Raw genomic sequence first — 56,396 nt, 5'->3', positions numbered from 1 at the left:
GAGACCGACCGCACGACGGCCGGCGCGGGACTTGGTGGTGGACAACTCCGGGTTAGTCCGCCACCTCTCCGGGCAGTACCCGGCCGCCTTGCGTCCGCAAGGCTCCGCGCACCCGTGGGCGTACTGCGGCCGGTGGCGACTACGACGGACAACGAGGAACCCACCCTCAAGGTCCACGTCCTCCCACTTCAGCCCCAACACCTCGCCTTGACGCAGTCCGAGGGCGAGGGCGACGGCCCACCGTGCGGAGTTGCGATGCTGGTCAGCGGCCTTGAGCAACCGCTGTACCTCTTGGACGCTGTAGGGCTCCACCTCGTACTCCCCCGTCTTCGGGGCCTTGGCCAACTGAACGGGGTTCTTGCCGAGATGCCCTCGCCGTACGGCTTCATTGAGGGCAGTCCGGAACGTGCGATGCACCTGGTGGGCGGTCCCCGGCTTGCTGCCGTTGGCCTGCATGTTCGCGTAGAGCACCTCGATGTGCTCGGGCTTGAGCCGGTCGAGACGGTGAGCCCCCAAGCCGGGGATCAGGTGCCTCCGCACGGCGACGCGGTACCCGACCATCGTGTTGTCGTTGACGGCGAGGAACGCAACGTTCTCGATCCAGTGCGTCAGCCACGTCCTGACCGTCCACGCCTTGCCCGGCTTCCGCACCGTCTTGGCATCGCGCTGCTTCTCCAACTCACGTACAGCGGCCGTCACTTCGGCGCGGGTCTTCCGCTCGACATGGCGCCGGTCCGGCGTGCCGTCGTCTCGGATGCCGACCGTGACGCGGCCGTGCCACTTGCCGTCTTTGCCCAGGTAGATAGAGCTACGGCCGTTGGGCTGTCGGGTGCGCTTCTGTTCCTCTGCCACAGGCAGACTCCTGATTCTCGATGTGTCGGGATGAGACCGGGGCGGCGGGCTGTCCTGTCCGGGAGTGCCGCCGCCCCGGGCGTGGTTAAGCGGCGCGCTGGGCCGCGCGTCGGCGGGCGAGGTATTCGGCGGGTGCGTCTGCGGGGACGCGACGGAGACGGCCGATGTCGATGGACTCCAGCTCGCCGGTGCGGATGAGTGCGAAGCAGGTGGTCCGGCCGATGCGGAGGCAGCGGGCGGCTTCTTCAACGGTCAGGAGAACGGGAGTCGGGTCATCCGCCTCGGCAGGTGGGGCGGCGTCGTCAGTAGCGATGGTCATACAAGGCCTCCTCAGGCCATCGGGGGGTCCCTCTGGGGGGCGCTACCTCCGCTACCGCCGCTACCGCGCAGGTCAGGTGCCTGTTCGGGGTAGCGGGACGGGGTAGCGGTAGCGGATGGGTAGCGGGGCGGTAGCGGAAACCGGGGGCGGTTGCCGCTACCGCGTTATCGCTGGTCAGGCCGCGCTTTCGGTGCCCGGTAGCGGAGGTAGCGGACTTTCCGGGGGTGGGGGGCAGTAGCGGCCCCACGCGTCGTGCAGATCGGTGGCGTAGTAGCCCTTGAGGACGCTCCCGGCGGTCTTGATGTTGCGGGAGGCGATCGGCTCGGTGTCGGCCGTCATGTATTCCGCGAGCATCTTCGACAGGCGCCGGCTGTCGAGCGGCTTGCCGTTCAGGTCGGCCCACGGCGCGTCATCGAGCGCGTTGAGCCGGTCCAAGATGGCGATGGTGGGCAGGCGGTCAATACCGACCAACACGTGATCGCGCAGGTCGGTCAAGAGCCGGACGCCGAGACTGCCTTTGTCGTTGGCCTTGGACGCGGTCACCAACATCACGCATGCCTCGCGCGCCCTGGTAGGCCAGTCACCGCCGGCCGCGTCGGCGATGGCGAGCAGGGGTTCCCAGACGTCCGCCGGGCGGTCGCTGACCCCCTCCGGCATCTCCGGCCATGCGCCCATGACGAATCCGCGGGCGTGTTCGGCCCATTCGGCGAGCCGCTCGCGGAGCTTGTGGCCTTCCGCCTCGTGCAGACGGGCGCGGAACGCTTCGATGCGCTCGTTGCGTGCCCGGCGCCGCATCCGGATCACGATCGAGCGGGTCATGATCGTGTCGGGCAGGTGCCCGAGTCCGGCGACCGCGACGCCGCAGTACGAGGGGAAGGCCTGAACGGTCTGATTGCCGCCGTCGCCGATGCACCGGTAGGTCACTCCGGTCCGGCGGTGACCCGCGTTGAGGAACCCGCGCAGTTCCTCGTTGTCGCCCGCCTTGGGGCCGAAGACCGTGTCGATCTCATCGAAAAGGATGGTGGGCCGGCCGTTCGGTCCAGACACCGACCTAAACAGGGCGGCGGCGGACGCGTTGACGGCCGTCATCGGCTCCGGCACGAGGGTTTCCACGATCTCCAGTGCCCGCGACTTCCCCGACCCGGGCTCCGGTGACAGGAACGCAAGCCGCGGGGTGGAGTCGAAGCAGTCGAGCAGGTGAGCGTGTGCGTCCCACAGCGCCACGGCGACGTAGGCGGCCTCGTGCGGAAAGACGTTGAAGCGGCGGTGGAAGGCTTCCACCTCGTCCAGCAGTGCGGAACCGTCGATGACGTCGGTCATGCGGCGGCCCTCCCTTCCAGGCTGGTGCGGAGCGGGCAGGTGTCGCGGTGGGCTGTGTGGTCGGCGATCAGGGCGTGGACCTTGCCGTGCCCGACGGCGCTGCGGTTCCAGCCGCACAGGCATTTCGAGGTCGCGGTCGGGACGGCGCCGCGCGGCGCGCAGATGTGCAGCCACGCGACGGGGTACCGGCCGTCGCCCGGGTGCGGGTCAGGGCGAACAGCAATGGGGACGCATACGGCGACGCCCTTCGGCTCGCCCACGGCCGCCGTGTCCACAGGCTGTGCAGCGGCGTGCGGACCGGTCGGGGTGGTGGTGATGCTCTTCAGCGGGGGATGGCGGTGGGTGCTCATGCCGCATCCCGGCGGTTCTGGTTGTGGGCGATCGACCAGTCCAGCGCGCTGCGCAGGGTGGAGCGGCACTCGGACGCGGACAGTCCGGCCGCCTCCCCCGCCTCCTGAAGAGCCTGTTCAACCACGTGCCGGGGGAGGTCGCCCCATGCGACGAACCGCCCCATGGCGCGTGCGGCGCGGAACAACGTCGCTTCGCGCTCGCCGACTTGAGCCCTCGCGACGTTCCGCGTCTCAGCGGCGAGTGCTACATCCGCGTATCGGCGTGATTGCCCCGCTACGGCCACAGATGGGGCCTGAGAGTGCTTGGGGGCGGGTTGCAGGATGCTGTGGAGCCACGAGGGCAGACAGGCGACCACGGGGCCGCACAGCGGCTCGTAGGTTCCTGCCAGGGTGGTGCTGCCGGCGGCGACGACGTAGCCGCCCCATGCGCGGGTGTCGACCGAATCGGCAACGGTGCCCGCGGTGTTGGCCATCCGGGCCCCCAGCGGGGTGGAGAAGTAGAGGTGTGTTCCACCGCTCGCGGTCCGTACCCGGTAGGTGTCGGGGACGGCGTGCCCGGCGCGCTCGCAGAGCGCCCTGAAGGTTGCCGCGCCGTCAGGCGCGTCCGAACTGCCCTTGTGCTCTGGCGTGTCCAGGTCGATGACCAGCAGTCCGGAGGGGCCGGTGGCGATGCCGACGTTGAACGGTCCGTGGGACCAGGTGGCGCGGATGCGGTCGGGGTCGGTCGTGGCGCGCTGCTCCCACTTGCGGTGGCCGCTCGCGCACACTCCGGTGCGCGGGCAGGAAGCCTCCCCGTGCAGGGCGGGCCGCTTGGTGTCGGGGCGCAGGGGGAAGACGGGCCAGCCGCGTTCAGCGGCGGACAGCGCTGCGGCGAGTAAGGCCTCTCGCCGGTTGTCGGTCGGTTGGGTCATGCTGGTTGTCTCCAGTTCCTTGCAGGGATGCTGGTTGGTCAGGGCGGCCCGGTTCTTTGGCGAGATGCGGGGCCGCCCTTGGCATGGCTAGCTGTGGAAGTGGTTGCGCTTGATCACGGCTTTGCGGATGTTCACCGTCGTCCCGCCCTGGTGGCCGTTCGAGCTGAGGATCTGTACGGCGATCCATCCGCCGAAGATCACGGCGGCGAGGGTGATCAGTTGGGTGATGAGCGCGGTGAGCGCGGCGATGAACGTCGTCAGGACGAGGAGCCCGCCGCAGACGGCGGCGAATCCGATGCCTCCGAGGGCTACGTTCACGGCCGTGCGGGAGACGGGCGGCTTGGCCGCGACCGGTTCGGGCTGGACGGGGTTGATCGCGTATCCGGTGACGACTCGCCCGTCCGGGAGGACGATGCTCGCCACGCTCGGGACGGTGCCCGGCTGCATGGCCGCGAGGGGTGCCGGCGTCACGATGGCGGGCGGGAAGGGGGTGGGTTGGTGGACTTCCACGGCGGTCACGGGCCGCCTCGTGGTGGGGTGTTCGGGGTTCATGCGGAATCCCTTCCGGTGCTCGGTCAGGGAGGCGGGAGCACACCCTTGGGGGTGGGCTGTGGAGGGGGTTTTCGGGGGTCTGACCTGCGGGCCTCCCTGACTCCCTGATGGATCATTTGTGCAGCTCAGGGTCAGGGAGGCGGGTCAGGGAGGGGGTGAGGGAGTTCTCCCTGCCTCCCTGACCCGACGGGGGTCGGCTCCCTGTCATCCGTCGGCGGAAGCGGAACCGTCCGTGTCGCGGTTGGCGAGGGCGCAAGCGACGCGGTCACGGCTGACGACCATGCGGCCGTCGGACTTGTAGGGCTCCGCGCCGGCGTCCTCCAGCACGCGCTTGAGGTCCAGGAACGACCACCCGCCGTAGGCGTCCTCGTTGAGGGCTGTGAGCCGCTTGAGAACGTCCTGCGTCTTCAGTCGCGGCTTGTCTCCGAGGACGGAGGCGATGTCGGCGAGCGGATCCCGCTCCTCCCCGCGGTCGATCACCGTGAGCGTGGTGACCCTGTCCCGCAGAGCCTTGGCACGGTCGGTGATGGCTTGGGCCGCGTCGTCGTCGACGTAGTGCGTGCGCACGGTGATGGACGACTGGCCCTTGGGGATGTCGATGCCGGACGAAGCGACCACGAGCGTGCCCTGATCCAACCCGGGCCGCAGCAGGTTCGGCGCCGCGCCGCCATCGACGGCCTTGTCTCCGAGCGCCATGCGGGCCTGCGACTCGGTGCCCAGCGCGAGGGAGGCGCGGGTGTGGGCGCCCTCGCGGACCAGCTTGGGCAGGTTCTGGTCGGTCGGGTCCTGCGTGCCCTGCCACATCAGCACGTTGACCGCACGGCCCTGGTTGTGGATCTTCCGGACGGCCATGAAGTACCGGGAGTTGGCCTTGGCCCCGCCGTAGGGCCGCTTGTCCTCGTCCTTGAGCGGGCACATGAACGCGACCTGCGCCTCATCGACCAGCACGATCAGCGCGGGGAACACGGTGCCGGGCGGCGCCTGGATCCGGCGGTTCATCTCGTCCACGGCGTCTTCGACCATCTCGGTCACCTGGATCACGTGCTCATCCGTCGGCCCCTGGATCAGGGTGGCGGCGAGGCCATCGAACATGGCCCAGTCACCCACACCCTTGAGGTCACCCATCAGGAACTGCACCGACTTGTCCAGCGCCAGCCACAACGCCAGGGAACGCAGGGCAACGGTCTTGCCCTGGTTCGACAGACCCGTGATCAGCAAGTGCCGCTGATACAGCGACAGTGCCGCCGCGTCACCGCGCAGGTCCTGACCCCACGGGGCGCGGCCCTTGGCGTAGTCGGCGGTCATCGTCTCGTCGGTGACCAGCGGAGACGGCCCGATCGGCTCATCCAGCGCTCCGGAGTCGGCAACCCACAGGCGAACGGTGCGGGCGGCCTGCGGGATGGTGATGAACACTTCGTGCTCGTGCCGGGTCAGGTTCTCCGCGAGCTTCCGGCGCCGGTTCTGCACCTCGATCGTGGACACCCCGGACGGGAGGGTGACGTCGACTTCCACGCCACATCCCGCGATCCGGATCGGCCCGAGCATGCTCGCGCCGGCGTCACCCATCTCCTTGATGGCGTTCCGCAGCGCGGGCACGCCGAGGTCGCGCAGGGCCTTGACCACGATCGACGGCGTGATCGGCTCACCCTCCCCGTTACGGACGTTGGCGGGCAGCGCCCACGCCGGGGCGGCCTGCTGCTTGCGGCCGACAGCCCACAACGCGAGCAGGGCGAGCAGCGGACCGACCGTGACCAGCGGGCCCCACACCACTTGCACGATGGTGACCATGAGGCGGATGAACTCGATCACCGCCATCAGCGGGGTGACGACGTCCGCCGCGTCCTTGTTGGCGATGGCCAGGACGACTCCCAGGGCGACCAGGGATCCGATGCCCATCCCGGTGCCGACCAGCGCGCTCTTGGCCGCGTCGATGGGTGAGGTGAGCAGGTCCATGCGGCGCTGGTGGCGGGCCTGGCGGTAGCGCTGCCCGCGCTCCTCCCACTCCGCAGCGACCTCATAGTTCCCCGCAGCCTCCGCGGCGCGGAGCATCCGCTCGTACCTCGAGGCGGTCCGCCCGTCCCACGTCCGCTTGGCTGCGATCCGGGCGCCGCCGGCGACGTAGAGGGTGTGCCGGGCAACCGCGCGAGCAGCGGTCACAGTCCGCTCGTGCGTCACGGCCATACGGACGGCCCGCCCGGACCGCAGCCACAGCGGCACGGGCTTGGTGGGTGCCGGTTCGGGGACCACGGTCAGGGTGGTCACGGGCGCCGGGTCGGTGTTCTTGTGCAGGTGAACGACGTTCTCATTCATGCTGGAGGTCTCCTGTACTGCCCCGCTCGGGGCCGCATGGGGTGACGCCGGGGTGGCTGGTTCCTTGGCCGGGAGAGGCCACCCCGGCGATCGAATGCGAGCGTTTTCAGGCGGCGTTGGCGCCGGGAACGATCTGGTCGGCGAGGTACTCGCGGCTGTACGCCTCGCGCTCTTCGTCGGCGAGGCCCCGCTCGTGCTCGCGGGCCTGCCGGCGGGACTGGCGCTCGACCTTGAAGGCGTCGCGGCGGTCACGGATGATCCGCTCGCGGACGCCCTTGCGGGAGAACTGCATGGCGTGGACCAGCTCGTGAACGAGGGTGATGGCGAACTCACCGGGGCTGTCGTTCTGGTCGACGTTGATCAGGACCAGGACCGAGCCATCCATGAGCGGGACCGCGCGTCCGGCGACGTCGCGGGGCCTCGCGCGCGGCGTGACGCTCCTCGCGGTCCCGGACGCGCTTGTCGACCCCGCCGGCCAACTCGGCTTCCGCCGTAGTGGCCAGCTCCGCCATGCCGCGCGGGTTCGTGAGGGTGATCTGTACGTCCGGCATCCGGCCCGGCACGGACCGGTTGACCAGCCGCGCCGCAGGTTCCGCGAGCTGCTTCGCGGTACGGAGGGTGGCGCGGTGGCCGAACAGCTTGTGTGTGCTGACTGTGATCTTCACGGTGGAACTCCAAGGTGGGATCGGACAGTTCAGGCGGTGTGCTGGGGTGTCAGGTCATGCACCAGCCGGAGTCGCATCCGGAGTCCCATTCGTCGAACGGAAGCGTGTCCACGCCGTCCGGGATGGCCTTACGCAGCGGCCGGTTGAAGCGGGTGAGCCAGACGTGGTCTTTGCCGAGTTCGTCGCGCCGGCGGTTGAGAAGTTCTTCGAGCTGGCAGGCCCGCTCGAACAGCTCCGGATCGTTGCGGCGCATGTCGTGCCAGGTCTCTGGACGGTGGAACGGGCAGAACCAGCACGACGACTTCGGCGGCACCGGCAGCCCGGCGCTACGGATGATCCGCGCGCAGTCGATACGCCGGATCCCGCGCTCCAACAGCGGATACTCGATCCGCTCGTGCGGCTCACAGCGTCGCTTGTTCGCCCGATGGATCTCGTCCAGGCTGATCCCGATACCGACCGTGGCCGGTGATTGCTTCGTCGCACCGCGGCGCTTGAGCTCATCGCCGACGACCTTGATTTTGAAGCTCGCCGTGCACGAGCGGGTCCCAGGGGCCCCGTTCGACATCCGCACCGGGATCTTCAGCGACCGCGACCCCTCCCGAGTCAGGTCCTGATACAGCGTGCGGACCTCACCCGAACGCTTCATGACCCGGTCCAGAACGACCAGCTCAAGACCATGCTGTTCGGCATAGGGGATGGCGTACTGGTGCAGGTAGCGCAGCGTGCCGGGGTGCTCGGAGTCGTCCCCCACGTTGGCCATCAGGAACGTGCGGTAGTCCAGCTCACCCGTAGCCGCGAGGACCAGGGCCGCCATGGACTGCACACCGCCGCCAAAGCTGAACGACTTCACCGCGTTCGTGGTGGGTGTGCTCATTCCGCCACCCCCGCCGTGCGGGCCCGCTCGGCAAGCAGGGTGTCCCGCAGCATCCGGGCGTTCGCCGGCGACGTGCGAACCGTGCGGCGGATGCCCTCCGCCGTGACCTGCCCGTCCGACCAATCGGCCGTCACGCTGCGAGCCTCATCGAGCAGTTCAGCCGCCGTCCGACGCGGCCTGGCCGATCGCGCCACTTCGGGAACTCGTCCTGTGGCGCGGCGGGGTCGAGTCGACTCAGCGGCCGCCGGGCGCCGCTCGATCGCGGCGACCTGAGTCGGCGCCAGGGTCGGGAGCGGCTTGGCGAGCGGGGTCGACTTCAGGAAGTCGACCGTCACCGGATCGGGCATCCGCACCGGGAGCGCCAGGGCGGGCGCCGGGGTCGATACCGCGAGGTCAGCCGTAGACCCATTCCTCAGTATCTCGGTGGATTCCTCCGCATTCGTGACTGGTACCAGGATCGGTGCGGGGCGGTGGTGGAGAACCTTGGCGACCAGATCGGAACCGAAGTAGATCGACCCGACCGGAAGCGACGTCGCCAACAGGACCAGGGCCCAGTTGGCGGGGTCCCAATCGGCGAGGCGCGTCCAGTCGAGTTCCGTGTCGTGCAGCTTGGGGACCAGGCCGTGAACGTAGTTGAGGACCAGCGAGGCCACGGTGTAGGTGCCCAGCACCCGCAGCGCGAACGTGCGATCGCGGCCGGCGAGCACGAGCGTGGCGACCAGGGCCAGGGCCATCAGGCCATCGACCACGAACGGGTAGAGCGTCGCGGCCGTGTCGTCCGCGCCGACCGCATTCGCGATGTCCCTGAGCGCGTTCCACGAGACCCGGAACGCCATGGCGACCACGGCGACCAGAGCCAGCACGAGGGCGGCCCTGCCTTTGCGGTGGAGGTTCATGCCACACCGCCGGACGTGCTCGCGCCGGCGCGGTTGGCCTGGTCGCGTTCGGCGGCCAGCACCCGGCGGTAGGCCCGGCGGATGCGCCGGATGTCCAGCTCGGTCGGCGTGCGGTCAAGGGTGGTGATCTGCGCCTCGATCAGGTCGACGTCCGCGAGGATCGCGGGCATCTCCTGCTCGATCGCGTCCAGCTCCGCGTCCGTCGGTTCCATGAAGTCGGCGAACGCGGTAACAGCGCCCTGAACAGTGACGATGTTGTTCATGGGTCGTGGTCTCCCTAGCAGCAGGCAACGGCCCGACCAGCGGCCCCGGTGTTCGAGCACCGGGGCCGCGCGCCGTTGAAGTCGGTAGATCCGGCTCCCCTCAGCGCCGCTCGTACGAGACGAGCAGCGGAGGCAACCGGCCGCCGCAGCGAACGCAGCGGAGGGTGAGGTGGAGCGTGGGTCTCCTTCAGGGATGCGGTTCCCGTATTAGGTAGAGCCGCCATTCCTGGCGAAGGCGTATGGAGACGTGACCTTTCGGTCTAAGCCCTCCCGAATGACCAGGGTCGGGTGCACCCTCGGCCCGCTCTGTCCCGGGCCCCTTGACCTCAATGCGCCCTGAAGCAGGGCGCATTGAGGTCCAGCGCCCTCCGGTCGGCGAACCGCCGGTCGGGCACATCCCTAAGGTTCCCTAGGGTTCCCTGCGGTGTCAAGCGGTAAGCTAGGGAACCTCAGGGAAGTGACGACAAGGAGCCAGCGACATGGCAGGTCAGGCCGACAATCGGGCGCCGTACGCGAAGATTGCCGCCCACTACATGGAGCTGATTACGTCTGGTCAGCTACAGCCGGGAACACTCTTGCCGAGCATCAAGAACCTCTCGGAAGAGTGGAAGGTGAGCACCGCGACAGCCGAGAAAGCCCTACGCAAGCTCCGTAACGAAGGACTTGTCCGAGGCATCCACGGCATCGGCACTGAGGTCCTGGACCAGCCGGCTCCGATGTCTTCGGGGTCTCAGCGGCAGGACCGGGGACGCCGCACTGGCTCCAGTTGGGGCGCGGGCGAGAGGTCGGATTCCCACCAGGCTGCTGTGGTGCCAGCCCCCGCTGAGGTGTCGCAAGCCCTGGACATTGAGCCAGGTTCGAACGTTGTCCGCCGTAGCCGGGTGTACAGGGATCGGCACGGCATCGTCGCTCACAGCACGTCGTGGATTCCCGCTCAGTACGGAAAGCTGATCCCTCAGCTAGCAGCGAGTGAGCGGCTCACGGGGGGAACCTCGCTCCAGCTCATCGCCCAGGTGACCGGCCACCCGATCAGCCACCGCATCGACACAGCCTCAGCACGTTCACTGACTCCGGAATACGCACGGCTGCTAGAACTGGACCTTGCCAATCTGCCGGCGGAACCGGTAGTCGTGATGACAGCGAAGTTTGTTGACAGCGAGGGCAACATTGTCGAATACGGCGTGGACCTCGGTGGGCCCGGCCGGACATGGCGCACAGAATCGGAGGTCTCCCCGTGACGGTCGTGGACGACACGCTCGTGAGCGTGCTCGAAGACCGCCTGGGTGCACTGCTTGCGGCTCACAGAGCTGGCACAATCTCGCCCGAAGCCGAAGCAGAGATAGCCGCCATCTCCCGAGCCATGACGAGACCGATGTCCTCAAAGTCGCCGTTCTGTGTCCTGATGGCCGGGCTTCCCGGCTCCGGCAAGACCACCCTCTCCCGCGCTCTCACCGCTCGCGGGTTCGTACGACTGTGCCCGGACGAAGAGATGTACCGCCGGCACGGCGTCTATGGAGTGGATTTCCCTCGGGGCACCTTCCCCACCCTTGAGCGGCCAGTCCTCGAAGACGTCGCGGTGGAACTCCGGGAACAGCTCAGGGAACGTCGCAATGTCGTCGTTGATCACGGTTTTTGGACCCCAGAGGACCGGGCCAGGTGGCGTGCCATCGCCACTGAGGCCAGCGCGACCCCAGTACTCGTCTACCTCGCCACCAGTCATGACGAGCTGTGGGCAAGGGTCGACAGGCGCAATAAGTTTCACGCGGACGATCCCAACTCGATCTACTTCTCCGAGAGTGACCTAAAGCGGTACCGCAGTCGGTTCATCCCTCCCACGGCAGACGAACCGCACCTGTCGTACGACGGCGACCCTGCGGTCGTGATCGCAACACTGGAAGCAGCTGGCCTGTGAGCCTAACGCTGAAGAGTATTAGAACCGCCAGGTCTTGTTGACATTGCCATGGCTATGCATTTGATCCAGGAGCGCCCAGAAGGACTGTGCGATCGCGTCTGGCGAATGGAAATCGTTGACCTCGACAACCCTTGCCACAATTCGATTATTTTTGGCTTCCTGGATGACTGTACGGGCGGCAAGGGGAGATACTTCACCAGAGGAAACAAGCAGGAACCCATTCATCGGATGGCTAGAAAGCATCTGCTCCACATACTCGATGTCGCGGCTTGTAATTTTGCGCGAGAAGTTCTTAAACTCGATTCCTACGATGCCTTGTGGCGTATTGGCGATCAGGTCAGGCGCTAGGCCCTTGTTTGTAATAGGTTGCGAGAATGTGACCTCTGGAACAATAATTCGAATCTCGTGCACCAATCGGTCGAGAAGCGTCTTTTCGACTCCCTCAGAGGTTCTCGCAATAGCCTCCAACGACTCTTCAGAGACGCTCTTATCCACAATCCGAGCGGCGCGCTGAAGAAAAGCGGCTAGCCTTTGCTGGTAATATTGGCCGCCTACAGCCGACATCTCCCGAACAAGCTCGACTCGCGGCCCGATAGTGCGCCCGCTTTGCCTCCTGTACCAATCTTCTTTGACGTCGTTCGTGATCATTAGGACGGGTCCGGGGTTCGCGCGAACCCTTTCAATTAGGTCCAACCATAGGAGGGCATCGCCATACTTGTTGAATTCCTTTTCGGAGTCGAGATATCCAGGTGGAGTTCTGTTGGCGTAGCGCTCTTCCGCCAATTTCTCACGCGCAGCCACCGCATCTTCCGACGGCTGGCCCCCAAGTCGATCCGTGAGGATGCTTTCCCACTGCTGCAATACCGGGTCGAACTGCAGCGCATCCTCCAACCGTCCGTCGCGGCCGCCGCTGAGACGATATACCGACGAGACCGCGTCCTCTACGTGCCGCATGATCTTTACACGCTCTTCGTCAGTTACTACAGGATGCCCTTTCAAAGTATCGAAATGACTTTCAAGCTTTGTTATGGCATCCGTCAACGGCTTCACTAGGCCCTGGTAAACCTTGTCCTCACCGGCTATGACGTTCGGGCGATTCTCGAAGAACTCCCATGCAGCTTGATAAGGGATCCAGAGTCGATCCCGTAGGGATTCCAGGACGGAGAACGTCTGTTTCCGAGCATCAGCCCCCAGTTTGTATGGCGCAAGTAGAACATTGGCGTCGAGGACAATAGTCCCAGTGGTGAGAATTGCCTGGTATTCGTCTTCCGTTGGCGAATAATATTCGTTGAATGACGTGCGCATGGCCGCCCTCTCGAATCCTAAGAGCGCTTACCAACAGGGATCTGCCGGTAAACCGCTAGGGGCACGACGGAGAATCCAGGGTACTGCGGAAGGTCTGAAAATCCTGATGCGCCCATGAAGCCCAGGAATCGGTTAACAAACTTGGCGGCTTTTCCTCGCGCGACGCGACCGGATTCGTCGGTGAACGATCCGGCTCCGTCGAAAATAGTGGACACTTCATCAGCGTGGTGCCCGATGCTCCCGACCAGAGTCCATTCTTGCTCCTGCGTTCCATATCGCGCGAAAAGAATCTCTGGGTCGCTGTCCAAGTACTGGCGCCCTTCATTCAATCGAACGCTCACCGAGTACTCGAAGTCCTCGACCGGAAAGAAGTTCAGGTGAAGTCCGGGCGTAAAGAGCCCTCGCGCGATTCTAATCATGCTGCGCAAATTCTCACTATTGAAATCATCGGCATCAGAAAAACTGAAATCTGGAATTCTATCCTCTAGTTCGTTCGTGGAAGTCGGCTTCCTGTTTTTATCCTTACTCTTGTTCATTCTCTTGCGTACAGCGGGCGGTAGAGTAGCGGGCTCAGGGGTGTCTGAGTCGAGGCCCTGGAATCCTGTAACGGATGCTGCTAGGCCGGCGAAAGACGCGGCAACGTACCGCGCGTCGAAAAGGGCGCCGGGTGCGGTGAGGCGGATGAGTGAACCGGCGGGATTTTCCGCCTTAAGGGCCCCTGATGTCCAGTATTCCGGGGACTTGGCCTTCTCTGTAATGTCCCGCACGAGGTCTTCGGAGTTCAGTGATTCCTCAAGGCTGGGGAAGAGTGAATCCGCGAGCGACTTGTTGATGCGCGATTCATCCGAAGCTTCGTGGTTGTACGGCGCTCTGCTCTCTGCATGTCCGTGCCTGACGGTTCGCTCCGCCGCGCTCGACGTCTCAGGAACGCTTCCCTCGACTTGCGCAAGGATTGAGCGCACCTTCTCGACGTCGACGTACAGAAATTCACGGATCAGCATGTAGCCCCCCTCGTTGCCCTCAATGGTGCAACAACCTTTGCGTGCGGTCTATGCGTTCGGCGACATTGCGGAGACCCCAGCCGCGGAGTGGTCCTCTGGGGAGTTGAGGTGCGTTACCTCAGAGCTGGCCGAGCGTGCCTCGATGGCAGCGTCCGACAGCGTGCCGTACCACTCATGTGCACTCGGCCGGTTGGAGAGCACCGCCTGGGACGGAGGTTCGTGGCAACGTCGACGAAGACCCGTGGACTCATCAACAGGCGACGGACTAGAGACAGCGGCACTGCCGGGGGCGCTCGAGCCGTCGGCAACTGTGGGGCCCGCGCCTACGGAACAGGACGTGCCGACCGCCGTCGCGTACGAGCGGCTGTGCTTCGAGGGCTTCACGAGCAGACTCCTGCCGGCGGACATAGCAGCCCGTCCTGGCGGGTTGCCAGTACAACCTGCTTCAGGGTGAGGGGGCGTCAACCTTGCCGGAACTGCCCCGAGGGCCTGTACGGTACCGACCCACATCAGAGGAGGGGGAGCGCGCGTGTCTGAAGTGAGTCCGCACGGGTTCGAGCTCGAAGGGATCACGCATGACTGGCAGTTGGGAAGGATGCCTGAGACAGAGCAGGATTGGATTACTGAGTACCGGCTCTTACTCAAACAAGACGTGCTCAGGCTGCGCATTTGGAGTGACAAGAGTCAAGAGGTGGAAACTCTTACCCAGCAAGTAGTTGCTCCTCGGGAAGAGAAGCAGCAGCTCGCAGCTGGGCAAGGTCAGCCAGTATTTCATCTCGGTAAGCGGCCAGAGACGCCTAAGGAAATCGACGCCGAGGTGCGCCTTCGCGAGACCGAGCGGCGCTGGGAAGTGGAACTCGAAGATCGGAAACATCGGGCCGACCTTGCCTATCACCACTCAGGTCTTATTCGACGTGCAGAGAGTGTTCGCGGCTGGGCATTGGTGGCCGTGGTCTTCTCGATCATCGCCTCCCCTTGGGTGGCCATGATCGCTGGGATTGCCGCAAAGGACTTCAGCCTCTACATCACCCCGGTTACTGGGATCGCTGGAGCCATCATCGGTTACTGGTTCGGCCAAGGGCAACAGAATGATCTTCGACCTCCGACGATCGCTGACTCTCTGGCCCCTACGCCACGGTCAGGGCCACAGGAAATTGCACCGGACCAGCGGTCTCGGTGACCTGCCGAACCCCTGTTCCCCTCCGACAGGTCACCGCTTCACGAGCCAAGCCGCGTTTTGACGAGGTGGTGACCTCACCCGCAGGATTCCGTGGGCCTGGATTTCTTGTCTGCCCTGTACGGGGAAAATAGGGGTGTGATCTTTGCATTGAAAGATTCAGCGCTGTATTTTTGAAGCGCCATCAACGGATCTCGCTTCCAGAACTGATTGGAAGAATCTTGAAAGTAGAGATCTCCAATGCGTATCGGGTCATCTGGTGAAATATTTATCGGGGAGATCTCCTGCTTGCATGCAGCGATAAAACCAAAATTATAGGCGTATACAGGCTCCGGCTGCTTATTTTTCGTGAGAGTGACTACAGCGTTTCGGATTGGAGTTGTCCCGGTATTCGCTATTTTCAATTCGATGTATTTTCCATTCTTGTCCTCAGTGACGGTCAAGTATATTTTCGAGGCCTCCCTCTTTTCCGCTGCTTCGCTTGCATCTCGGCTCTCCATATAAACTACAATTGAGATAGCGACGGCGACCACGGAGACGATGGCAGTCACCCAGGTGGCCAGGGTGTTGCTGCGTTGGCGTCGCTGCTCCAGTTTGTCTACCGCTCCTGATGCTCGACGCGCGTCCGCTCGACTCATGGACCGGTTGTATCGGATTCGGCTGCGCCCTGCTGGCGGTTTGCTCGACCCGCCTACGGATCAGAAGGTTGCAGGTTCGAATCCTGCCGAGTGCACACAGCTCAGAAGCGGGTGACGTCAACGCCTACGTTGGTCACGCCGACGATCTCATAAGGGCGTACGACTACAAGATCTCTTCTTTGAGGTCAGGGCACCAGAGCATCGTCCACCCGATCCGCAGCCGTCCCGGGTTCGCGCGAATGGACTCAATCGAGACAGACACCGAGAGGCGGCGGACGACGACAGCCACCGCCAGCGCGCTGGCTCAGGGCGCTTGTTGTCCTGGTTCTTGTCCAGTGCGCCGACGGCCGCCACCGTTCGCAGCCGTACGCGCACGCCCTCTGAGCTGCCCCATGAACCCCTACGAACGCCCCCGGACAGCGATGCGCACAGTTGGAAAGCGTGTTGGCCCGACCCCCACGAGGACGCGTCTTTACCTCTCGGTATCAGGTCGTGTGACCGATGCGCCGCAACCATTCGGCGTAGCGCCATGCCAAGGCGTCTCGGTGGGGAAGGCGAGGCAAGGCGAGCTTGGGGTGAACGATTCCGAGCTCATCCAACGTCGGGCCCTCCGGGCGCACTTCTGCCGTCAGTGTGTCCGGGTTGATGGCGAACAAGTGGGCGTCAAACGCACGGTGAAGGGCGGCGTTCATGGGCAGGCCGTTCCGGGCGTCAGAGCTACCGCCATCGGCGTCGCCGCGCAGGTGAGCAGCTTCGATCATCTCTGGAACGGCGATGCCCGACAGCGTGCAGCGGGGCCCGTACCGACGGAACACTTCGATCTTGAAACGCGCTTGATCCGGGCGTATCGTCACCGCCCCTTGCCGCTTCCGCCTGCGGTTGCCCTCCAGTGAGAACGGCTCTTCCTCGGATCGGTCCCGGTCGATGATGCGCTCGGGCGGAGCCTCGCCGAACCTGACGAGGAACAGGTGACTCTCGTCTTCCCATCCCTCGACCCAAGCGAGCTGTACACCGCGGAAGTCACCAACCTCGCTAATGACGAAGACAGGAATCTTGAGTTCGGCGGCGGTCTTGGTGGCGTTGACCTCGGCGAGGTCATGGCCGGGGCGTCCGGTGACAGGGTAGTGGTAGAGCACGCCCGTGTCGCTGAAATCGTCCGGGTAGTGCTGCCCCGTGTGCTTGAGGCCAACCGCGACGCCGGTGGGATGGACTTTCTTCGTGCGAGCGGAGTCAACCCAGATGCCGCGGAAGTTTCCGTATGCCCCAACGGACCGTACGGCGTCGGGCGTGACGAGACCGGCCTCGTTCCGCCGACTGACGAGGTCCTCCCATACAAGGAGTCGCCAACTTCGCTCCGCATCCACCGACTCGGAGTGGCTGTCGACGATGGTGAATCCAAGTCGGCGAAGAACCTTGTTCGTTGCAGCCTCGCCACCGTCGAACTGCTTGTTGTTGAGCGCTCCCGTGGCAGGGTGCTGGTAGCCGTACGCCACGCCGGCGATGGCCTTTGCGTCGTACAGGCGGCCGGCGTGGCTAAGGAAGTACTGAGTGGACGGGCCGAACTTGTACCGCTTGCGAAACGCGAGCCCGCCGAGGTCGTCGAACTCGGCGAGGGCCTTCTCGACGGCTCCGGCATCCGTAAGGTCTTGGATCTTCAACCCGCACCCCTGTGTCGTTGGCGTTGGGTACGAGCGTAGGCAACACCGCTGACAACGGCGCTGCCCTCTCGGTCTAGGTGGGGCGCGTCTCAGTTCCCGTCTCATTCATCGCCGTGCTCGAGCGTTCGGGGCCGTTCTCGCAGCCCCAGCCGATGCAGCGCCCGTACGGGAATGAACGCTGCTGAACGCTTCCGGATCATGCTCTGACCAGCCCGGACAAACCTGCAAAGCGAGTTACGCGGGTTCGATTCCCGCCACGGCCTCTGGCTGCCTGACCAGACAATGAAAAGGGCGGCACCCCTTCGGGAGTGCCGCCCTTCCACCTCGTACTCCCCGTTTTGAGGGCCTTGGCAACTGAACGGGGTTCTTGCCGAGATGCCCTCGCCGTACGGCTTCATTGAGCGCGGTACGGAAGGTGCGATGCATTTGGTGAACGGTCCCGGGCTTGCCGCCTTTGGCCTGCATGTTCGCGTAGAACACCCGCACGGACATTCCCGTCACCGACATGTTGTCCCTAGCGGAAGCGAGGCCAGCTCGCGTCATCCACCTTCGGTGCGGACTTCGGAAGGTTGGTGTCATTGGTGCAACCCGCCTGGCCGGCGACCTTGTGGGCGACTTCGAGGACCATGCCGAGGCCTACCTCGCGGGCCTGCTTCGCGGTGAGGTGAGCGGAGTACATGGGGTAGGCGAGGACATCCACCTTCACGTACCTGTCGTTCCGGATGTGCTCCGCAGCGTCTTTGCTCTGGCCCACGTCGCACCGGAAGTAGAGCCGGTTCGTCGGCCCCAGGTAGTAGGCGTGCACCCCCGGCGTCGAACGTCTGTGCCTTGTCACCCTCGCGGGCGCCTGCGGCCTCGAAGTCGTTCGCCTTGGGCGGTTCGCTGTTCCAGCCGAGGTTCACGGTGAGCACGGGCCTCACGCCGTCGTCACCCTGGGCCGAGTAAGCACAGAAGCTCGGCCAGTGGTCCTTGATCACCCTGTACGGCGACTTCTCGACGAACAACTGCTTGCCCGGACCGAGCCACACCCCCAGGCCCAAAGCCGCGACCGCCGTCACTCCGACGAGAGCGATCCTGCCCCGCACGACTTGGCTGTCACCGCACACTCCTTACGCAACAACGGCCCTCGCGTGCCTAGTGGAACCGAGGCCAGTTCGCGTCGGCGATCTGCGGCGCGGACTTCGGAAGATTGGTGTCGTTGGTGCAACCGGCCTGGGCCGCGACCTTGTGGGCAACCTCCAGGACCATGCCGAGACCGACTTCGCGGGCCTGCTTCGCGCTCAGGTGGGCGGAAGGCATGGGGCTGGCCGTGACGTTCACCTTCACGTACTTGTCGTTCCGCGGGTGGTCCGCAGCGTCCTTAGGCAGATCCGCATCGCACTGGAAGTAGAGCCGGTTCGTGGCCCCAGGTAGTAGGCGTGCACCCCGGCGTCGAAAGTCTTCGCCTTGTCGCCCTCGAGAGCGCCGGCCGCCTCGAAATCGTCCGCCCTGGGGGGTTCGCTGTCCCAACCGAGGCTCACGGCGAGCACGGGCTCCACACCGTCGTCGCCCTGGGCCTTGTAAGCGCAGAAGCTCAGTTCGTGGTCATTGATCACCCTGTACGGCGACTTCTCGAGGAACAACTGCTTGCCCGGCCCGAGTAGCTTCTGCATCGACCCCTGGCTCGGCGTCCCGTCCCAACACGGCTCAGCCGGCGCACTCAACGGCTTGGCCTCGCTCTCGCCGCCGGCCGCCCACAGCCACTTCCCAGGCCCGCGGCCGCGACCACCAACACTGCCGCGAGGGACAGGACTTTGCCCCGCGTGGACACACTCGTCACCGACATGCTCGCCTACTCCGGAGGGTTGCGCTGGTAGAAGTCTTTCGCGTTTCGCAGCAGGTGCTCATCGTGATCAAAGCCATCATCCGCCTCACCGGCCACGTTCCTGCGCAGATCGGTCTCGTCGACGCCGGCCGGAATGCCCGCCACGGACAAGCCGTTGCGCGCCTGCTCCACGGCGTTTTCCCGGGCGGCGAACGACGCTTGGCCGGCCTTGTCCGCTGTCTCGGCGGCGGTGTTGCGCTCCGCTCCCTCGACGACCTCGCCCACCACCATCTCGGTGACGCCGTTGATGATCTCCCCCGCCACGGGGACCCGGTCGGTGGCAAGACCGACCGTCGAGCCGAAAACCGAGTTGAACATGTCGGCACGCTTCTGCAGCTGCTCGTTGTAGTCCTTGTCGCTCAACTGCCCACCGGTGACGATCTCGTCGTGCCGTGCGTCGCCCAGGATTCCTTCGATGGTGCCGGTGCCGTAGGCGATGTTCTGCAGGTTCTCGGCCGGCGTGCCGGAGAACCTGTCCGGGTGCTTCACGACGTCGTTCATCAACGTCGCCGAAACGGCTTCACGCACGTGCAAGAGCAATCGGCCGTGCCCCGAGGGCCGGCCCTCAGCCCTGCGGAACCGCCACCGCCGCTTGCGGCCTGATCGGGAGCCTGTTGATCGGTCTGCCCGTCGCCGCCCGCACCGCCGCCGCCACCGCCGCCGGGGAGGTCACCACCGGGACCGCGCTGGCCGGTTTGGCGCCGAACGGAGCCACCACGTCCCGTTCCTCGACCAGCTTCACGATCCGGATGTCCGGCGCGTCCAGTGAGGTCGGGAGCGCGTAGCCCGTGAGGTCCGGGTGGCGCACCAGGCCGCGGGCCGTGCGGAGGTTCTCGGTGAGGGCCGTGCCGACGCCCTGGGTGACGCCCGCCTCGATGCGGCTGGCGAGCTGTGCCGGGTTGAGGATGCGGCCCACGTCCTGGGCCACCGCCATTTCGACCACGCGGATCGAGCCGAGCTCGATGTCCACGTCGACCACCGCGCGCACCGCGCAGAACGCCATGCCCACGAACGCGTCGCCCTGACCCGAGCCGTCGAGCGGTTCCGTCGGGTGCGGGCGGCACTGGGCCGTCGCCCACAGTTCCTTGCCGTCCATCGCTTCCGTGACAGTCGTGGACAGCACTCCGTCGTACGACGTGATCTTGCCGTCGGTGATCTGGAGCAGCTCGGTGGACATGCCGAACTTGTGGGCCAGCGGCTGAAGCAGCTGGGTGCGGACCATCTTCGCGGCCCGCTCCACCGCGCCGCCCGAGACCCAGGTGTGGCGGCCGTGGGCCGCCGCGCCGGCCGGAGGCTGGTCCGTGTCGACCGAGGCCACGTGGACCTCCTCGATGCCGAGCGTCTCCTGGACGATCTGGCGGGCGAGCGTGGAGAAGCCCTGGCCCGTCTCGACGGCCGCGCAGATGACGGTGGCGACCCCGTCGTGCACCTTGACCGTCGCGGTGGAGACCTCGTCCGTGCCCTCGGCACCGAGCATGTGGACCATGCCCAGCGCGAAGCCGACGCCCCGGCGGACGGCGCCCGGTTCGCCGGCGCCCTCCGGTCCGCCGGGCAGGAGCCAGTCGTCCTCCGGCGAGTCCTTGGGCAGTGAGGGCAGCGGGAAGTCCCGTACGGCCTGGAGCAGTTCGGCCACCGGGGCCGGGCAGGTGACGGTCTGGCCGGTGGGGAGGATGTCGCCGGTCGCGAGGACGTTGCGCAGCCGGACCTCGGTCGGGTCGAGTCCCAGTTTCGCGGACAGCTTGTCCATCTGGGCCTCGTAGGCCGCGCACACCTGCATGGCACCCTCGCCGCGCACATGGCCGGAGGGCGGGTTGTTCGTACGGACGGCCCAGCCCTCGATGAAGGCGTGCGGGACGACGTAGGGGCCGCAGGCGAACGCGACGGCCGCGGCGAGGGATTCGGAGGAGGCGTCGGCGTACGCGCCGGCGTCCAGGAGCAGTTGCGCCTCGACCTTCACCAAGCGGCCCTCGGTGTCCGCGTGGTGGCGGTAGCGCAGCAGGGTCGGGTGGCGGTGGGCGTGGCCGAGGAAGGACTCCTCGCGGGTGGCCGTCAGCTTGACCGGGCAGCCGGTCTTCAGCGCGAGCAGGCCGAGCGGGAGCTGGAAGCCGGGGTCCTCGCGGTCGCCGGTGGCGCCGGGGACGCCCGTCACGACGACCTTCACCCGCTCGGCGTCGAGGCCGAAGCACGCGGCGGCCAGATCGCGGTCGGTGTGCGGGTCGGTGGAGGCGACGTACAGCTCGACACCGCCGTCGGGGCGCGGGACGGCGAGACCGGCCTCCGCGCCGATGGGCGCGGGGTCCTGGCGGCCGATCCGGTACAGGCCCTCGACGACGATGTCGCCCGCGATGTCCGGATCGCCGTAGCGCAGCGGGATGTGCCGGATCAGGTTGCCGTCGGGGTGCAACGGCTCGGCGGCGAAAGCCTTCTCGGGGTCGGTGACCGGTTCGAGCACCTCGTACTCGACGGCGATGGCGGCTGCCGCGAGACGGGCCGTGTCGGGGTGGTCGGCGGCCACGGCCGCCAGCGCCTCGCCGTGGTGGCGGACGATCTCGGAGGCGAAGACGGGGCGGTCGGCGATGCGCCTGCCGTACGCGGTGTCGCCCGGAATGTCCTCGTGCGTCACCACGGCGCGTACGCCCGGCATCTCCTGCGCCGCGGAGGTGTCGATCGACACGATCCGGGCGTGCGGGTGCGGGGAGCGCAGGATGGCCGCCCACAGCAGGCCCTCGGCCCACAGGTCGGAGGCGTACGGGAAGGTGCCCTCGGTCTTGGCCCGGGCGTCGGCGGGGGGCAGGGAGGCACCGAGGCCGTGGGTCGGCTGGTCGGGGCGGGGGGTACCGGCCGTCTGGGGCGTCGCGGTGGTGGCCGCGTCACTGGTCACGCCATGCCTCCGTCGTGCGGGTGGGGCTGCACACTACCGGCACCGGGCGGCGCCTGGTGCGGAATGCGCGCTTCCTCGCTCGCCTCGGCAGCGGCCGCCGCGCTCGCCCCGCGCTCGGCGACGACCTCCTTCACGGCGTCGAGCACGCCGCGATAGCCCGAGCAGCGGCAGAGGTTGCCGCAGAGGGCCTGGCGGGTCTCGAGCTCCGAGGGGGCGTGGTTGCCCTCCAGGAGGTCGTGCACGGTCATCGCGATACCGGGGATACAGAAGCCGCACTGGACGGCGCCACAGGCGGCGAGGGCGCGCTGCACGTCGGACGGTTCGCCGTCGCCGGCGAGGCCTTCGACGGTGCGGACCTCGGATCCGGCGGCGGTCGCGGCCGGGACCAGGCAGGAGGCGACGAGACGGCCGTCGACCTGGACGTTGCAGGCGCCGCACTCACCCTGGGAGCAGCCGTCCTTGGCGCCGGCGAGGCCGAGGCGCTCGCGCAGCACATAGAGCAGCGACTCGCCGATCCAGGCGTCCGTGACGGGCCGGTCGGCCCCGTTGACGCGCAGGACGTAGGAGGTGGGCGGGTGCTCCTCCGTGCCCGTCGAGGACAGGGCTGCCCCCGACGCTGCCGCGGACTCGGGGGACGAGGCGAACTCGGCGGGCTCGGCGGAGTCGCTCTCGGGAACGGACGTCTCAGGAACGGAGGTCTCGGGAGCGGACGTCTCGGCGGCCGCGAAGGGCTCCGGGGCGTACGCGTCCCGCGACGGCTCCCCCGGGCTCTCCTCCTCGTGCCGCTCGGCCGAGGCGTGCTCGACCGGGGCATCCTCCGTCAGCGGCGGCTCAGCGGCTTCGGGCTCCGGCGTGCGCTCGTCGTCCGCGGCACTCCCGCCGGCGGGCGCCGTGGCCCAGGGCGCGGGCGCGCCGCCGGGCAGGGTCGCCGGTGCCTCGCTCGCCCACGGGGCGGACGCGCTGCCCGGCAGGGTCGCCGGTGCGGTGCCCCACTGGGACTGCAGCAGGGAGGCGGCGAACTCGCCCGACTCCTCCGGCAGATCGCCCTGGGCGACGGGGATGGTCCACTGGCCGGTCACGTCGGAGGCGGGCGCGGGCTCGCCCTCGGTGAAGCTCCACTGGCCGGTGACGTGCGCGTCCGCGGAGTACCGGTCCGTGTACTGCTCACCGTGGCCGGCGGACCCGCCGGGCTCGGGCCACTGCACGGTGTCGGGCTCGCCCGTGGGCTGCTGGACGTGCCAGCCCTCCGGCACCGACGGGTCGGACACCGGCGTCAACGGCATGATCATCGGCGGTACGTAGCCGTGCCCGGGTGCCGCGAGCGGCGCGCCGTCCTGCGAGCCCTCGGGAGGCAGTTGGAAGAAGCCGGTCGCCTCGGCGTCGTACTCGCCCTGCGGTGTCGGCTCCCAGCCACCGTGTTCCGGCGCCCGCCCCTGCGGATTCTCTTCGTTGCTCACGACAGCGCCCTCCCCAGTGCACGTCGGGCCAGCGCGGCGACGGTGCGCCGCAGATGCAGTACGGCGGGCGGCAGCACGGGCTGCTCCTCGCCCGGCGCGGCCGGGGCCGGGTCGGGGATGCACGCCGCCGCGACGTACTCCCCGAAGGCCGCCAGCGCCTCGCCCGCGAGTCCGCGCTCGCCGTCCCAGTCGATCAGTGACGCAATCCAGCGCTCGGCCTCCAGCGGCCGCAGCGGCATCGGCGCGATCGCGCCGACCGCGCAGCGCACCCCGCGCCGTACCGGGTCGAGGACGACCGCGACGGACGCGGTGGCGCGGCCGGGGCCGGTGCGGCCCGTGGCCTTCACGAAGACCTGCGGGGCGTGCAGGAGGGGAACGCGGACGAAGCCGATGAGTTCGGCCGGTGCGAGCATCTCGCGGCCCGCCAGCAGATGGGACACCGGGATCTCCCGGCGGCTGCCGCCGGGTCCCGCGATGACGAGGTCGGCCTCCAGGGCGGCCAGGACGGGCAGGGTGTCGCCGGTCGGGGCCGCGGTGGCGATGTTGCCGCCCAGGGTGCCCGCGTTGCGGATCTGGGGCGGGCCGGCGGCGCGCGCGGACGCGGCGAGTGCGGGGATGAGGGCGGCGAAGTCGGGGCGTCCCATGCGGGCGTGGGTGAGGCCGGCGCCGAGCAGGGCGTGTCCGTCCAGGTAGCGCCAGCCGCGGATCTCGCTGATGCGGCCGAGGCCGACGAGTCCGGCGGGACGCAGCTGGCCCCGGTTGACGGCGGCCATGAGGTCGGTGCCACCGGCGACCGGCACGGCGGCGGGCATGTCGGTCAGCGCCGCCACGGCCTCGTCGAGCGAAGCCGGCAGCGTCACCGACTGCGATGTCTGCGGTGCGTGCGTGGTCACCCAGCTGCCCCTTCCCGGTGTCCGGCTGTCCCGCCCGTGCTGGCCGTACCGTACGTGCTCACAGCCCGGACGTGGCAACTCTGGCACATCTTCCGAGCCGACCGACGAACGGGTCCGCGAAGGGTGCATCCGTACCGGATGCACCCTTCGCTCGGTGTTCGACCGATTTGGAACGCCATCGGAATCACAGGCGGATTGCCACTCTTCGGTGACCGTTGCGGGTATTCCTCACGGCCCTTCCACCGTGACAGGATGCGCGGCCCCGAGCACCGGGCTCGCGCCGGGCTCACACGTTTGGGGGCGCACCCTCGATCGGGCGTCCGAGGCTGCCCGTCATTCCTTCGGGGAGAGGGCGCTTCTGCCACGGCAACGGGCCACCGGGCGGCCGGTAGTCGACGCCGAGGGCGTCAAGGCGGCGGTAGTGCGCGGTCATTCGCCGCTCGAAGTCCGCGAAGTCCCGGTCGGCGGAGGCGGGCAGCGCCGACCAGGCGACCTCGGCGAAGGCAGCTAGCCGCGGGAAGACCTGGTAGTCGACGCGGGCCCGGTTCTGCATCACCTCGGTCCAGACGTTGGCCTGGGTGCCCATGATGTGCGCGGCCGCCTCCGGGGACAGGCCCGGCGGAACGGGCTCGAAGCGGTAGACGTCCTCCAGGGTGCGGACGTAGCCGATGGGCATGGGCTCGTCGGGGCCGCCGTCCTGCCGGTGGTCCAGATACACCTGCTGCTCGGGGCACATCACGACGTCGTGGCCGGCCTCCGCCGCCGCGATGCCGCCCGCGTAGCCGCGCCACGAGGAGACGGCGGCGCCGGGTGCGAGACCGCCCTCCAGGATCTCGTCCCAGCCGATCAGCCGGCGGCCGCGGGCGGCCAGCCAGGTGTCGAAGTGCCGGATGAACCAGGACTGGAGCTCGTCCTCGTCGGCGAGGCCCAGCTCCGCGATACGGGCCTGGGCGGCCGGGGAGGCCTTCCACTGGTCCTTGAGGCACTCGTCGCCGCCGATGTGGATGAACGTGGAGGGGAAGAGCGCGAGGACCTCCTCCAGCACGCCCTCGTAGAAGCGCAGGGTGCCGTCGGTGGGGGCGAGGACGTTCGGGTTGATGCCCCAGGTGTCCCAGACCGCCAGGGGCTTGCCGTCGGGAGAGGCCGCGACGTCGGTGTTGCCCAGTTCCGGGTACGCGGCGATGGCGGCCTGCGAGTGGCCGGGGATGTCGATCTCGGGGACGACGGTGATGTGCCGGTCGGCGGCGTACGCGACGATCTCGCGGATGTCGTCCTGGGTGTAGTAACCGCCGTGCGGGGTCTCGTCCCAGAGGTCGGAGGCCCGGTGGCCGTATTTGGTGCGGGTGCGCCAGGAGCCGACGTCGGTGAGACGGGGGTGGCGCTCGATGTGGATGCGCCAGCCCTGGTCGTCGGTGAGGTGGAAGTGGAAGACGTTCAGCTTGTGGGCGGCGAGCAGGTCGAGTTGGCGCAGCACGTCGGTCTTCGGCAGGAAGTGCCGTGAGACGTCGAGCATCATGCCGCGCCAGGCGAACCGGGGACGGTCCGTGACGGCGATGCGCGGCAGGTCCCAGGTGCGGCCGGCGGGCGGCAGCGGCGCGGCGCGGAAGGCGTCGGGACCGAGCAGTTGACGCAGGGTCTGCGCGCCCCAGAAGACACCTGCGGGGCTGCCGCCCTCCACGACGACCGCGGCACCGGTGGCGGAGCCGTCGGTGCACAGCCGGTAGCCCTCGGGCCCCAGTTCCCGTTCCACGTCGGGGCTGATGCGCAGGGCGATGCCGTGCGGGTCCGCGCCGTCGGGGAAGGCGAGCCCGGTGGCGGCGCCGAGCACGGCGCGCAGCCACCGGGCGGTGCTCTCGGTCCCGGCCTCGGCGTCGAGGCGGGTGTGCGCGCCGAGCAGCAGCCGGCCGTTCCCGGGCCGGGCGGAGACCTCCGGTGCCGCCCCGGGGGCCTCGACGAGCACGGGCCGGGGGATCAGGGACGCGTCATCCATGACGGCAGCCTCTCAGGGTGGGAGCGGGGTGGGACAGGGCGGACGCGTCAGTCCTTCACGGCGCCGCCCAGGCCGGACACCAGGCGCCGTTGCACCAGGACGAAGAAGACCAGGACGGGCACGGTCATCACCGTGGAGCCGGCCATGATGCCGCCCCAGTCGTTCTCGTCCGGCTTGAAGAACACCAGCAGCGCCATCGGCAGTGTCGACTGCGAGGTGTCGCTGATGATGAAGGACTTGGCGAACAGGAAGTCGTTCCAGGTGGAGATGAACGAGAAGACGCTCGTCGCCACAAGTCCGGGGAAGACCAGCGGGAACAGGATCTGCCACAGGAAGCGTGTCCGGCTCGCGCCGTCGATGTACGCGGCCTCCTCCAGCGCCTCCGGTACCGCCTTCACGAAGCCCCGCAGCATCCAGATCGCAAACGGCAGCGACAACGCGATGTGCGGCAGGATCAGCGAGCCCAGGGTGTTGAGCTGGCCGAAGTCCCGCATGAGGAAGAACAGCGGGATGGTCAGCGCCTCGATCGGCACCATCTGCGCCACGAGGAACATGATCAGCAGGGTCGTCCGGAACCGGAAACGGAACCGTGTGACGGCGGTCGCCGCGAGGAAGGCGATCAGCGCGGACGCGATGACCACCACCCCGGCGACGAACAGGCTGTTGAGGAAATAGCGGCCGAATTCCTGCTGTTCGAAGACGCGGCGGAAGGAGTCGAGCGACGGTGAAAGCGTCCAGGGACGCGGGTCGGTGGACTGGATCTCGCCCGCCGGTTTGAACGCGGAGAGCACCATCCAGTACAGCGGGAAGGCCACGATCACCGCGATGACGAGCGCGGACGCCTCGGCCGCGAGCCTCCAGGGACGGCGGATACCGGGCCGGCTCACAGTTCTTCTCCCTGGCGGCGCAGAAGGCGCAGATAGACGAGGGTGACGGCCAGCAGAATCAGCAGCATGACGATGCCGATCGCGGAGCCCACGCTGTACTGCGAGGACGCGAAGGCCTTTTGATAGGCGTACACATTGAGCACGAGATTCTGGCCGGCGATGCCACCGCCGTTCGTCATCACGTAGATCTGCGTGAAGACCTTGAAGTCCCAGATGATCGACTGAATGGTGACGACGACCAGAATGGGCCGCAGCATCGGCGCCATGACGGAGCGCCAGATACGCCACTGCGAGGCGCCGTCCAGGGAGGCGGCCTCCAGCACCTCGGAGGGGATCGACCGGATGCCCGCGTAGACCGTGACCATCACGAACGGGAACGAGCACCAGACCACTTCGAAGAGCACGAGGGCGAACGCGCTGTAGCGCTCGTAGGTCCAGGAGTGGTCGCCGAGACCGAGGATGCGGTTGACCGGACCGAAGTCGGGGTCGAAGAGGAAGACCCAGACGGTGGAGCCGGTGATGGCGGGGGTGGCCCAGGCGCCGAGCGCGGCCATCATCAGCGCGAGTCGTGGCACCGCCCGGATGCGTGTCAGCAGCACGGCGAGCGTGCAGCCGACGGCGAGGGTGGCGACGACACAGGCGGCCGCGAAGACGACGGTGGCGAGCAGGACCTCCCAGAACTGGCTGTCGGCGAAGAGCGTGCGGTAGTTGCCGAAGCCCTGGAAGGTGGTCGGTTCGCCGCCGCTGACCTGTGCCTGGGTGTATTCGAGGAACGAGATCAGGCCGAGCTGGTAGATCGGGTAGACGAGCAGTCCGGCGAGGACGACCAGGGCGGGCGCGAGATAGAGCCAGGGGGTCCAGCGTCCGTCGCGCCGTTTCGTGCGGCGGCGTCCGGCCGGAGCCGGCGCGGTCCTGACGGGGACCGCGGCCGGCCCGGCGGCTGTCGCTTGGTGCGTCATGGCGGTCAGCCCGCGGCGGAGAACGCCGTGTCCATCTTCTCGGCGGCGTCGTCCGCCGCCGCGGCCACGTCCTTCTTGCCGCTGACGATCTCCTGGAACATCGTCGGCAGGACGAGCGAGGAGTCGATCTGCCCCCATCCGGGCGAGGCGGGCACGAACTTGGCGCCCGAGGCGAGCGTCTCGACGAACGGGGCGACGAACGGCTCCTTCTTCGCCACCTCGGAGCGCACGTCGGTGTACGTCGGCAGGAAGCCCATCGCCGCGAACAGCTTGCGCTGCGTCTCCTTGCCCGCGAGCTCCTTCATGAGGTCCACCGCGAGCGTGCGGTGCGAACTGCTCTTCAGGACACCGACGTTGTTGCCGCCGGCGAAGGCGGGCGCCGTCTCCCCGGCCTTCAGCCCCGGCAGCGGTACGACGGCGTACTTGCCCTTCACCGAGCCCGCCTCCACGGCCTGGTGGCTGAAGTCGCCGCCTATCGCCATGGCCGCCTTGCTGGACGCGAAGGCGGTGACGGTGGCGTTGCCGCCCATGGAGGCGCACTTGGCGGCCGGGCAGTTGTCGTCGCCGAACAGCGAGGTGTAGGCCGTGATGCCCTTCTGTGCGGCCGGGCTGTTGATGGCGGACTTGTAGGTACCGCCGTCCTGCTTCGCCAGCTCACCGCCGTTGGCCCAGATGAAGGGCATCGCCCCGTAGGTGTACGCGCCGCCGACCGCGATCCCGTACAGGTCGGGCTTCTCGGCGCGGATCTTCTTGGCGGTGGAGATCAGCTCGTCCTGCGTCTTCGGGGGCTTCAGGCCCAGTTCACCGAAGACGTCGGTGCGGTAGTACAGGGCCCGTACGCCGACGAAGAAGGGCGCGCCGTAGATCTTGCCGTCGACGGTGACCGATTGGGTGGCCGTCGGGTCGGTGGACTTCGCGTCCTCCCAGTCGGCGAACTCCTTGCTGATGTCCTCGAGTCCGCCGTCCTTGACGTAGCCGGCCGTGTCGGTGTTGCCGTACTCGATCAGGTCCGGGGCGCTTTTCGGGTCGTTGAAGGCCGCCTTGATCCGCTGGGCGCGGGTCTCGACGGGGATGTACTCGATCTCGACCCTGCTGTCCTTGTGCTTGCCGGTGAAGGCGGCGACGGCCTCGTCGACGACCTTCTCCTTGGGCTTGTTGTTGACCTCCTGGAACAGCCAGACCCGCAGGGTCCCCTTCTTCTCGTCCTTGTCGGCACTGCTGTCGGAGGTCTGCGGGGCACAGGCGGTGGCGGTGAGGCCCGCCAGGACAAGTGCCGCGACGGGTGCGGCGATTCGGGCGCTGAGCTTCATGGGTGATCCCCTACGGGTCATCGTTGCAACATACGCAACCAACGTTTCGTGCTGCACAACACGCAGGAGGCTAGAGCCGCTCAAACACGGGGACAAGAGGTCTCAACCACCTTGTGACCGCCCGGTGCACTCCGTGCAACGCGAACGGCCCCCGCGGCGCGCACACATGCGCGCCACAGGGGCCGTACCGGTTCGGGGTTCCGGCCGCCGGGACCCGGTGGGTCCGCGGCCGGGGGCTACTTCTTGTCCTTGCCGCCCTTGTCCTTGTCGCCACCCGGGCCCATGGACTCGTAGATCTCCTTGCACATCGGGCAGACCGGGTACTTCTTGGGGTCGCGCCCCGGCACCCAGACCTTCCCGCACAGCGCCACGACGGGAGTGCCGTCGAGGGCACTCGCCATGATCTTGTCCTTCTGGACGTAGTGGGCGAAGCGCTCGTGGTCGCCGTCGCCGCTCGACACCTGCGGCGTCGGTTCTACGAGGGTTCCCGTCCCAGTCCCGCGCTCGGGCTCAAGAGTGCTCATGAGCTCCAAGGGTACTCACACCCGCGACCCCCCTGCGCCCGAGGGAGTGAGCGCTCGTGCAGGGCGTCGCGAACCGGACGAGAGTTCGCGGACACGACCCGGGTCCCGGCCCGCAGTCAACCGGACGTCAGTTCAGCGAGGGGTCGTCCGGATACGTCGCGAACATCGCCAGTTCGTTGCGCTGTCTGCGCAGCACCGCCCGCCACAGCGCCTCCGGCCGGGGCGACGACACATCACCGGGCTCGGACTCCACGACGTACCAGGCGCCCTCGCCGAGCTCGTCCTCCAGCTGGCCCGGCCCCCACCCCGCGTAACCGGCGAAGATGCGCAGCGAACCGAGCGCCGCGCCGAGCAGTTCCGGTGGTGTCTCCAGGTCGACCAGACCGATCGCGCCGTACACCCGGCGCCAGCCGAGCGGTCCCTCGTCGCCCGGGATCACCGCCACTCCGAGCGCCGAGTCCAGGGAGACCGGGCCTCCCTGGAAGACCACACCCGGCTCGCCGGCCAGCCCGGCCCAGGGCTCCAGGATGTCGCCGACATCGACGGGCGTCGGCCGGTTCAGGACCACGCCGAGCGAGCCCTCGTCGTCGTGGTCGAGCAACAGGACCACCGCCCGGTCGAAGTTGGGGTCGGCGAGGGCGGGTGTGGCGACGAGCAGCCGCCCTGTGAGCGAGGACACCTCGGTCATGCGAGACATGATCCCGCATCTTGGCCCCGCGCGGGGCCCGAGCGAGGACAGTGTGAGAACCGGCGCAGCTCAGGACGGGCCAGGGCACCGGCCGGAGCCCGCCACCGGCGGTGACGCTCAGCGAAAGAGCGTGAACCGTACGTGTTGTACCGAATTCATTACGTGGCTGAAGCGTCCTCGCCCTTACGGGGCAGGGGTGACGGCCCCTTACCCTTTTCTCTGGCCCCCTGTCCGACCTTCCCCTCGTACCACTGAGGGGGACCCTCCGGAACGCGAGATTCATGACCGGCACACACGATGTACTGCTTGTCCACGGCGGAACCCCGCTGGAGGGCGAAATCCGCGTCCGCGGCGCCAAGAACCTGGTGCCGAAGGCCATGGTCGCCGCTCTGCTCGGCAGCGGGCCGAGCAGACTGCGCAACGTGCCCGACATCCGCGATGTGCGGGTCGTCCGCGGACTGCTGCAGCTGCACGGTGTGACGGTGCGGCCGGGCGAGGAGCCCGGCGAGCTGGTGCTCGACCCGACGCACGTCGAGAGCGCCAACGTCGCCGACATCGATGCCCACGCGGGTTCCTCGCGGATCCCGATCCTCTTCTGCGGCCCCCTGCTGCACCGCCTCGGCCATGCCTTCATCCCCGGCCTCGGCGGCTGCGACATCGGCGGCCGTCCGATCGACTTCCACTTCGACGTGCTGCGCCAGTTCGGCGCGACCATCGAGAAGCGGGCGGACGGGCAGTACCTGGAGGCCCCGCAGCGGCTGCGCGGCACCAAGATCCGTCTGCCGTACCCGTCGGTCGGCTCGACCGAGCAGGTGCTGCTGACGGCGGTGCTGGCGGAGGGCGTCACCGAGCTGTCGAACGCGGCGGTGGAGCCGGAGATCGAGGACCTCATCTGCGTGCTGCAGAAGATGGGCGCCATCATCTCCATGGACACCGACCGGACGATCCGGATCACCGGTGTCGACCAGCTCGGCGGCTACAACCACAAGGCGCTCCCGGACCGTCTGGAGGCGGCCTCCTGGGCTTCCGCGGCGCTCGCCACCGAGGGCAACATCTATGTGCGCGGCGCCCAGCAGCGCTCGATGATGACGTTCCTGAACACGTACCGGAAGGTCGGTGGCGCGTTCGAGATCGACGACGAGGGCATCCGCTTCTGGCACCCGGGCGGCTCGCTCAACGCCATCGCCCTGGAGACGGACGTGCACCCCGGTTTCCAGACCGACTGGCAGCAGCCCCTGGTGGTGGCCCTCACGCAGGCCGCCGGGCTCTCCATCGTCCACGAGACGGTCTACGAGTCCCGTCTCGGCTTCACCTCCGCGCTCAACCAGATGGGCGCACACATCCAGCTGTACCGCGAGTGCCTGGGCGGCTCCGACTGCCGCTTCGGCCAGCGCAACTTCCTGCACTCCGCGGTCGTGTCCGGGCCGACGAAGCTCCAGGGCGCGGATCTGGTCATTCCCGACCTGCGCGGCGGCTTCTCGTACCTGATCGCGGCGCTGGCGGCGCAGGGGACCTCCCGCGTCCACGGCATCGACCTGATCAACCGCGGCTACGAGAACTTCATGGAGAAGCTCATGGAGCTCGGCGCCAAGGTCGAGCTGCCCGGCGGGGCGCTCGTCTGACGCCTGAGGGCGCGCGAGAGCAGAAAACGCACAGAAGGGCGGCCACCCTCTCGGGTGGCCGCCCTTCGTGTCGTCAGGGAGTGTCCGCAACGTGTCGTCGTCCGCCCGGAGGGCGGGGTTCACGGCGTCCGGTACGTGCGATCGCACGGCTCCGGTGCGCCCTCGTAGCGGAGCTACTCGGGCGTATCGGAACGCGGCGAGCGTGCGAGCAGGGCGTCGCGAACCGGACGAGACGCCGCGGACACGACCTGAGGCTGCTTACTTGCCCTTCGCGGCTTCCTTGAGCTTCGAGCCCGCGGAGACCTTCACGCTGTAGCCGGCCGGGATCTGGATCGGGTCGCCGGTCTGCGGGTTACGAGCGGTGCGAGCGGCACGGTGGGTGCGCTCGAAGGTCAGGAAGCCGGGGATGGTGACCTTCTCGTCACCCTTGGCGACAACCTCGCCGACGGTCTCGGCGAGAGCGGCCAGCACGGCGTCGGCGTCCTTGCGGGTCACCTCGGCGCGGTCGGCCAGCGCGGCCACCAGCTCACTGCGGTTCATGTTCTTACTCCCGTGTTCTTCTTGCCTGTCAGGCGTGAGATCGAAGCCGATGCTGCCAGGGCCCTCGGACAGTCCCCGGACCCGGGTCTGCAGTTCCAGACCCTCGCGCCCGATTACGCATCCTGCCCCCACCAACGGCGGGAAAGCCAATCCGGCACCCTCCAGAGTCACACGAAAAGCGCCACAGCCTCGTCGTGGTGACGTTCCGTTCACTCGCTGGAGACTCCCTGGAGCCGCCGGGCTATGGTCCGTCACCCTAGAGCGGCGGCCGGGGCCCGGCGACTCACGACGCGCCGATGGTGGCGCCCACGGCCTTCGCGGCGTTGCGCACCGCACCGGCGACCGCTCCCGCGACCTTGTCGTTGAAGACGGAGGGGATGATGTAGTTCGGGTTCAGCTCGTCCTCGGTGACGACGTCCGCGAGCGCGGCCGCGGCCGCGAGCATCATCTCGGTGTTGACGGTGCGGGACTGCGCGTCCAGCAGACCGCGGAAGACGCCCGGGAACACCAGCACGTTGTTGATCTGGTTCGGGAAGTCGGAGCGGCCGGTGGCGACAACCGCCGCCGTCTGGCGGGCGATTGCCGGGTCGACTTCGGGGTCGGGGTTCGCGAGCGCGAAGACGATGGCGCCGTCCGCCATGGCCGCGACGTCCTCGCCGCCGAGCACGTTGGGGGCTGAGACACCGATGAAGACGTCCGCGCCGACGGTGGCCTCCTTGAGCGTCCCGCGGACACCCTCGGGGTTGGTGTTGTCGGCGATCCAGCGCAGCGCGGAGCCGGGGACCGCGCCCACCAGGTCCTCGCGCTCCGCGTGCACCACACCGTGGATGTCGGCGACGACGGCGTGCTTCACACCCGCTGCGATCAGCAGTTTCAGGATGGCCGTACCCGCGGCGCCGGCGCCGGACATGACGACTCGCACGTCACCGACCTCCTTGCCGACCACACGCAGCGCGTTGGTCAGCGCGGCCAGCACGACAATGGCGGTGCCGTGCTGGTCGTCGTGGAAGACCGGGATGTCCAGGGCCTCCCGCAACCGCGCCTCGATCTCGAAGCAGCGGGGGGCGGAGATGTCCTCCAGGTTGATACCGGCGAAGCCCGGGGCGATCGCCTTGACGATCGCGACGATCTCGTCGGTGTCCTGGGTGTCCAGGCACAGCGGCCAGGCGTCGATGCCGGCGAACCGCTTGAACAGGGCAGCCTTGCCCTCCATGACGGGCAGCGCGGCCATCGGCCCGATGTTGCCGAGACCGAGGACGGCGGAGCCGTCGGTGACCACGGCGACGGAGTTGCGCTTGATGGTGAGACGGCGGGCGTCCTCGGGGTTCTCGGCGATGGCCATGCAGACCCGCGCCACACCCGGCGTGTAGATCATCGAGAGATCGTCACGGTTGCGGATGGGGTGCTTGGACTGCATCTCGATCTTGCCGCCGAGGTGCATCAGGAACGTACGGTCGGAGACCTTGCCGACGACGACGCCGACGATTTCGCGCAGCTCCTCGACGATCTCGTCGGCGTGCGTGGTGGAGCTGGCCGCGATCGTCACGTCGATCCGCAGCTTCTCGTGGCCGGAGGCGGTCACGTCCAGGCCGGTCACAGAGCCGCCGGAGGACTCCACGGCCGTGGTCAGCTGGGAGACCGCGGTTCCGCTCGCGGGCACCTCCAGCCGGACCGTCATCGAGTACGAGACGCTGGGCGCCGTTGCCATGACCGGGTTCCTCTGCTTTCCCTAGCTTCATTGCCATGCGGCCGTGGCTGCTGCCCGGCGACGCCTTCCGATGGTCGCACCTACCTGCGGGTAGCAGGTAATACTGGTCGTTTAGTTTTCGGAAAGCTTTTTCCACCATACGAGATATGTAGCGGGAGCAGAAGGGGAAACAGAAGAGGCCCACGTCCCTAAGGGGGCGTGGGCCTCTTCCGATGTGGTGTAAGTGACACCGACCCGCCATGCTCGCCTCGCGGCAAGTGGTCGCTCTGAGCGACGAAGGTTGGGCCCGGGGGCTTGGATCGGGCCGGTGTCACGACCAGGCTAACAAAGACTCCCCGAAGGTGATTCCCCTACGACGAGTTGACCGCGGATCAATCCCGCAGCAGGTCCGGGATCCCGTCCGCGTCCGGGTCGTCCCGGCGCCCCGACACCACGGTGAGCTGCTGTGTCGCACGGGTCAGCGCGACGTACAGCACCCGCAGCCCCGCCGGGGACTCGTCCGCGATCTCCGCCGGGGAGACCACCACCGTCGCGTCGTACTCCAGTCCCTTCGCCTCCAGCGAGCCGAGCGCCACCACCCGCTCGCCGAGCCCCTCCAGCCAACGCGCCACCTCGGCGCGCCGGTTCATCGCGGCCACCACACCGACCGTGCCGTCGACGCGGTCCAGCAGGCGCTGCGCCTCCTCCCGGACGGTGCCGGCCAGGTCGTTGCCCCGGACGACCGCGTAGCGCGGCTCGACGCCCGTGGAGCGCACCGCGGACGGGGACTCCATGCCGGGCATGGCGAGCGCCAGCACCTTGGCGGCGAGTTCCGCGATCTCCGCCGGGTTGCGGTAGTTGACCGTGAGCTGGAAACGCCGGCGCGGGCGGCTGCCCAGCGCCTCGTCGCGCGCCTCGGCCGCCTCGTCCGGGTCCGACCAGGACGACTGGGCCGGGTCGCCGACGATCGTCCAGGTCGCGTGCCGGCCGCGGCGGCCGACCATCCGCCACTGCATGGGCGTGAGGTCCTGCGCCTCGTCGACGATGACGTGGGCGTACTCCTCGCGCTCCGCCGCGAGCCGCTCGGCACGCTCGCGCTGGGTCTCCTCGCGCTGCGGCATCAGCTCCTCCAGACCGGTGAGCTGGTCCAGCGGGTCGAGTTCGCGCCTGCGTCGCGGGCGCGCCGGGGAGCCGAGCAGGGTCTGCAGCTCGTCCAGCAGTGCCACGTCGTGCACGGACAGCGGGCCCCGGCCCTCGGGCCCGAGCCTGCGCAGCGAGCGCGCCAGCCGGCGCACTTCGCCCGGATTGAGCACCCGGCGGGCCCACCGCCCCAGCCGCCGCTCGTCCGCCATGGCGACGAGCACCCGACGCGGGGTCAGTTCGGGCCACCACGCGTCCAGGAACGCGATGAAGCTGTCCTCACCGGTGATGTCCTCGTCGAAGGAGGACCGCAGCTCCGCGGCGAGCTCGGGATCCGTGTGCCGGGAGCCGGACCCGGACTTCGCCCACAGGGCGTCGAGCAGCAGCCTGCGGGCGCGCGGGCGCAGCAGGTTGACCGGTGTGGTCCCGCCGAGGACGTTGTGGCGGATGCGTCCGAGTTCCTCGGCCTCGAGTTCGAGCCGGCGGTTGAAGGCGACCACCCGCAGGCGGGTGGGCGGGCCCGTCGGCGCGTCCTGCGGCTCCTCGCCGAAGGCGAGCCGGCCGTCGCGGTTCGCGCTGCCGTTCGCGCTGCCGTTCGCACTGCCGTTCGCGCCGCCGTTGCCGTTGTGCGGTGCCGTGGGTCCGGAGAGCTCCAGGGCGCCTCGGGCGGCCTTGCGGAGGACCTTCAGCATCCGGGACGAGCCCTTGACGCGCGCCACGGCCGGTTCGTCGTAGGCCGTGGCCTCGGCGCCGTCGACCAGATGGCCGACCGCGCGGATCGCGACCTGCCCCTCCTCGCCCAGCGAGGGCAGCACGCCCTCGGTGTAGGAGACGAGCAGCGGCGTCGGCGAGACGATCAGGATGCCGCCCGCGTAGCGCCGGCGGTCCTGGTAGAGGAGGTAGGCGGCCCGGTGCAGCGCCACGGCGGTCTTGCCGGTGCCGGGGCCGCCCTCGACGTAGGTCACGGACGCGGCGGGCGCGCGGATCACCAGGTCCTGTTCGGCCTGGATGGAGGCGACGATGTCCCGCATGGTGTGGCTGCGGGCCTGGCCGAGCGCCGCCATCAGCGCGCCGTCACCGATCACCGGGAGCCGGTCGCCGTCGAGTGTCGCGGTGAGCTCGGGTCTCATCAGGTCGTCCTCGACCCCGAGGACCTTGCGGCCCTTGGAGCGGATCACCCGGCGGCGCACCACGCGGCCCGGGTCGACCGGGGTGGAGCGGTAGAAGGGCGCGGCGGCCGGCGCGCGCCAGTCGATGACCAGGGGCGCGTAGTCGGAGTCGAGGACACCGATACGGCCGATGTGGAGGGTCTCCGCGATGTCGGCGGTGTTGTCGGCTCCGACCGCGTCGTCCGCGGGTTCCACCGAGGTGTACGCCCCGTCGGGTCCCTTCTGCCCGTCCTTGCCGAGCAGCAGGTCGATCCGTCCGAAGAGGAAATCCTCGAACTCGTTGTTGAGCCGATTGAGGTGGATGCCGGCGCGGAAGACCTGGGCATCCCGTTCGGCGAGAGCACCCGGTGTGCCGACCTGGCCGCGTTTCGCGGCGTCGTGCATCAGGAATTCCGCCTCGTGGATCTTCTCCTCGAGGCGGCGGTACACCTGGTCCAGATGTTCCTGTTCGACACCGATTTCCCGGTCCCGGACAGAGTCGACAGCGGCTTCCTGCGCGGCCACCGAGGGCCCCCTTCTGACGTGCACTGGGCAGCCGTCAACCTTATGCGAAGGGGGCGTTTCTGTCAGGCCTCGACTTCCACCAGCTTTTTGCCCTCGAACGTACGGACCTCGAAGTGGTCGATGTCGTTACTGTCCATCGCCGCTCCGCCGTGCACGTACAGCGGCTTCTTGCCGGCCGGGTTCGGGCTGCCGGGAATGCCGTAGCCCCACTCCGGGACGGCCCAGGAGGTCACGATTTCCTCCTCGCCGGTCTTGGAGACGGCGATCAGATTGCACTTGAGCGGCCCTTTGACGTTCTTCAGTTCCAGAACGGTGTGGGTGCCCCAGGCCTTCTTCTCCATGCCGACCGCCGCGCTGACCTTGGTCGTCGCGTCGGTGTGGCCGACCTTGTCCTGGATGAGGGCGAAGGCGTCCTCGGCGGGGGACGTGGACTGCGGCCGGGCCTGGGTGCTGCCCGTGTCGTCCGCCGTCACCACGACGGCCGCGGCGGGGCCGCCGATGATCAGGGCCGCGGCGGCCGCGACCAGGTACATCCCGCGCCGGCGCCTGGCCGCCCGCTTGGCGGCGACCTCGTCCAGCAGGCCGTTCAGCACCTTGGGGCTGGGGGGAGCGGGTACGACGGGAACGGGCCGCGACGGCGGGGCGTCCATCCAGCCCGGCGGCTGCATGCTCCGCATGCCCGGCAGATTCACCACGTTGCTGCTCGGACCCGGGGCGGGGGCCTCGGCCAGCATCGCCAGCATGGGCTCCATACCGGAGAAGTCCTCGAGGTGGGCGGCGCAGATCTGGCAGCCGGCCAGGTGCATCTCGAAGGCGGCGGCGTCAGCGTCGTCGAGCACGCCGAGCACATACGCGCCAACGGCATCGTGGACGGATTCCTGCTCGTGCATGGTCATGCCCTGACCCCCCTTTCCTCCAGTGCGAGCTTCATGGAACGGAGTGCGTAGAACACCCGGGACCGCACCGTCCCACTGGGTATGCCGAGAGTCTCGGCAGCCTCATTGACCGTGCGCCCCTTGAAATACGTCTCGACAAGAACTTCCCTGTGGGCGGGCGTCAAATCATCGAGTGCATCAGAGAGCGTCATCAGCCACAACGCCTTGTCGATCTCGTCCTCCGCAGGCATGACCTCCAGCGGCGACGGATCGACCTCCTGCGGCCGGGCCTGCCGGCTGCGGTGACCGTCGATGACGATGCGGCGTGCGACCGTCACCAGCCAGGGTCGGACAGAGCCGGTTGCTCGGTTGAGCTGACCGGCGTTCTTCCAGGCACGGATGAGCGTCTCCTGCACCACGTCCTCGGCACGCTGGCGATCGCCGGCAACAAGGCGCAGTACATAGGCGAGCAGAGGACCCGCATGTTCGCGATAGAGCGCGCGCATGAGTTCCTCATCAGGTGCTGAGGAGTCGGTGCGTGGCTTATCGCTTCGATGGCGTGCCCTCTGCGGACGGTCATCGGCCACGGCGGCATCCTTGCGCACCTGAACCTCCCGGTCGAGACCCTGTTTTCGGCTGGCTGCTTGTCCTCCTTCACTACGGGGTACGCAGGAGGATCACTCAACGGGTGCCGAAAAACTTTCAAGATCTTTTCGGGTGTCCGGTTCGGGAGACGACGGGCGGTCTCAGGCCCGGGCCACGGAGGCCCTGCGCCGGTGCCGGGCGACCCGTTCGCGGTTGCCGCAGACCTCGCTGGAACACCACCGCCGGCGCCGGCCGCGGGAGGTGTCCAGATAGACGCGGCGACAGCTCTCGCCCTGGCACTGCCGCAGCCCCGCCCTGGCCGCCGGATCGGTCAGCAACTCCACGGCGTCGCGGGCGATCGCGGCGAGCAGGGAGGCGCAGCCGGGTGCCGATCCCAGGGCCCGAACGAGCGTGCCGTCGGCGTCCCGGACGGCTCGGGGGGCGGGCGGTGCGCCGGCCGCGGCCAGGGTGTTCACCCGCTCCAGGGCGGATTCCGCGTACCGGCCGTCGATCTCGGCGCGTACCAACTGGCTGAGTGCGCCGCGCAGTTCGACGAAGCGATCCACCCAGCGGGCATCCACGTCACCGAGCGGAGTGGCGGCCGGCACCAGTCCGGCGCCGGTCAGCCACCGGCCGAGCCGGCCTGCACCGGCGAGCGGTTCGCCCTCACCCGGCTCGGCCTCCGCCGTCGCCATCAGGTCCAGGCACAGGCGCCCGGAGTCGAACCGCCAGTCGTACGACGCCGTACCAGTCGCGCCTGCGGTCATGCGCCTGTCACCGCCTCGGGGTCACCGCCGGGTGTCCCCACCAGAGTGCCCGTCCGGGCGTGCGGCCGGAACCCCTCGTTCTGGTCCGTCCGGCCGCACCCGGGTCTCAGTCGCGGACGAGCGAGGGCGCGATGTCCTCATGGCGCTCGACCGGGATCGCGCCGCGCGCGGCGGCGGGCTTCTTGCCGCAGAAAACGGCCTCCAGCGTCAGCGGCATGACATTCAACACATCGCTGGTGTTGGAGGTGTTCGCCAGGGAGGTGAGGGTGCGCTTTCCGTCCTTCGAGGTGAAGGAGTACGTGTAGTAGCCCTGGACGGTGCCGGTGTGTCCGAAGACGGAGACACCGCAGGACAGATCACGGCGGCGCAGCCCGAGACCGTAGCCCTGGGTGCTGTTGACCGGCACCCACTCCTGCATCTGCGCCAGCCGGGCCGGGGACATCAGCTTCCCGCGCAGCAGGGTGGAGACGAAGGTGTTCAGATCGTGGGTGCTGGAGATCATCGCGCCCGCGCTCTGCGCCCAGGAGGCGGTCTGCCGGGTCGAGTCCACGAGCGGTGCGCCCGCCTCGTCGGGCCGGAGGTAACCCCTGACGTGACGGCCGGGGATCGCGGTGGCGGGGTGGACGTAGAAGGTGTCCTTCTGCTTCAGCGGCTTGATGATCCGGTCGCGGTACTCGCTCTGCACCGTGCGGCCGGTGGCCTTCTCGACGAGCATCCCCGCGACGACGAAGTTGGTGTTGGAGTACGCGTGGGTCGTGCCGGGCTCGACGGTGAGCGGCTTCTGCAGCGACAGCTTCACCAGGTCCTGGTGGCTGAACACCTTGTTGCGCACGGCCTCGAAGCCCGGGACCGTCTGGGCGAACATCTCGTCGGTGTAGTCGTGCAGCCCGCTGCGGTGGCTGAGCAGATGACGCACCGTGATCCGGTCGTCCGGCAGCAGCCCGGGCAGATACGTGTTCACCGAGGTGTCCAGGTCCAGCCGGCCCTCGTCGACCAGCTGGAGCACGACCACCGAGGTGAACGTCTTGGTGACGCTCCCGATGCGGAAGCGGTCGTCGGTGTTCATCGGCCGGCCGGTGGCCCTGTCCGCGACGCCCTCGGTGAGACGGCGGACCGTGCCGTTGTCGTCGATCCGGGCCATCGCGCCCGGGGCTCCCTTCGCCAGGGCCGAGCGCAGGGCCTCGCGCAGAGCGGTCAGGTCGGGCGCCGGCACCGTCGTGCCGGGCGCCGCCGGAACTGCCGGAGCCGCCGCGACTGCCGGTGTCACGCTGTCTGCGGCAGGAGCCGCCGGTGCCGCGAAGGCGGTCGGTGCGGGGACTGCGAGGAGGGACAGCAGGGCCGCGCCCAGCGCCGTACCTCTGCCCACCATGCCTGCGACCATCAGGTTCTTCTCCCATGTCCGATTGCGTACAGCAACGTCCGTCGCCGGCCGAGCCGCTGACGCGACGTCGGCACCACTTGTACGCGCCGGCCCACCGATCGGGTTGCATGCCGGGAGATGAATCCCTCGTCCGTGTTGCCCGCCCGCTCCGTCAGAGTGGCGGCGGGTCGTCGTGCAGGATCCGCTGGAAGAGCAGATGGTCACGCCATGCGCCGTTGATGTGCAGGTAGTTCGGGGCCATGCCGATCCGCTCGAAGCCGCATTTGGCGAGCACCCGCTGCGAGGCGGCGTTGTCGAGCAGGGTGTCCGCCTCCACCCGGTGCAGGCCCAGGTCCTCGCGGGCGGCCCGGCAGACCTCCTCGACGGCGCGGGTGGCGAGCCCGCGGCCGGTGAACTCGGCGTCGATCCAGTAGCCGAGCTGCGCACTGCGGAACGGGCCGAGAGCGATACCGGAGAGCGTGAGCCCGCCGACGATCCGGGTGCCCGCGTGGAAGTGCCAGCGCCGGGTGGTGGGATCGGGTGCCAGCCGGACGGCCTGCCCCTCGGCCGTGTAGAACCGCTCGGGACGGGTCGGCTCGCAGGGGCGCATATGGGCCCGGTTGCGGGCCAGGGCGCGGGCCACGGGTCCCGCGAGGCGCCGGGCGGCGTTCGGCCCGTCGGGCAGCAGACGCGGAAGGTCATCGCTCATCCTGCGTACCGTAGACGCCCGGACATGCGCCTGCGACGCTCGGCCATGGAGAGTCCGGGCCGCCGGCGCTGAACTGGTCACATGACACAGAACACGACGGAGAACAGGTCAGGAGGCCGCGGCGGCAGGGCGGTCCTCGCGGCGGCGACGGCGACCACCGGTCTGATGGCGGGCATCTGGTTCGCCTACGCGATATCGGTGATGCCGGCGCTCGCGCGCAGTGACGACCGTACGTACATCGAGGTGATGCAGAACGTCGACGACGTGATCCAGAACCCGCTCTTCTTCCTCGGGTTCCTGGGCGCGCTCGTGCTCACCGCGATCGCGACCCGGCAGCAGTGGCGGTCCCCGCTGCGGCCCTGGGTGCTCGCGGCGCTGGTGCTGTACTCGGCGGCGTTCCTGTCGACCGTGCTGGTGAGTGTGCCGCTCAGCGAGGACCTGGTCGCGGCCGGGGATCCGGCACGGATCGCCGATCCGGCGGCCGTGCGGGACGCGTACGAGGACCCGTGGGTCGCCTGGAACATCGTGCGCGGGGTGCTGAACATCGCCGCCCTCGGATGTCTGTGCTGGGCGAGCACCCTGCCGCGTCAGACGTCGCCGTACTTGGTGTCCGCTGCCGGGTCCAGCGCGAGCCGGTAGCCCCGCTTGACGACGGTCTGGATCAGCTTGGGCACGCCGAGTGCGGTCCGCAGCCGGGCCATGGCGGTCTCGACGGCATGCTCGTCCCGGCCGGCGCCGGGCAGGGTGCCGAGCAGATCGGCGCGGGAGACGACCCAGCCGGGGCGCCGGGACAGGGCCCGCAGCATGGCCATCCCGGCGGGCGGCACGGGCCGCAGTTCGTCGTCGACGAGGACGGCGTGGCCGCGGATCTCCAATCGGCGCCCGGCGACCGGGAACGTGCGGGCACGAGACGGCAGTTCGGCGCCCAGCACCTGCACCAGCGGCCCGAGCCGGAAGCGCTCGGGCTGGACGGTCGGGATGCCGCGGGCCTGGAGCGGCAGCGCGGTGACGGGTCCCACGCAGGCGGCCAGCACATCGTGTTCCAGTGCGTGCAGCAGCGGTTCGAGCTGTCCGCGCGTCTCGGCGCGGGAGAGCAGCGACGCGGCGGCCGGCGCACTGGTGAAGGTGACGGCGTCCAGGGAGCGCCCGACGACCGCGTCCAGCAGCCGGTCCACGGGGGCCAGGTCCTCCGGGGGCATCCACCGGTAGACGGGGACGAGGACGACATCGGCGCCCGCGGCCCGCAGCGACTCGACGAACCCCGGCAGCGGCTCACCGTGCAGCTGGAGGGCGATCCGACGGCCGGAGACACCTTCGGCGAGGAGCCGGTCGAGGACCTCGGCCATGGACTCCGAGGCCGGTGACCACTCCTCGGTGAGACCCGCGGCACGGATCGCGCCCTTCACCTTCGGACCGCGGGCCAGCAGTTCGACGCCCCGCAGACCGGCCAGCAGTTCCTCGCCGCACCCCCAGCCGTCGGCGGCCTCCACCCAGCCGCGGAAGCCGATGGCGGTGGTGGCGACGGCGACGTCGGGGGCGTGGTCGATCAACTCCTTGGTGGCCGCGAGGAGTTCTGCGTCGTCGGCGAGCGGGACGATCCGCAGCGCGGGAGCGTGCAGGACGGTGGCGCCCCGGCGGCACAGCAGTGCGCCGAGTTCGTCGGCCCGGCGGGCGGCCGTGACACCGACGGTGAAACCGGCGAGCGGCCCGTGGACGGAGCCCCGCGCCTCCTGGGCGTGCTGCGACCGGCCGCCCGGTGCCTGCTGCCGGTCGTGCTGTTCCTGTCGGTCGCCCTGTCCGTCACCCGGTGACCGCGACCGGTCGTGCCCTTCCCGCTGGTTGCGCTGTTCCCGCTGCTCGTTCTGCTCGTTCTGTTCCTGCTGGTCGTGCATCCGGTGTCCCCACTTCGCCGCCCATCCTGCGCGGATGAGGCGACCGAGCCTGCCAAGAGTGCGTGACAGGCTCGGTTCGCCGGTATTTCCCCGCCGTTACGGACGTGTCCGGCTCAGACGCGCGCGTATCCGAGTTGCGGCTCCGCCTCGGGTGCCTCGGTGCGCACCGACGCGGGCGCGGGCCGGCGAAGGTATACCGCCCAGGTCACGACCGAGCACACCGCGTAGAAGAGCAGGAAGCCCACGAAGGCCGCGGTGCCCGTGCCGGCGCTCTGGAACGACTGGCGGAAGGCGAGATTGATTCCGAGGCCGCCGAGCGCGCCCACGGCACCGATGAGCCCCATCGAGGCTCCGGACAGCCGCCGGCCGTAGGCGGCGGCCGCCTCGCCCGACATGCCCTTCGCGAGCGCCTTCGCCTGGAAGATGCCGGGGATCATCTTGTACGTCGAGCCGTTGCCCAGCCCGGTGAGCACGAACAGGGCGATGAAGCCGACGAGGAAGACCGGCAGGGACTCCTGCACGGAGGCGGTGACGACCACGCCCGTGGCCGCCGCCATCGCGAGGAAGTTGCCGAGCGTGATGCGCGCCCCGCCGAAACGGTCCGCGAGAGCCCCGCCCACGGGCCGGATGAGCGAGCCGAGCAACGGTCCGACGAAGGTGAGGGAGGCGGCCTGGAGCGGGCTGCGCCCGAACTGCGTCTGGAGCACCAGGCCGAAGGCGAAGCTGTAGCCGATGAACGAGCCGAAGGTGCCGACGTAGAGGAATGCCATGATCCAGGTGTGGCCGTCCCGGACGGCTTCCCTGGCGGCGCCCGTGTCGTTCTTCACGGGCGCGAGATTGTCCATCCACAGGGCCGCGCAGACCGCGGCGACGACGATCAGCGGGATGTAGGCGCCGAGCACGATGCGGGGATGGGCGGCGCCCGCGGTCCCGATGACGAGCAGCCCGACGAGCTGCACCACCGGCACCCCGATGTTGCCGCCGCCGGCGTTGACGCCGAGGGCCCAGCCCTTCTTCCGCAGCGGGAAGAAGGAGTTGATGTTCGTCATCGAGGAGGCGAAGTTGCCGCCGCCGACGCCGGTGAGCGCGGCGACGAGGAGGAAGGTGCCGTACGAGGTCCCCGGCTCCATCACGGCGTACGCGGCACCGGTCGGCAGCAGCAGCATCAGGGCACTGAAGATCGTCCAGTTCCGGCCGCCGAACCGGGCGACCGCGAAGGTGTACGGCACCCGGATCACGGCGCCCACCAGGGTGGCCGTGCCGATCAGGAAGAACTTCCCGGCCGGGTCGACGCCGTACTCGGGTCCCATGAACAGCACCATCACCGACCACAGGGTCCAGATGGAGAACCCGATGTGCTCGCTGAGCACGGAGAAGACGAGATTGCGCCGGGCGGTCCTCTCCCCCGTCGTACGCCAGAAGGTCTCGTCCTCCGGGTCCCACTGTTCGATCCACCGGCCTGCCATGACGCGCCTCCACGGGTGTCGGGTCGTGGAGGCGACGCTAGGGACGGCGCGTTTCGGCCTCGATGGCTGCAGGTGACCGGTACGCAACGCTGCTCTCACCCGGCGGTCGGCGCGTGTGTGAGCCGCGCTTGCGCTGCGGGATGTCGCGGGGCCACAGCCGGAGCCGTCGTCCGGCCGCGACATCCTCGGCGGGACCGAACAGCAGGATGCACAACGCGATCAGCGCCCAGGCGAGCAGCAGGACGGGCACCCAGCTCTCCAGCAGCCACGGCGCTCCCTCGCTCAGGGCGTCGAGCGACCACATACGGTCCCACAGCGTCGCGGCGGCGAGGATGCACACGTTGTGCCAGAGATAGACGGTCACGGCACGGGAGTTGAGCAGGGAGACCACGCCGTCGAGGCGGCGCAGCCGGCGCGGCCACTCCTGCCACGACGGACTGAAGTGGAGCAGCAGCAGGACCGCGCCGAGCGACCAGAGAGCCTGTGCGGTCGGGATGCCGTCCAGCTCCACGCCCGGCTCACCGAAGCCGTGACGGGTGGCCCACCAGAGGCCGGCCGGCATGAGGAGCACCGGGGCGAGGGAGGGGACGGTATAGCGCGGCAGCCGGGCGAGCAGGCCCTCCTGGTGCGCCATGCCGAGCATCCAGCAGGCGCCGAAGGTGCTGAAGTCGGTGACCGCAGAGTCGATGCGTGTCGGCAGCGAGAGCCCTCCGACGCTCAGCAGGACCGAGAGGGCCACGGGCGCGAGAAGCGCCGGCCACGCGAACCGCCGCAGCAACCGCAGGAGCAGGGGCGACAGCACGACGAACCACAGATAGGCGCGCAGGTACCACAGCGGCTCGGCCATGTCCGCGGCCCATGCGGCGGCCAGGAACGGCGGGTCGCTCAGCGGCAGGACCCAGAACACCGCGGACGGCCCGGGCCGCCAGCCGTGGACCACCATGAGGGTGCCGCAGACCGCGCCGAGGACCCACACCGGGGGCAGCAGACGGCGTACCCGGCCGCGGATCACCTGGAGAGCGGGACGCTCCAGGGAGCGGGCCGTCAGCGCGCCCGCGAGCGCGAACATCACGCCCATGGAGGGGAAGAGCAGCGGCAGCCAGGCCCAGCCCACCAGGTGGTAGAGCACGACGCGGAAGAGGGCGAGCGCGCGCAGCAGGTCGAAGTAGCGGTCCCGGCCGGCCGGCGGGGCCTCGGCCGGCACAGCGGTGTGCGCGGGCGTCGTCCCGGTGACGGACGGGGTCATCCGACCGCCTTCCGGTTCTCGTCGCTGCGCCGCGGAGCGGGCACGGCGCCGGGCGCCTCGACCGTCCCGGTGCGCCGCAGCTTCTGCCAGCGCAACCGGCCGCCGGTCAGGGCCGTGATCCAGGACTGGAGAAGCACGACGTACATCAACTGGCGGTAGAGCAGTTGCTGGAGAGGCAGCGAGATCAGATGGATCATCTTCTCGCCGTCGAGCCGGAACGCGTAGGCGGCGCAGACGACCTGTACGGCGAGGACGCCGAGCCAGGCGGCGACCGTCTTCAGCGTGGGGCCGAAGACGAGTCCGTAGAGCAGGAAGACGTCGATCAGCGGGGCCAGCAGCGGGGCGAGCACCATGAACAGGGAGACCAGCGGCAGTCCGACCCGGCCGAAGCGGCCGGACGGGCCGCGTTCCACGAGGGCCCGCCGGTGCTTCCAGATGGCCTGCATGGTCCCGTACGACCAGCGGTAGCGCTGCGACCACAGCTGCTGCACGCTCTCCGGGGCCTCGGTCCAGGCGCGGGCCTTCTCCGCGTAGACGACGTGCCAGCCGTCGCGGTGCATGGCCATGGTGATGTCGGTGTCCTCGGCGAGGGTGTCCTCGCTCATGCCGCCGACGCGCTCCAGCGCCTCGCGGCGGAAGGCGCCGACCGCGCCGGGGATGGTGGGCATGCAGCGCAGCAGGTCGTACATACGGCGGTCGAGGTTGAAGCCCATCACGTACTCGATGTGCTGCCAGGCGCCGATGAGGGTGTCGCGGTTGCCGACCTTGGCGTTGCCTGCGACGGCGCCGACGCGCTCGTCACCGAAGGGCTGCACCAGTTCGCGGACGGTGGAGGGCTCGAAGACGGTGTCACCGTCCATCATCACGATGAGGTCGTGACGGGCGTGCCGGATGCCGTTGTTGAGCGCCTCCGGCTTGCCGGAGTTGACCTGGCGCACGACGTGCACGTTGGGCAGCGCCATCGCGTCGACGAGATCGGCGGTGCCGTCCGCGGACCCGTCGTCGATGACGACGACCTCGATGGGATGGTCGCTCGCCATCAGGGAGCGGACGGTGTTCTCGATGCACTCCTTCTCGTTGTACGCGGGGACCAGCACCGTCACCGGTTCGGTGACCGGCGGACCCCAGCGGAAGTTCCGGCGGCGCACCTTGCGGGCGTGCGCGAACGAGAGAAGGAGCATCAGGCCGAACCGGGCGAGGACCAGGACGCCGATGACGGCGAGCCCGGCGACCAGAACACCGGTGGTGCTCTCCGAGACGGCGACCGCGGCGACGAACGCCTTGCCCTTCCACAGGTCGGTGCCGGTGACCGGGGTGTGGGCGCTGGGAGCGCCGAGCGCCTCGGTGAGGTTGGCGAAGGTGTAGCCCCTGGCCTTCATCTGCGGCAGCAGCCGTTCGAGCGCGGCGACGGTCTGCGAGCGTTCGCCGCCGGAGTCGTGCATCAGCACGATCGAGCCCTTGGTGCCCCGGGGTGTGGCCCGTTCGAGGATGGCCTGGGCACCGGGGCGCTTCCAGTCCTCGGAGTCAGTGTTGTTGAAGACGGTGATGTAGCCGTGGCTGCCGATGTACTGGGCGACCGGCCAGGACTTGTTGTCGAGAGCCTCGGAGGACGAGGAGTACGGCGGCCGGAACAGGGAGGTGCGGATGCCCGCCGCCCCCGCGAGCGTCAACTGGTTCTGGGAGAGCTCCCAGTCGATCCGGTCGGTGGACTGGAAGGCCAGGTCGGGGTGGTTGAAGGTGTGCAGCCCGATCTCGTGGCCCTCCCGCACCATCCGCTCGACGAGGTCGGGGTACCGGGACGCCATGGTGCCCGTGACGAAGAAGACGGCGTGGGCGTCGTGCGCCTTCAGGGCGTCGAGTACCCGCGGCGTCCAGACCGGGTCCGGACCGTCGTCGAAGGTGAGCACCAGTTTGCGGTCGGGCACGGTCAGGGCCTTGGGATCGGCCTTGTCGCGTACGTCGATGACCGGCCCGCCGTCGAGGATCTTCTGCGGCACCTGGTCGGACGGGGCCGGTGGCCGCACGCGGTGGTCGGCGAGGATCTCGCTGTGCACATAGCCGCGCAGCATCAGCATGGCCGCCAGCGCGATCAGGAAGACCACGGGAAGCAGATAGCGCATGGGGAGTCGCCGGCGAACGCCGGACCGGGGCCTCCGCCGCTGCGGGGCCCCTCTGCCGTGACGGGTCATCTGTCAGGCGCCTTCTTGCGCGGGGGGTTCGACGGGCGCGCTCGTGGGCGCGGAAGGAGAGGGCGAGGGGTCGACGGGACTGGCCACCGGTTCGGGCAAGGGGTCGCCGCCGCCCGGAGAGGCGGTGGGCGTCGGGCCGCCGCCGGGTGCGGGAACACCACCGCCGGCGGAGGGTTCGGCGGGCGCGGGGGCCGGCGCCTTGGCACCGGGGACCGCCGGAACCACCTTCGGGGCACCGCTCGACACCGTGGACGAGGTGGGCCGCTGCGGCAGTACGGCGCCGGTGGAGTCGGTGGGCGCCGGGGCGCCGGGCCGGTAGCCGGGGGCGTCGCCCGCGGAGACCGGTTCACTGGGAGCGGGCTCGACCTCCACCTTCTCCTTCTTCTTGCTCTCCGCGAACTGGCTGATGCCGGGCAGCCACGGCGCGGTGGAGCTGCCGCCGACGAGTGCGGTCACGAGGGTGACGGCGTAGCAGGCGCAGACGGCGGCCAGTACCCAGCCTGCCCGGCGGAACTTTTTGCTTCTGCGGCCGCTCTCGTCCACGAACACCGGGCCGTCCGAGCCTTCCTGGGCCGGCGGTTCGGACGCCGCCTCCCCCAGTTTTCGGCCAAGTCCGTCGAGTTGAACGGTGACCTCGTTCGGCTCATGCGTATGCCCGATACGGGCATCTTCTTGCCAATTTTCCACAGCTGTGCGCACATCCCCCACTGGCTCAATACGGATGCGCGGACGTATGTCGTGATCTCGGCCTGGGTCCCCACCCGCCCCGAGCGCCCTGTGTTGCACCGCATCCGGAGGGACGAACGTAGCCCACACGAGGTACCGAACGGGTGCTTCTGTCAGTTGTTGTCACACATGAGCGTGATGTCGCACTCCGGCAACCATTCCGAAGCCTCTCTTTCCAGCCAGCCCTCCCGTGCACCCAGTTCGTCGACCGCCGCATGCAGGGCGTCCACGCCCGGGTGGCGCATTCCCTTGCGCCACACCATCGACAGCGGCGACAGCGGAACGGGGTCGACGATCGGGCGCATGACCGTGCCCGCCACGGCCGGGAAGTCCACCACCGCGAGGACCGGATTGCGGGTCTTCGCCATCACCCGGCGGAACTCCTCGACGCCCACCGCCACCGGCGCGGGCGGGGCGAGCGCGATCCCGCGGCCCGCGAACAGGTGCCGTGCGAGGTCCGTCCATTCCAGCGTGCGGGGGTTGCCCGCACCGGCGTAGACGGTCTCCCCCGCGAGCGCGTCCAGCGGAACGTGCTCCCGCGCGGCCAGCGGGTGATCGTGCGGCAGGACGACGCCCAGCGGTTCGTACCGGACGATCCGATGGGACAGCAGCGCCCGCACCGGGCCTTCGAGGCCGGCGAAGCGCCCGAAGGAGACGTCGAGCCGCGCCGCGACGATCTCGGCGGCGGCACCGGTCAGCCCGCTCTCGAAGCGGGCCATCAGCTCGCAATCCGGGGCGAGTTCGCGCGCCCGGGCGAGGATGCGGCCGGACACCATGCCCTCGCTGTTGAGGTCCACGAGCAGCGGCCGGTCGGCGGCGGTGAAGGCGGCCCTCAGCTCGTCGTGCGCCGCAAGGACGGCCCGCGCGTACGGCAGCAGCCGTTCGCCGTCGGCCGTGAGCGTCACCCGCCGGGTGCTCCGCACGAACAGCGCGGCCCCCAACTCCCGCTCCAGCCGCCGGACATCGCGGCTCAGCGCCTGCTGGGCGACGTACAGCCGGGCCGCGGCGCGAGTGAAGTGCAGTTCGTCGGCGACGGCGGCGAAGGCGCGCAGCAGCCGCGGTTCGATGTCCATGGGCACCGGGTGAATTTACAACGCCGGTGCGTCAATTGACTCTCCACAGGTGTTGGACCCCATCCTGACCTGCGGCGATGGTGGTTCCATGCCGTACGCCAGACTCTTCGCGACCCCGGGTGCCCGCGCCTTCACCGCCGGAAATCTCCTCGCCCGCCTCCCCATGGGGATGTTCAGCGTCAGCGCCGTCATCATGATCGCCGGATCGCGGGGCTCCTACGCGCTCGCCGGCGCCGTCACCGCGACGGGACTGGCGGCCACCGCACTCGTCGCCCCCTGGACGGCCCGGCTCGTCGACCGCCACGGGCAGGCCCGTGTCGCCGTACCCGCCACCGCCCTCGCCGTGCTCGGCTCGCTCGCCCTCCTGCTCTGCATACGCTTCGACGCACCGGACTGGACGCTCTTCGCCGCGTATGCCGCCACCGCCACGACCCCCAACACCGGCGGCATGTCACGCGCCCGGTGGGCCCACATCCACCGGGAGCCCACGCCCGAGAACGCCGCCGCACTGCACACGGCGAACTCCTTCGAACAGGCCGCCGACGAGCTCTGCTTCATGCTCGGCCCGGTCGTCGCCGCCCTTCTGTGCTCGGCCCTCTTCCCGGAGGCGGGCACTCTGACCGGCGCGGTCCTGCTGCTGACCGGCATCCTGATCTTCGCGGCCCAGCGCTCCACCGAGCCGCCGGTCTCCGCGCGCACGCCCGGCGCGCGATCCCCGCTGCGCACGCCGGGGATGGCCTCCCTGCTCGCGGTCTTCCTGGCCACCGGCATGGTCTTCGGCGCCCTGGAGGTCAGCACGCTCGCCGTCCTCGACGGTCCCCGGGCCGGGCTGCTGCTGGGCCTCCAGGCGGCGGGTTCGTGTGCCGCGGGCCTGCTCTACGGGACTCTCCGCGCGGGCGGGAACCTGCCGGGCCGCCTCGTCGCCTGCCTGGCGGCCATGACCGCCCTGATGACGCTGCCCCTGCTCGCGGCCCGCACCGGATCGGCCGTCGTTCTCGCGGCGGCCCTGCTGCTGGCGGGCGCCGCCACCGCACCGACGATGGTGACGGGAATGTCCCTGGTCCAGCGGATGACCCCCGAGGGCAGCCTCAACGAAGGCATGACGCTCGCCGTCACGGCGATCCTCGGCGGCATCGCGGCCGGCTCGGCCACGGCGGGCTGGACGGTCGAGCACATGGGCGCGGCCTACGGATACACGATCCCGGTGTGCGCGGCCGCGCTGGCGCTGCTGATGGCCGGCGTGGCGGGAGCAGGCGCGGCAGGAGCACGCGCGGCGAAGGCCCGGCTGCCGTGAAAGCCGGGGCCCTCCGCCCACCGCGGGCCTTCCCAGGCATGGCCTCCCCAGGCATGGCGAAGGCCCGGCTGTCGTGACAGCCGGGCCTTCGCCCACATGGGGTCCACACAAGGTGGGAGTGGAGATGGCGGGAATCGAACCCGCGTCCAACGGTGCAGAATCAGGACTTCTCCGAGCGCAGTCCGCTGCGATTTTCTCGGCCCCGGAGATCACGCGGACAAGTCTCCGACGGGCTCAGTCACTGTTTGGTTTCCCTCTGCACCCCGTGACCGGGTTCAGAGGTTTAGTTCCCTAGATGACGTCAGGAACCGGGTCGGGAACAGTCCCGGGCTGACGCTCCATAGTGAAGGTTCGTTCTACTGCCTGAGATCAGGCAGCGAGGGCGAAGGCTTCGGAGGTATCGCGCTTGGAATTGGCGATTATTGTTTGCGACACGTGGTTAACGAGATCATTGCCGCTTCCTCGGCTCGCTTCTCCTGCTTCGACATCCGCTGTCGAAACCGATCATCCCCATGTTGATTTTTCAAAGGCGCCCCTTCGAGAGGGGCTGTCGCCATCGTACGTGACCAACGCGGCCACATGCCACCGTATTCCCGCGGGTCAGGCCTTCATGCCCACCGCCCGGGACCACGGGGCACCGCCGGCCTCCCGGGCCCCCGCCGCCCGGCCCTCAGGCCCGCTGGCGGCGGCGGACCGCGGAGACCGCGCGGTCGGTCTCACGGCGGTCCTGCTTCTCCCGCAGTGTCTGCCGCTTGTCGTACTCCTTCTTGCCCTTCGCCAGAGCGATCTCGACCTTCGCCCGGCCGTCCTTGAAGTACAGCGCCAGGGGCACGATGGTGTGACCCGTCTCCTGCGCCTTGGACTCCAGCTTGTCGATCTCCTCGCGGTGCATGAGGAGCTTCCGCCGCCGGCGGGCCGAGTGGTTGGTCCAAGTGCCCTGGCTGTACTCGGGGACGTGCACGTTGTGCAGCCACGCCTCGTGTCCGTCGATCTGGACGAAGCCGTCCGCCAGCGAGGCCCGCCCCTGACGCAGCGACTTCACCTCGGTACCCATCAGCACGAGCCCGCACTCGTAGGTGTCGAGGATGAGGTAGTCGTGCCGCGCCTTCTTGTTCTGCGCGATCAGCTTGCGCCCTTTTTCCTTAGCCATAGTGCGGTCATTTTCGCACTACGACCCACCCCCGAGGCCACTCAATACCGTGCGGGCCCGTTCCTCGGCGCCTTCGGCGGCCAGCAGGTCGGGTGTGATGCCCCGGCCGTCGACGCTGTGACCGGCCGGCGTGCGGTAGTGCCCGACCGTGAGCTCGGCGACCGATCCGTCCGGCAGCCGGCTGGGCATCTGCACGGACCCCTTGCCGAAGGTGCGCGAACCGACGGCGATCGCACGGCCGCGGTCCTGGAGGGCCCCGGTCACCAGCTCGGCGGCGCTCATGGTGCCGCTGTCGACCAGTGCGACCACAGGTCTGGCGGTGTCCCCGCCCGCCGAGGCGTAGAGGGAGCGCTGCTCACCCCGTATGTCGTACGTGGCGACGAGCCCGCCGTCCAGGAAGGCGGAGGCGGCGGCGACGGCCTCGGCGACCAGGCCGCCCGCGTTGCCGCGCAGATCGAGCAGGACACCGGCGCCGGCGGGGGCGGACCGCACCGCGTCCCGGACCCGGGCGCCCGAGCCCTTGGTGAAGGAGGAGACCTTGATCATCACTGCGCCGTCCCGAAGGTGACGCACGGTGACGGTCTCGGTGCTGAGTGTCGTACGGGTCAGGGTCTCGGTCCACGTGCGGCCGGCGCGCTCCATGCCGAGGGCCACGCGCGTGCGCTCGCTTCCGCGCAGCTGGGCCACGACCTCGGGTACGGGACGGTCGGCCACCCGCCTGCCGTCGATGGTGCGCAGCCGGTCGCCGGCCTTGATGCCCGCCTTCTCCGCGGGGCCGCCGGACTGGACCCGGGCCACTTCGACGCGCCCGTCGGCGGTCCGGCGGGCGGTCAGGCCGACACCGGTGTACTCGCCGTCGAGGGCCTGCTGGAAGTCCGCGTACTCCTGGCGGTCGTACACCGCCCCCCACCGGTCGCCGCTGCGGCTGACGACTTCTTCGGCCGCCTTCGTCCCCGACTTGCCGTCAGCCATGGCCTCGGCGGCGGCGCGGGCCAGAGCGTCGCGGTCGACGGTGGCAGAGGCGGGCCGGGCGGCCAGCGGGCGGGGGGCGCTGTCGTCCTCGCGCGGCAGGGCGTTGGTGGCCGCCGCGGTGGCGAGAACGCTCGCAAAGACCAATGTCAGGGCCGCCCCGCGGCGAATGCGGCGGGGCCGAGGACAGAACTCCGGGCCCGGCATGGCGACGAGTCTAGGCCAAGCGAAGGGCGCCGTACGGTTGTTGCCCGTACGGCGCCCGGGGCGCTTGTCACACCTTGAGGTACTTGCGCAATGCGATGAAAGCGGCCATGGCGGGCATCAGCAGACCGATCGCTATCACCAGCGGGAGCTTGGTGACGACCGCGTCCCAGCCGATGAAATTGACCAGTTGCATCTTCTCGGACAGCGCCAAGCCGTGGTCGATCAGGAAGTACCTGCCGACGAGCAGCATCAACGAGGCGACCAGACCGCCCAACAGGCCCGCGAACGCGGCCTCCATGATGAACGGCATCTGGATGTAGAAGCTGGACGCTCCCACCAGCCGCATGATCCCGGTCTCACGCCTACGGCTGAACGCCGACACCCGCACGGTGTTGACGATCAGCATCAGCGCAATCACCAGCATCAGCGCCATCACGAACAGTGCCGCTATGTTCATGCCGTTCATCAGGGAGAAGAGATTCTCCAGGATGTTGCGCTGGTCCTGGACGGACTGCACGCCGTCCCGGCCCGCGAAGGCGGTGGCGACGACCTTGTACTTCTCCGGGTCGTCCAGCTTGACCCGGAACGACTCCTGCATCTGGTCCGGCGTGATGGTGGACGCGATGGGAGTGTCGCCGTACTGGTCGCGGTAGTGCTTGTACGCCTCCTCGGCCGTCTCGTGATGGACGGAGTCGACCACGTCCATCTTCTTGAGATCGGTCTCGATCTGCTGCTTCTGCTGTGCGGTGACCGCGCCCTTGGCGCACTTGGGCGACGTGGACGCGTCGTTCTTGTTGCACAGGAAGATGGAGACGTTGACCTTGTCGTACCAGAAGTCCTTCATGGTGCTGACCTGCTCGCGCATGAGCAGCGCGCCGCCGAAGAGGGCGAGCGACAGAGCCACGGAGACGATGACGGCGAAGGTCATGGTGAGATTGCGACGGAGACCGACGCCGATCTCCGACAGTACGAACTGGGCGCGCATCGCGTGCGTTCAGCCTTTCCTTAGCTCAGTGCTGGTAGCCGTAGACGCCGCGTGCCTGGTCGCGTACGAGACGGCCCTTCTCGAGCTCGATCACACGCTTGCGCATCTGGTCGACGATGTTCTGGTCGTGGGTCGCCATCACGACGGTCGTACCGGTCCTGTTGATCCGGTCCAGCAACTTCATGATGCCGACGGACGTCTGCGGGTCGAGGTTGCCGGTCGGCTCGTCCGCGATCAGCAGCATCGGCCGATTGACGAACGCCCGCGCGATCGCGACGCGCTGCTGCTCACCGCCGGAGAGCTCACCGGGCATCCGGTCCTCTTTCCCGCCGAGTCCGACGAGGTCGAGAACCTGCGGCACGGCCTTGCGGATCTCGCCGCGCGGCTTGCCGATGACCTCCTGCGCGAACGCCACGTTCTCCGCGACGGTCTTGTTGGGCAGGAGGCGGAAATCCTGGAAGACGGTGCCCAGCTGGCGGCGCATGTGCGGCACCTTGAAGTTGGACAGCCGTGCCAGGTCCTTGCCGAGGACGTGCACGAGCCCCTGGCTTGCGCGCTCCTCGCGGAGGACCAGCCGCAGAAAGGTCGACTTGCCGGAACCGGACGAACCCACCAGGAAGACGAACTCTCCCTTCTCGATCTCGAGAGAGACGTCACGCAGGGCGGGGCGGTTCTGCTTGGGGTAGCTCTTGGAGACGTTGTCGAATCGGATCACGGGTGCACCACGGTCGGCCGGGAGTAGGTGTGCGTGACATTACGCGAAGCGGGGTTGCAGGCGCAGTCAACAGTCTGGGTTGCGTACTTTGTCACGTCACGGATGACGAAGGAACGGGTGGGGCGCGCCGAAAAGCGCCCGAGCTGGCATGGTGGTAGGGGAACAGTGTCGTTCCCCTGTGCGTTGTCGGGAAAGAACTGTGCATACGGTCCCGCGCCTGCGGCTCCGGCGCGCGGGAGGAGGAGAGCGCATGACCTACGACCGATTGGTGTGCGCCAACTGCGCGGCCCCGGTGAACGAGGGCCGCTGCCCGGTGTGCCGGGCGAACCGCGAGCGACTCCAGCAGGAGGGACCGTTCGGCGGTCTGAGCCCGGTGGCGCTGCTGACGCTGCTGGTGGTGTTGATCGCGGCGCTGGCGCTGCTGGCCGCGCACCAGACCGCGTAGGACGTACGCAAAAGGAGGGCCCGGGGCGCTGAGCGCGCCCCGGGCCCTCCTTTCTGTGTGCTGTGCGTCTGTGTGCTGTGCGCTACGCGCCGTAATGCTTAGACGGCGGTGCGGTTACTGCCCACGAGACGCGGGAGCATCCGGAAGCCGATACCACCGGCGATCATGGTGGCAGCGCCGAGGAGCAGGAAGGTGGTCTCGGCGGCACCGGTCTCCGCCAGCTCCTCCTTGGCCTCGCCCTGCTCGACCGGCTGGGAGCCGGCGTTGTCGGTGTCGGTGTTGTTGCCGTCACCGTCGATCACGCCGGTGGTGCCACCGGAGGTCGTCGAGCCACCGTCGGTGCCGCCGGTGGTGCTGCCGCCGGTGGTCTGGCCCTCGGTGCCGCCGGTGGTCTGACCCTCGGTCGTACCACCGGTCGTCTGACCCTCGGTCGTACCACCGGTGGTCTGACCCTCGGTCGTACCGCCCGTGGTCTGACCCTCGGTCGTACCACCGGTCGTCTGACCCTCGGTCGTACCGCCCGTGGTCTGACCCTCGGTCGTACCGCCCGTGGTCTGACCCTCGGTCGTACCACCGGTCGTCTGACCCTCGGTCGTACCGCCCGTGGTCTGACCCTCGGTCGTAC

At 68.8% G+C, this 56,396-nt stretch carries 54 protein-coding genes, 1 other RNA gene and 1 pseudogene (1 of these 56 only partly in view); 7 read left to right on the top strand and 49 right to left on the bottom strand.

What is annotated here, in order from left to right; genetic code table 11:
• The 11 genes from ABTX78_RS15830 to ABTX78_RS15780 all read right to left on the bottom strand — a co-directional run.
• Nucleotides 1–852 carry the 5' portion of a tyrosine-type recombinase/integrase gene (locus tag ABTX78_RS15830; protein WP_352207369.1) on the bottom strand. Its footprint begins 429 nt before the window's first position, so only the first 852 of its 1,281 coding nucleotides appear in the window; the start codon lies at nt 850–852; its stop codon lies off the left edge, out of view.
• An 85-nt stretch (nt 853–937) separates the two neighbouring features.
• Nucleotides 938–1,171 (bottom strand): helix-turn-helix domain-containing protein, encoded by a 234-nt coding sequence (locus ABTX78_RS15825; RefSeq protein ID WP_352207368.1) that lies wholly within the window; start codon nt 1,169–1,171, stop codon nt 938–940.
• Nucleotides 1,172–1,345: 174 nt separating this feature from the next.
• The gene (locus ABTX78_RS15820; RefSeq protein ID WP_352207367.1) at nt 1,346–2,491 is read right to left on the bottom strand and encodes a DUF3631 domain-containing protein; all 1,146 of its coding nucleotides are present in this window, start codon (nt 2,489–2,491) and stop codon (nt 1,346–1,348) included.
• Complete coding sequence (locus tag ABTX78_RS15815; RefSeq protein ID WP_352207366.1) at nt 2,488–2,841, bottom strand: hypothetical protein; 354 nt, start codon at nt 2,839–2,841, stop codon at nt 2,488–2,490. Before ABTX78_RS15815 ends, ABTX78_RS15820 begins: the two co-directional genes overlap by 4 nt.
• Nucleotides 2,838–3,752, bottom strand: coding sequence for a bifunctional DNA primase/polymerase (locus ABTX78_RS15810; protein WP_352207365.1), 915 nt, complete (start codon nt 3,750–3,752; stop codon nt 2,838–2,840). The genes ABTX78_RS15815 and ABTX78_RS15810 overlap by 4 nt, the downstream gene beginning before the upstream one ends.
• 87 nt (nt 3,753–3,839) lie before the next feature.
• A complete protein-coding gene (locus ABTX78_RS15805; protein ID WP_352207364.1) occupies nt 3,840–4,304 on the bottom strand; it encodes a hypothetical protein in 465 nt (154 codons plus the stop codon).
• 204 nt (nt 4,305–4,508) lie between these two features.
• Nucleotides 4,509–6,614 (bottom strand): FtsK/SpoIIIE domain-containing protein, encoded by a 2,106-nt coding sequence (locus ABTX78_RS15800; RefSeq protein ID WP_352207363.1) that lies wholly within the window; start codon nt 6,612–6,614, stop codon nt 4,509–4,511.
• A gap of 106 nt (nt 6,615–6,720) precedes the next feature.
• Complete coding sequence (locus tag ABTX78_RS15795; RefSeq protein WP_352207362.1) at nt 6,721–6,999, bottom strand: hypothetical protein; 279 nt, start codon at nt 6,997–6,999, stop codon at nt 6,721–6,723.
• Between the two features lie 329 nt (nt 7,000–7,328).
• On the bottom strand, nt 7,329–8,153 hold the full coding sequence (locus ABTX78_RS15790) for a phosphoadenosine phosphosulfate reductase (RefSeq protein ID WP_352207361.1): 825 nt from the start codon (nt 8,151–8,153) through the stop codon (nt 7,329–7,331).
• The gene (locus ABTX78_RS15785; protein ID WP_352207360.1) at nt 8,150–9,049 is read right to left on the bottom strand and encodes a DUF2637 domain-containing protein; all 900 of its coding nucleotides are present in this window, start codon (nt 9,047–9,049) and stop codon (nt 8,150–8,152) included. Before ABTX78_RS15785 ends, ABTX78_RS15790 begins: the two co-directional genes overlap by 4 nt.
• A complete protein-coding gene (locus ABTX78_RS15780; RefSeq protein ID WP_352207359.1) occupies nt 9,046–9,312 on the bottom strand; it encodes a DUF6284 family protein in 267 nt (88 codons plus the stop codon). The genes ABTX78_RS15785 and ABTX78_RS15780 overlap by 4 nt, the downstream gene beginning before the upstream one ends.
• A 479-nt stretch (nt 9,313–9,791) precedes the next feature.
• Between ABTX78_RS15780 and ABTX78_RS15775 the strand changes: the two genes are divergently transcribed.
• A complete protein-coding gene (locus ABTX78_RS15775; RefSeq protein ID WP_352207358.1) occupies nt 9,792–10,550 on the top strand; it encodes a GntR family transcriptional regulator in 759 nt (252 codons plus the stop codon).
• Complete coding sequence (locus ABTX78_RS15770; protein WP_352207357.1) at nt 10,547–11,224, top strand: AAA family ATPase; 678 nt, start codon at nt 10,547–10,549, stop codon at nt 11,222–11,224. Before ABTX78_RS15775 ends, ABTX78_RS15770 begins: the two co-directional genes overlap by 4 nt.
• Nucleotides 11,225–11,242: 18 nt before the next feature.
• Here ABTX78_RS15770 and ABTX78_RS15765 read toward each other — a convergent pair whose 3' ends face one another.
• Together ABTX78_RS15765 and ABTX78_RS15760 are read right to left on the bottom strand one after the other, a co-directional pair.
• Nucleotides 11,243–12,529 (bottom strand): PIN-like domain-containing protein, encoded by a 1,287-nt coding sequence (locus ABTX78_RS15765; protein WP_352207356.1) that lies wholly within the window; start codon nt 12,527–12,529, stop codon nt 11,243–11,245.
• A gap of 17 nt (nt 12,530–12,546) precedes the next feature.
• The gene (locus ABTX78_RS15760) at nt 12,547–13,530 is read right to left on the bottom strand and encodes a DUF6414 family protein (RefSeq protein ID WP_352207355.1); all 984 of its coding nucleotides are present in this window, start codon (nt 13,528–13,530) and stop codon (nt 12,547–12,549) included.
• 529 nt (nt 13,531–14,059) lie between these two features.
• Here ABTX78_RS15760 and ABTX78_RS15755 point away from each other — a divergent pair.
• Entirely contained in the window at nt 14,060–14,710 is a 651-nt protein-coding gene (locus ABTX78_RS15755; protein ID WP_352207354.1) for a hypothetical protein, read from the top strand.
• A gap of 74 nt (nt 14,711–14,784) precedes the next feature.
• Here the strand turns inward: ABTX78_RS15755 and ABTX78_RS15750 are convergent, their stop codons facing one another.
• The 16 genes and pseudogenes from ABTX78_RS15750 to ABTX78_RS15675 form a co-directional block, all read right to left on the bottom strand.
• On the bottom strand, nt 14,785–15,258 hold the full coding sequence (locus ABTX78_RS15750; protein WP_352207353.1) for a DUF8453 domain-containing protein: 474 nt from the start codon (nt 15,256–15,258) through the stop codon (nt 14,785–14,787).
• Nucleotides 15,259–15,830: 572 nt separating this feature from the next.
• On the bottom strand, nt 15,831–17,003 hold the full coding sequence (locus ABTX78_RS15745) for an HNH endonuclease (protein WP_352207352.1): 1,173 nt from the start codon (nt 17,001–17,003) through the stop codon (nt 15,831–15,833).
• Between the two features lie 317 nt (nt 17,004–17,320).
• Nucleotides 17,321–17,489, bottom strand: a pseudogene (locus ABTX78_RS15740) (site-specific integrase); the annotation flags it as partial.
• Nucleotides 17,490–17,517: 28 nt separating this feature from the next.
• Nucleotides 17,518–17,838: a hypothetical protein gene (locus ABTX78_RS15735; RefSeq protein WP_352207351.1), complete on the bottom strand. Its 321-nt coding sequence runs from the start codon at nt 17,836–17,838 to the stop codon at nt 17,518–17,520.
• A gap of 299 nt (nt 17,839–18,137) precedes the next feature.
• Nucleotides 18,138–18,302 carry a hypothetical protein gene (locus tag ABTX78_RS15730; protein WP_352207350.1) on the bottom strand — a complete coding sequence of 55 codons (165 nt, stop codon included), beginning with the start codon at nt 18,300–18,302 and terminating at the stop codon, nt 18,138–18,140.
• Between the two features lie 23 nt (nt 18,303–18,325).
• Nucleotides 18,326–18,655 (bottom strand): hypothetical protein, encoded by a 330-nt coding sequence (locus ABTX78_RS15725; protein WP_352207349.1) that lies wholly within the window; start codon nt 18,653–18,655, stop codon nt 18,326–18,328.
• Nucleotides 18,656–18,834: 179 nt separating this feature from the next.
• Nucleotides 18,835–19,395: a hypothetical protein gene (locus ABTX78_RS15720; protein WP_352207348.1), complete on the bottom strand. Its 561-nt coding sequence runs from the start codon at nt 19,393–19,395 to the stop codon at nt 18,835–18,837.
• Between the two features lie 37 nt (nt 19,396–19,432).
• Entirely contained in the window at nt 19,433–21,748 is a 2,316-nt protein-coding gene (locus ABTX78_RS15715; RefSeq protein WP_352207347.1) for a xanthine dehydrogenase family protein molybdopterin-binding subunit, read from the bottom strand.
• Nucleotides 21,745–23,205 carry a 2Fe-2S iron-sulfur cluster-binding protein gene (locus ABTX78_RS15710; RefSeq protein WP_352207346.1) on the bottom strand — a complete coding sequence of 487 codons (1,461 nt, stop codon included), beginning with the start codon at nt 23,203–23,205 and terminating at the stop codon, nt 21,745–21,747. Before ABTX78_RS15710 ends, ABTX78_RS15715 begins: the two co-directional genes overlap by 4 nt.
• The gene (locus tag ABTX78_RS15705; protein ID WP_352207345.1) at nt 23,202–24,098 is read right to left on the bottom strand and encodes an FAD binding domain-containing protein; all 897 of its coding nucleotides are present in this window, start codon (nt 24,096–24,098) and stop codon (nt 23,202–23,204) included. The genes ABTX78_RS15710 and ABTX78_RS15705 overlap by 4 nt, the downstream gene beginning before the upstream one ends.
• A 286-nt stretch (nt 24,099–24,384) precedes the next feature.
• The gene (locus ABTX78_RS15700; protein WP_352207344.1) at nt 24,385–26,088 is read right to left on the bottom strand and encodes a beta-N-acetylhexosaminidase; all 1,704 of its coding nucleotides are present in this window, start codon (nt 26,086–26,088) and stop codon (nt 24,385–24,387) included.
• Between the two features lie 47 nt (nt 26,089–26,135).
• On the bottom strand, nt 26,136–26,975 hold the full coding sequence (locus tag ABTX78_RS15695; protein WP_352207343.1) for a carbohydrate ABC transporter permease: 840 nt from the start codon (nt 26,973–26,975) through the stop codon (nt 26,136–26,138).
• Nucleotides 26,972–27,934, bottom strand: coding sequence for a carbohydrate ABC transporter permease (locus tag ABTX78_RS15690; protein ID WP_352207342.1), 963 nt, complete (start codon nt 27,932–27,934; stop codon nt 26,972–26,974). The genes ABTX78_RS15695 and ABTX78_RS15690 overlap by 4 nt, the downstream gene beginning before the upstream one ends.
• A 5-nt stretch (nt 27,935–27,939) precedes the next feature.
• Nucleotides 27,940–29,244: an extracellular solute-binding protein gene (locus tag ABTX78_RS15685; protein WP_352207341.1), complete on the bottom strand. Its 1,305-nt coding sequence runs from the start codon at nt 29,242–29,244 to the stop codon at nt 27,940–27,942.
• Between the two features lie 236 nt (nt 29,245–29,480).
• On the bottom strand, nt 29,481–29,768 hold the full coding sequence (locus tag ABTX78_RS15680) for a DUF3039 domain-containing protein (protein WP_313946063.1): 288 nt from the start codon (nt 29,766–29,768) through the stop codon (nt 29,481–29,483).
• A gap of 127 nt (nt 29,769–29,895) precedes the next feature.
• Nucleotides 29,896–30,456: a YqgE/AlgH family protein gene (locus tag ABTX78_RS15675; protein ID WP_352207340.1), complete on the bottom strand. Its 561-nt coding sequence runs from the start codon at nt 30,454–30,456 to the stop codon at nt 29,896–29,898.
• Between the two features lie 281 nt (nt 30,457–30,737).
• Between ABTX78_RS15675 and murA the strand changes: the two genes are divergently transcribed.
• A complete protein-coding gene (murA, locus tag ABTX78_RS15670) occupies nt 30,738–32,078 on the top strand; it encodes a UDP-N-acetylglucosamine 1-carboxyvinyltransferase (RefSeq protein ID WP_352207339.1) in 1,341 nt (446 codons plus the stop codon).
• 258 nt (nt 32,079–32,336) lie between these two features.
• Here murA and ABTX78_RS15665 read toward each other — a convergent pair whose 3' ends face one another.
• The 8 genes from ABTX78_RS15665 to ABTX78_RS15630 all read right to left on the bottom strand — a co-directional run bounded on the left by ABTX78_RS15665 (nt 32,337) and on the right by ABTX78_RS15630 (nt 41,414).
• Nucleotides 32,337–32,618, bottom strand: coding sequence for an HU family DNA-binding protein (locus ABTX78_RS15665; RefSeq protein ID WP_004571953.1), 282 nt, complete (start codon nt 32,616–32,618; stop codon nt 32,337–32,339).
• 283 nt (nt 32,619–32,901) lie between these two features.
• Nucleotides 32,902–34,326 (bottom strand): NAD-dependent malic enzyme, encoded by a 1,425-nt coding sequence (locus ABTX78_RS15660; protein WP_352207338.1) that lies wholly within the window; start codon nt 34,324–34,326, stop codon nt 32,902–32,904.
• 371 nt (nt 34,327–34,697) lie between these two features.
• Nucleotides 34,698–37,118, bottom strand: a complete 2,421-nt coding sequence (locus ABTX78_RS15655) for a HelD family protein (protein WP_352207337.1) — start codon at nt 37,116–37,118, stop codon at nt 34,698–34,700.
• Between the two features lie 62 nt (nt 37,119–37,180).
• Nucleotides 37,181–38,014: an anti-sigma factor family protein gene (locus ABTX78_RS15650; RefSeq protein WP_352207336.1), complete on the bottom strand. Its 834-nt coding sequence runs from the start codon at nt 38,012–38,014 to the stop codon at nt 37,181–37,183.
• Nucleotides 38,011–38,598, bottom strand: coding sequence for a sigma-70 family RNA polymerase sigma factor (locus ABTX78_RS15645; protein ID WP_313946057.1), 588 nt, complete (start codon nt 38,596–38,598; stop codon nt 38,011–38,013). Before ABTX78_RS15645 ends, ABTX78_RS15650 begins: the two co-directional genes overlap by 4 nt.
• A gap of 141 nt (nt 38,599–38,739) precedes the next feature.
• The gene (locus ABTX78_RS15640; RefSeq protein ID WP_352207335.1) at nt 38,740–39,345 is read right to left on the bottom strand and encodes a CGNR zinc finger domain-containing protein; all 606 of its coding nucleotides are present in this window, start codon (nt 39,343–39,345) and stop codon (nt 38,740–38,742) included.
• Between the two features lie 106 nt (nt 39,346–39,451).
• Nucleotides 39,452–40,714 carry a serine hydrolase domain-containing protein gene (locus ABTX78_RS15635; RefSeq protein ID WP_502993881.1) on the bottom strand — a complete coding sequence of 421 codons (1,263 nt, stop codon included), beginning with the start codon at nt 40,712–40,714 and terminating at the stop codon, nt 39,452–39,454.
• 163 nt (nt 40,715–40,877) lie between these two features.
• Nucleotides 40,878–41,414 (bottom strand): GNAT family N-acetyltransferase, encoded by a 537-nt coding sequence (locus ABTX78_RS15630; protein ID WP_352207334.1) that lies wholly within the window; start codon nt 41,412–41,414, stop codon nt 40,878–40,880.
• Between the two features lie 81 nt (nt 41,415–41,495).
• Between ABTX78_RS15630 and ABTX78_RS15625 the strand changes: the two genes are divergently transcribed.
• Nucleotides 41,496–42,053 carry an anthrone oxygenase family protein gene (locus ABTX78_RS15625; protein ID WP_352207333.1) on the top strand — a complete coding sequence of 186 codons (558 nt, stop codon included), beginning with the start codon at nt 41,496–41,498 and terminating at the stop codon, nt 42,051–42,053.
• Here the strand turns inward: ABTX78_RS15625 and ABTX78_RS15620 are convergent.
• The 6 genes from ABTX78_RS15620 to ABTX78_RS15595 all read right to left on the bottom strand — a co-directional run bounded on the left by ABTX78_RS15620 (nt 42,002) and on the right by ABTX78_RS15595 (nt 50,006).
• On the bottom strand, nt 42,002–43,306 hold the full coding sequence (locus tag ABTX78_RS15620; RefSeq protein ID WP_352207332.1) for a uroporphyrinogen-III synthase: 1,305 nt from the start codon (nt 43,304–43,306) through the stop codon (nt 42,002–42,004). The two genes, ABTX78_RS15625 and ABTX78_RS15620, sit on opposite strands and share 52 nt — an antisense overlap.
• A 113-nt stretch (nt 43,307–43,419) precedes the next feature.
• Complete coding sequence (locus ABTX78_RS15615) at nt 43,420–44,772, bottom strand: nitrate/nitrite transporter (protein ID WP_352207331.1); 1,353 nt, start codon at nt 44,770–44,772, stop codon at nt 43,420–43,422.
• Between the two features lie 37 nt (nt 44,773–44,809).
• The gene (locus tag ABTX78_RS15610) at nt 44,810–46,018 is read right to left on the bottom strand and encodes an acyltransferase family protein (protein WP_352207330.1); all 1,209 of its coding nucleotides are present in this window, start codon (nt 46,016–46,018) and stop codon (nt 44,810–44,812) included.
• The gene (locus tag ABTX78_RS15605) at nt 46,015–48,138 is read right to left on the bottom strand and encodes a bifunctional polysaccharide deacetylase/glycosyltransferase family 2 protein (RefSeq protein WP_352207329.1); all 2,124 of its coding nucleotides are present in this window, start codon (nt 48,136–48,138) and stop codon (nt 46,015–46,017) included. Before ABTX78_RS15605 ends, ABTX78_RS15610 begins: the two co-directional genes overlap by 4 nt.
• A gap of 72 nt (nt 48,139–48,210) precedes the next feature.
• Nucleotides 48,211–48,894, bottom strand: coding sequence for a hypothetical protein (locus ABTX78_RS15600; protein WP_352207328.1), 684 nt, complete (start codon nt 48,892–48,894; stop codon nt 48,211–48,213).
• A gap of 152 nt (nt 48,895–49,046) precedes the next feature.
• Nucleotides 49,047–50,006 (bottom strand): LysR family transcriptional regulator, encoded by a 960-nt coding sequence (locus tag ABTX78_RS15595; protein ID WP_352207327.1) that lies wholly within the window; start codon nt 50,004–50,006, stop codon nt 49,047–49,049.
• Nucleotides 50,007–50,094: 88 nt separating this feature from the next.
• On the opposite strand from ABTX78_RS15595, the gene ABTX78_RS15590 reads away from it, so the two are divergent.
• Complete coding sequence (locus tag ABTX78_RS15590; protein ID WP_352207326.1) at nt 50,095–51,300, top strand: MFS transporter; 1,206 nt, start codon at nt 50,095–50,097, stop codon at nt 51,298–51,300.
• Between the two features lie 116 nt (nt 51,301–51,416).
• On the opposite strand, the gene ssrA is transcribed toward ABTX78_RS15590, so the two are convergent.
• The 5 genes from ssrA to ftsE form a co-directional block, all read right to left on the bottom strand.
• Nucleotides 51,417–51,812, bottom strand: a transfer-messenger RNA (tmRNA) gene (gene ssrA / locus ABTX78_RS15585).
• Nucleotides 51,813–51,970: 158 nt separating this feature from the next.
• Nucleotides 51,971–52,450, bottom strand: a complete 480-nt coding sequence (gene smpB / locus ABTX78_RS15580) for an SsrA-binding protein SmpB (protein ID WP_313946037.1) — start codon at nt 52,448–52,450, stop codon at nt 51,971–51,973.
• An 18-nt stretch (nt 52,451–52,468) separates the two neighbouring features.
• Nucleotides 52,469–53,626, bottom strand: coding sequence for a S41 family peptidase (locus ABTX78_RS15575; protein WP_352207325.1), 1,158 nt, complete (start codon nt 53,624–53,626; stop codon nt 52,469–52,471).
• Nucleotides 53,627–53,693: 67 nt separating this feature from the next.
• Complete coding sequence (gene ftsX / locus ABTX78_RS15570; protein WP_352207324.1) at nt 53,694–54,611, bottom strand: permease-like cell division protein FtsX; 918 nt, start codon at nt 54,609–54,611, stop codon at nt 53,694–53,696.
• Nucleotides 54,612–54,636: 25 nt separating this feature from the next.
• Nucleotides 54,637–55,326: a cell division ATP-binding protein FtsE gene (gene ftsE / locus ABTX78_RS15565; RefSeq protein WP_313946034.1), complete on the bottom strand. Its 690-nt coding sequence runs from the start codon at nt 55,324–55,326 to the stop codon at nt 54,637–54,639.
• A 250-nt stretch (nt 55,327–55,576) separates the two neighbouring features.
• Here ftsE and ABTX78_RS15560 point away from each other — a divergent pair, with 250 nt between their 5' ends.
• Nucleotides 55,577–55,771 (top strand): hypothetical protein, encoded by a 195-nt coding sequence (locus tag ABTX78_RS15560; protein ID WP_313946033.1) that lies wholly within the window; start codon nt 55,577–55,579, stop codon nt 55,769–55,771.
• 98 nt (nt 55,772–55,869) lie between these two features.
• On the opposite strand, the gene ABTX78_RS15555 is transcribed toward ABTX78_RS15560, so the two are convergent.
• On the bottom strand, nt 55,870–56,396 hold a 527-nt coding region (locus ABTX78_RS15555; protein ID WP_352207323.1), incomplete at its 5' end, for a hypothetical protein.

Source organism: Streptomyces sp. NPDC096193, assembly GCF_040302905.1.
Classification (GTDB): Bacteria; Actinomycetota; Actinomycetes; order Streptomycetales; family Streptomycetaceae; genus Streptomyces.
Note: the sequence above shows the minus strand (reverse complement) of the source record. Positions and strands in the feature narration are given on the sequence as shown.

Bases quoted from the DNA above. Each gene is read 5' to 3' on its own strand.
- ABTX78_RS15825 (WP_352207368.1), bottom strand. From the start codon at position 1,171: ATGACCATCGCTACTGACGACGCCGCCCCACCTGCCGAGGCGGATGAC.
- ABTX78_RS15820 (WP_352207367.1), bottom strand. From the start codon at position 2,491: ATGACCGACGTCATCGACGGTTCCGCACTGCTGGACGAGGTGGAAGCC.
- ABTX78_RS15815 (WP_352207366.1), bottom strand. From the start codon at position 2,841: ATGAGCACCCACCGCCATCCCCCGCTGAAGAGCATCACCACCACCCCG.
- ABTX78_RS15810 (WP_352207365.1), bottom strand. From the start codon at position 3,752: ATGACCCAACCGACCGACAACCGGCGAGAGGCCTTACTCGCCGCAGCG.
- ABTX78_RS15805 (WP_352207364.1), bottom strand. From the start codon at position 4,304: ATGAACCCCGAACACCCCACCACGAGGCGGCCCGTGACCGCCGTGGAA.
- ABTX78_RS15800 (WP_352207363.1), bottom strand. From the start codon at position 6,614: ATGAATGAGAACGTCGTTCACCTGCACAAGAACACCGACCCGGCGCCC.
- ABTX78_RS15795 (WP_352207362.1), bottom strand. From the start codon at position 6,999: ATGGATGGCTCGGTCCTGGTCCTGATCAACGTCGACCAGAACGACAGC.
- ABTX78_RS15790 (WP_352207361.1), bottom strand. From the start codon at position 8,153: ATGAGCACACCCACCACGAACGCGGTGAAGTCGTTCAGCTTTGGCGGC.
- ABTX78_RS15785 (WP_352207360.1), bottom strand. From the start codon at position 9,049: ATGAACCTCCACCGCAAAGGCAGGGCCGCCCTCGTGCTGGCTCTGGTC.
- ABTX78_RS15780 (WP_352207359.1), bottom strand. From the start codon at position 9,312: ATGAACAACATCGTCACTGTTCAGGGCGCTGTTACCGCGTTCGCCGAC.
- ABTX78_RS15775 (WP_352207358.1), top strand. From the start codon at position 9,792: ATGGCAGGTCAGGCCGACAATCGGGCGCCGTACGCGAAGATTGCCGCC.
- ABTX78_RS15765 (WP_352207356.1), bottom strand. From the start codon at position 12,529: ATGCGCACGTCATTCAACGAATATTATTCGCCAACGGAAGACGAATAC.
- ABTX78_RS15760 (WP_352207355.1), bottom strand. From the start codon at position 13,530: ATGCTGATCCGTGAATTTCTGTACGTCGACGTCGAGAAGGTGCGCTCA.
- ABTX78_RS15730 (WP_352207350.1), bottom strand. From the start codon at position 18,302: ATGCCTTCCGCCCACCTGAGCGCGAAGCAGGCCCGCGAAGTCGGTCTC.
- ABTX78_RS15725 (WP_352207349.1), bottom strand. From the start codon at position 18,655: ATGCAGAAGCTACTCGGGCCGGGCAAGCAGTTGTTCCTCGAGAAGTCG.
- ABTX78_RS15700 (WP_352207344.1), bottom strand. From the start codon at position 26,088: ATGGATGACGCGTCCCTGATCCCCCGGCCCGTGCTCGTCGAGGCCCCC.
- ABTX78_RS15690 (WP_352207342.1), bottom strand. From the start codon at position 27,934: ATGACGCACCAAGCGACAGCCGCCGGGCCGGCCGCGGTCCCCGTCAGG.
- ABTX78_RS15685 (WP_352207341.1), bottom strand. From the start codon at position 29,244: ATGAAGCTCAGCGCCCGAATCGCCGCACCCGTCGCGGCACTTGTCCTG.
- ABTX78_RS15680 (WP_313946063.1), bottom strand. From the start codon at position 29,768: ATGAGCACTCTTGAGCCCGAGCGCGGGACTGGGACGGGAACCCTCGTA.
- ABTX78_RS15675 (WP_352207340.1), bottom strand. From the start codon at position 30,456: ATGACCGAGGTGTCCTCGCTCACAGGGCGGCTGCTCGTCGCCACACCC.
- murA (WP_352207339.1), top strand. From the start codon at position 30,738: ATGACCGGCACACACGATGTACTGCTTGTCCACGGCGGAACCCCGCTG.
- ABTX78_RS15665 (WP_004571953.1), bottom strand. From the start codon at position 32,618: ATGAACCGCAGTGAGCTGGTGGCCGCGCTGGCCGACCGCGCCGAGGTG.
- ABTX78_RS15660 (WP_352207338.1), bottom strand. From the start codon at position 34,326: ATGGCAACGGCGCCCAGCGTCTCGTACTCGATGACGGTCCGGCTGGAG.
- ABTX78_RS15650 (WP_352207336.1), bottom strand. From the start codon at position 38,014: ATGACCATGCACGAGCAGGAATCCGTCCACGATGCCGTTGGCGCGTAT.
- ABTX78_RS15640 (WP_352207335.1), bottom strand. From the start codon at position 39,345: ATGACCGCAGGCGCGACTGGTACGGCGTCGTACGACTGGCGGTTCGAC.
- ABTX78_RS15635 (WP_502993881.1), bottom strand. From the start codon at position 40,714: ATGGTGGGCAGAGGTACGGCGCTGGGCGCGGCCCTGCTGTCCCTCCTC.
- ABTX78_RS15630 (WP_352207334.1), bottom strand. From the start codon at position 41,414: ATGAGCGATGACCTTCCGCGTCTGCTGCCCGACGGGCCGAACGCCGCC.
- ABTX78_RS15625 (WP_352207333.1), top strand. From the start codon at position 41,496: ATGACACAGAACACGACGGAGAACAGGTCAGGAGGCCGCGGCGGCAGG.
- ABTX78_RS15620 (WP_352207332.1), bottom strand. From the start codon at position 43,306: ATGCACGACCAGCAGGAACAGAACGAGCAGAACGAGCAGCGGGAACAG.
- ABTX78_RS15615 (WP_352207331.1), bottom strand. From the start codon at position 44,772: ATGGCAGGCCGGTGGATCGAACAGTGGGACCCGGAGGACGAGACCTTC.
- ABTX78_RS15610 (WP_352207330.1), bottom strand. From the start codon at position 46,018: ATGACCCCGTCCGTCACCGGGACGACGCCCGCGCACACCGCTGTGCCG.
- ABTX78_RS15605 (WP_352207329.1), bottom strand. From the start codon at position 48,138: ATGCGCTATCTGCTTCCCGTGGTCTTCCTGATCGCGCTGGCGGCCATG.
- ABTX78_RS15595 (WP_352207327.1), bottom strand. From the start codon at position 50,006: ATGGACATCGAACCGCGGCTGCTGCGCGCCTTCGCCGCCGTCGCCGAC.
- ABTX78_RS15590 (WP_352207326.1), top strand. From the start codon at position 50,095: ATGCCGTACGCCAGACTCTTCGCGACCCCGGGTGCCCGCGCCTTCACC.
- smpB (WP_313946037.1), bottom strand. From the start codon at position 52,450: ATGGCTAAGGAAAAAGGGCGCAAGCTGATCGCGCAGAACAAGAAGGCG.
- ABTX78_RS15575 (WP_352207325.1), bottom strand. From the start codon at position 53,626: ATGCCGGGCCCGGAGTTCTGTCCTCGGCCCCGCCGCATTCGCCGCGGG.
- ftsX (WP_352207324.1), bottom strand. From the start codon at position 54,611: ATGCGCGCCCAGTTCGTACTGTCGGAGATCGGCGTCGGTCTCCGTCGC.
- ABTX78_RS15560 (WP_313946033.1), top strand. From the start codon at position 55,577: ATGACCTACGACCGATTGGTGTGCGCCAACTGCGCGGCCCCGGTGAAC.